This window comes from Phyllobacterium endophyticum, assembly GCF_003010935.1.
GTDB lineage: Bacteria > Pseudomonadota > Alphaproteobacteria > Rhizobiales > Rhizobiaceae > Phyllobacterium > Phyllobacterium endophyticum.
In genome coordinates, this window is record NZ_PGGN01000002.1 from 1 (window position 1) to 56,596 (window position 56,596).

Annotated in this window: 55 protein-coding genes, 1 pseudogene and 1 riboswitch (1 of these 57 cut by a window edge); of the genes and pseudogenes, 36 read left to right on the forward strand and 20 right to left on the reverse strand. The window is 56.2% G+C overall.

Going from position 1 to position 56,596, the window contains the following annotated elements; genetic code table 11:
* Both CU100_RS07880 and CU100_RS07885 read right to left on the reverse strand, forming a co-directional pair.
* A pseudogene (locus CU100_RS07880) lies at positions 1–301 on the reverse strand (proline/glycine betaine ABC transporter permease); the annotation flags it as partial.
* Positions 302–428: 127 nt separating this feature from the next.
* Positions 429–1,430 carry an ABC transporter substrate-binding protein gene (locus CU100_RS07885; RefSeq protein WP_106716067.1) on the reverse strand — a complete coding sequence of 334 codons (1,002 nt, stop codon included), beginning with the start codon at positions 1,428–1,430 and terminating at the stop codon, positions 429–431.
* Positions 1,431–1,958: 528 nt separating this feature from the next.
* Here CU100_RS07885 and CU100_RS26785 point away from each other — a divergent pair.
* Positions 1,959–2,096, forward strand: a complete 138-nt coding sequence (locus tag CU100_RS26785) for a hypothetical protein (RefSeq protein WP_170113773.1) — start codon at positions 1,959–1,961, stop codon at positions 2,094–2,096.
* A gap of 277 nt (positions 2,097–2,373) precedes the next feature.
* Here the strand turns inward: CU100_RS26785 and mmsB are convergent, their stop codons facing one another.
* Both mmsB and CU100_RS07895 read right to left on the reverse strand, forming a co-directional pair.
* Complete coding sequence (gene mmsB / locus CU100_RS07890; RefSeq protein ID WP_106716068.1) at positions 2,374–3,264, reverse strand: 3-hydroxyisobutyrate dehydrogenase; 891 nt, start codon at positions 3,262–3,264, stop codon at positions 2,374–2,376.
* A gap of 27 nt (positions 3,265–3,291) precedes the next feature.
* Positions 3,292–4,458: an isobutyryl-CoA dehydrogenase gene (locus CU100_RS07895; protein ID WP_106716069.1), complete on the reverse strand. Its 1,167-nt coding sequence runs from the start codon at positions 4,456–4,458 to the stop codon at positions 3,292–3,294.
* A gap of 108 nt (positions 4,459–4,566) precedes the next feature.
* On the opposite strand from CU100_RS07895, the gene CU100_RS07900 reads away from it, so the two are divergent.
* From CU100_RS07900 to cobM, 10 genes are all read left to right on the forward strand, one after another.
* Positions 4,567–6,030 (forward strand): cobyric acid synthase, encoded by a 1,464-nt coding sequence (locus tag CU100_RS07900; protein ID WP_106716070.1) that lies wholly within the window; start codon positions 4,567–4,569, stop codon positions 6,028–6,030.
* 55 nt (positions 6,031–6,085) lie between these two features.
* A riboswitch (cobalamin riboswitch) is annotated at positions 6,086–6,321 on the forward strand.
* Positions 6,322–6,370: 49 nt separating this feature from the next.
* The gene (locus tag CU100_RS07905) at positions 6,371–6,550 is read left to right on the forward strand and encodes a CbtB domain-containing protein (protein ID WP_106716071.1); all 180 of its coding nucleotides are present in this window, start codon (positions 6,371–6,373) and stop codon (positions 6,548–6,550) included.
* A 124-nt stretch (positions 6,551–6,674) separates the two neighbouring features.
* Positions 6,675–7,376, forward strand: coding sequence for a CbtA family protein (locus CU100_RS07910; protein WP_106716072.1), 702 nt, complete (start codon positions 6,675–6,677; stop codon positions 7,374–7,376).
* A complete protein-coding gene (cobU, locus tag CU100_RS07915; protein ID WP_106716073.1) occupies positions 7,376–7,900 on the forward strand; it encodes a bifunctional adenosylcobinamide kinase/adenosylcobinamide-phosphate guanylyltransferase in 525 nt (174 codons plus the stop codon). The genes CU100_RS07910 and cobU overlap by 1 nt, the downstream gene beginning before the upstream one ends.
* A 4-nt stretch (positions 7,901–7,904) precedes the next feature.
* Positions 7,905–8,957 carry a cobalamin biosynthesis protein CobW gene (gene cobW, locus CU100_RS07920; protein WP_106716074.1) on the forward strand — a complete coding sequence of 351 codons (1,053 nt, stop codon included), beginning with the start codon at positions 7,905–7,907 and terminating at the stop codon, positions 8,955–8,957.
* Positions 8,958–8,968: 11 nt separating this feature from the next.
* The gene (gene cobN / locus CU100_RS07925) at positions 8,969–12,697 is read left to right on the forward strand and encodes a cobaltochelatase subunit CobN (RefSeq protein WP_106716075.1); all 3,729 of its coding nucleotides are present in this window, start codon (positions 8,969–8,971) and stop codon (positions 12,695–12,697) included.
* A 26-nt stretch (positions 12,698–12,723) separates the two neighbouring features.
* Positions 12,724–13,362: a cob(I)yrinic acid a,c-diamide adenosyltransferase gene (gene cobO, locus CU100_RS07930; RefSeq protein WP_106716076.1), complete on the forward strand. Its 639-nt coding sequence runs from the start codon at positions 12,724–12,726 to the stop codon at positions 13,360–13,362.
* Between the two features lie 91 nt (positions 13,363–13,453).
* The gene (locus CU100_RS07935; RefSeq protein ID WP_106716077.1) at positions 13,454–13,882 is read left to right on the forward strand and encodes a tellurite resistance TerB family protein; all 429 of its coding nucleotides are present in this window, start codon (positions 13,454–13,456) and stop codon (positions 13,880–13,882) included.
* Complete coding sequence (locus CU100_RS07940) at positions 13,882–14,274, forward strand: cobalamin biosynthesis protein (protein ID WP_106716078.1); 393 nt, start codon at positions 13,882–13,884, stop codon at positions 14,272–14,274. Before CU100_RS07935 ends, CU100_RS07940 begins: the two co-directional genes overlap by 1 nt.
* A gap of 3 nt (positions 14,275–14,277) precedes the next feature.
* Complete coding sequence (gene cobM, locus CU100_RS07945; protein ID WP_106716079.1) at positions 14,278–15,039, forward strand: precorrin-4 C(11)-methyltransferase; 762 nt, start codon at positions 14,278–14,280, stop codon at positions 15,037–15,039.
* Here cobM and CU100_RS07950 read toward each other — a convergent pair.
* On the reverse strand, positions 15,031–15,783 hold the full coding sequence (locus CU100_RS07950) for a cobalt-precorrin-6A reductase (protein WP_210280557.1): 753 nt from the start codon (positions 15,781–15,783) through the stop codon (positions 15,031–15,033). The two genes, cobM and CU100_RS07950, sit on opposite strands and share 9 nt — an antisense overlap.
* Positions 15,770–16,885, reverse strand: coding sequence for a cobalt-precorrin-5B (C(1))-methyltransferase (locus CU100_RS07955; RefSeq protein ID WP_106717159.1), 1,116 nt, complete (start codon positions 16,883–16,885; stop codon positions 15,770–15,772). The genes CU100_RS07950 and CU100_RS07955 overlap by 14 nt, the downstream gene beginning before the upstream one ends.
* Positions 16,886–16,992: 107 nt before the next feature.
* On the opposite strand from CU100_RS07955, the gene cobA reads away from it, so the two are divergent.
* From cobA to cbiB, 4 genes are read left to right on the forward strand one after another with little or no spacing between them, the layout of a single operon-like run.
* Complete coding sequence (gene cobA / locus CU100_RS07960) at positions 16,993–17,832, forward strand: uroporphyrinogen-III C-methyltransferase (RefSeq protein ID WP_106716080.1); 840 nt, start codon at positions 16,993–16,995, stop codon at positions 17,830–17,832.
* On the forward strand, positions 17,829–19,127 hold the full coding sequence (locus tag CU100_RS07965; RefSeq protein ID WP_106716081.1) for a cobyrinate a,c-diamide synthase: 1,299 nt from the start codon (positions 17,829–17,831) through the stop codon (positions 19,125–19,127). The genes cobA and CU100_RS07965 overlap by 4 nt, the downstream gene beginning before the upstream one ends.
* On the forward strand, positions 19,127–20,143 hold the full coding sequence (gene cobD / locus CU100_RS07970) for a threonine-phosphate decarboxylase CobD (RefSeq protein WP_106716082.1): 1,017 nt from the start codon (positions 19,127–19,129) through the stop codon (positions 20,141–20,143). The genes CU100_RS07965 and cobD overlap by 1 nt, the downstream gene beginning before the upstream one ends.
* A 29-nt stretch (positions 20,144–20,172) precedes the next feature.
* On the forward strand, positions 20,173–21,153 hold the full coding sequence (gene cbiB / locus CU100_RS07975; RefSeq protein ID WP_106716083.1) for an adenosylcobinamide-phosphate synthase CbiB: 981 nt from the start codon (positions 20,173–20,175) through the stop codon (positions 21,151–21,153).
* A gap of 4 nt (positions 21,154–21,157) precedes the next feature.
* Here the strand turns inward: cbiB and CU100_RS07980 are convergent, their stop codons facing one another.
* Genes CU100_RS07980 through CU100_RS07995 form a run of 4 tightly spaced genes read right to left on the reverse strand, consistent with a single transcriptional unit; the run spans position 21,158 to position 25,745 of the window.
* Positions 21,158–21,997 carry an ABC transporter permease gene (locus CU100_RS07980; RefSeq protein ID WP_106716084.1) on the reverse strand — a complete coding sequence of 280 codons (840 nt, stop codon included), beginning with the start codon at positions 21,995–21,997 and terminating at the stop codon, positions 21,158–21,160.
* Positions 21,994–22,941, reverse strand: coding sequence for an ABC transporter permease (locus CU100_RS07985; protein ID WP_106716085.1), 948 nt, complete (start codon positions 22,939–22,941; stop codon positions 21,994–21,996). The genes CU100_RS07980 and CU100_RS07985 overlap by 4 nt, the downstream gene beginning before the upstream one ends.
* A gap of 31 nt (positions 22,942–22,972) precedes the next feature.
* Complete coding sequence (locus CU100_RS07990; protein ID WP_106716086.1) at positions 22,973–24,448, reverse strand: ABC transporter substrate-binding protein; 1,476 nt, start codon at positions 24,446–24,448, stop codon at positions 22,973–22,975.
* Positions 24,449–24,473: 25 nt separating this feature from the next.
* The gene (locus CU100_RS07995; protein ID WP_106716087.1) at positions 24,474–25,745 is read right to left on the reverse strand and encodes an acetylornithine deacetylase/succinyl-diaminopimelate desuccinylase family protein; all 1,272 of its coding nucleotides are present in this window, start codon (positions 25,743–25,745) and stop codon (positions 24,474–24,476) included.
* Between the two features lie 159 nt (positions 25,746–25,904).
* Here CU100_RS07995 and CU100_RS08000 point away from each other — a divergent pair, with 159 nt between their 5' ends.
* The 3 genes from CU100_RS08000 to CU100_RS08010 are packed head-to-tail and all read left to right on the forward strand — an operon-like array spanning position 25,905 to position 30,433.
* Positions 25,905–28,760 carry a molybdopterin oxidoreductase family protein gene (locus CU100_RS08000; RefSeq protein WP_106716088.1) on the forward strand — a complete coding sequence of 952 codons (2,856 nt, stop codon included), beginning with the start codon at positions 25,905–25,907 and terminating at the stop codon, positions 28,758–28,760.
* Positions 28,757–29,524, forward strand: coding sequence for a 4Fe-4S dicluster domain-containing protein (locus tag CU100_RS08005; RefSeq protein WP_106717160.1), 768 nt, complete (start codon positions 28,757–28,759; stop codon positions 29,522–29,524). The genes CU100_RS08000 and CU100_RS08005 overlap by 4 nt, the downstream gene beginning before the upstream one ends.
* A gap of 3 nt (positions 29,525–29,527) precedes the next feature.
* Positions 29,528–30,433 carry a dimethyl sulfoxide reductase anchor subunit family protein gene (locus tag CU100_RS08010; protein WP_106716089.1) on the forward strand — a complete coding sequence of 302 codons (906 nt, stop codon included), beginning with the start codon at positions 29,528–29,530 and terminating at the stop codon, positions 30,431–30,433.
* Here the strand turns inward: CU100_RS08010 and CU100_RS08015 are convergent.
* The 6 genes from CU100_RS08015 to CU100_RS08040 all read right to left on the reverse strand — a co-directional run bounded on the left by CU100_RS08015 (position 30,430) and on the right by CU100_RS08040 (position 35,915).
* Entirely contained in the window at positions 30,430–31,362 is a 933-nt protein-coding gene (locus tag CU100_RS08015) for a lipid A biosynthesis lauroyl acyltransferase (RefSeq protein ID WP_106716090.1), read from the reverse strand. The genes CU100_RS08010 and CU100_RS08015 overlap by 4 nt on opposite strands.
* A 6-nt stretch (positions 31,363–31,368) precedes the next feature.
* Positions 31,369–32,397, reverse strand: coding sequence for a zinc-binding dehydrogenase (locus CU100_RS08020; RefSeq protein WP_106716091.1), 1,029 nt, complete (start codon positions 32,395–32,397; stop codon positions 31,369–31,371).
* Positions 32,398–32,423: 26 nt separating this feature from the next.
* Positions 32,424–33,701 carry a beta-ketoacyl-ACP synthase gene (locus tag CU100_RS08025; protein ID WP_106716092.1) on the reverse strand — a complete coding sequence of 426 codons (1,278 nt, stop codon included), beginning with the start codon at positions 33,699–33,701 and terminating at the stop codon, positions 32,424–32,426.
* A gap of 11 nt (positions 33,702–33,712) precedes the next feature.
* Complete coding sequence (locus CU100_RS08030; protein ID WP_106716093.1) at positions 33,713–34,897, reverse strand: beta-ketoacyl-ACP synthase; 1,185 nt, start codon at positions 34,895–34,897, stop codon at positions 33,713–33,715.
* A gap of 45 nt (positions 34,898–34,942) precedes the next feature.
* Positions 34,943–35,224 carry an acyl carrier protein gene (locus tag CU100_RS08035; RefSeq protein WP_106716094.1) on the reverse strand — a complete coding sequence of 94 codons (282 nt, stop codon included), beginning with the start codon at positions 35,222–35,224 and terminating at the stop codon, positions 34,943–34,945.
* Positions 35,225–35,330: 106 nt separating this feature from the next.
* Positions 35,331–35,915, reverse strand: coding sequence for a histidine phosphatase family protein (locus CU100_RS08040; protein ID WP_106716095.1), 585 nt, complete (start codon positions 35,913–35,915; stop codon positions 35,331–35,333).
* A gap of 49 nt (positions 35,916–35,964) precedes the next feature.
* Here CU100_RS08040 and CU100_RS08045 point away from each other — a divergent pair, with 49 nt between their 5' ends.
* The 3 genes from CU100_RS08045 (at position 35,965) to CU100_RS08055 (ending at position 39,608) form a co-directional block, all read left to right on the forward strand.
* A complete protein-coding gene (locus CU100_RS08045) occupies positions 35,965–36,972 on the forward strand; it encodes an AEC family transporter (protein WP_245418967.1) in 1,008 nt (335 codons plus the stop codon).
* A gap of 147 nt (positions 36,973–37,119) precedes the next feature.
* The gene (locus CU100_RS08050) at positions 37,120–38,577 is read left to right on the forward strand and encodes an NAD-dependent succinate-semialdehyde dehydrogenase (protein ID WP_106716096.1); all 1,458 of its coding nucleotides are present in this window, start codon (positions 37,120–37,122) and stop codon (positions 38,575–38,577) included.
* Between the two features lie 5 nt (positions 38,578–38,582).
* On the forward strand, positions 38,583–39,608 hold the full coding sequence (locus CU100_RS08055; protein WP_106716097.1) for an aldose epimerase family protein: 1,026 nt from the start codon (positions 38,583–38,585) through the stop codon (positions 39,606–39,608).
* Here the strand turns inward: CU100_RS08055 and CU100_RS08060 are convergent.
* The gene (locus tag CU100_RS08060; RefSeq protein ID WP_106716098.1) at positions 39,605–40,522 is read right to left on the reverse strand and encodes a sugar kinase; all 918 of its coding nucleotides are present in this window, start codon (positions 40,520–40,522) and stop codon (positions 39,605–39,607) included. The genes CU100_RS08055 and CU100_RS08060 overlap by 4 nt on opposite strands.
* A gap of 131 nt (positions 40,523–40,653) precedes the next feature.
* On the opposite strand from CU100_RS08060, the gene CU100_RS08065 reads away from it, so the two are divergent.
* Positions 40,654–41,268, forward strand: coding sequence for a pyridoxamine 5'-phosphate oxidase family protein (locus CU100_RS08065; RefSeq protein WP_106716099.1), 615 nt, complete (start codon positions 40,654–40,656; stop codon positions 41,266–41,268).
* Position 41,269: 1 nt separating this feature from the next.
* Here the strand turns inward: CU100_RS08065 and phnF are convergent, their stop codons facing one another.
* Positions 41,270–42,016 (reverse strand): phosphonate metabolism transcriptional regulator PhnF, encoded by a 747-nt coding sequence (phnF, locus tag CU100_RS08070; protein WP_106716100.1) that lies wholly within the window; start codon positions 42,014–42,016, stop codon positions 41,270–41,272.
* Between the two features lie 90 nt (positions 42,017–42,106).
* Between phnF and phnG the strand changes: the two genes are divergently transcribed.
* The 13 genes from phnG to phnN all read left to right on the forward strand — a co-directional run bounded on the left by phnG (position 42,107) and on the right by phnN (position 53,593).
* Entirely contained in the window at positions 42,107–42,589 is a 483-nt protein-coding gene (phnG, locus tag CU100_RS08075; protein ID WP_106716101.1) for a phosphonate C-P lyase system protein PhnG, read from the forward strand.
* Positions 42,589–43,200, forward strand: a complete 612-nt coding sequence (gene phnH / locus CU100_RS08080; protein ID WP_106716102.1) for a phosphonate C-P lyase system protein PhnH — start codon at positions 42,589–42,591, stop codon at positions 43,198–43,200. The genes phnG and phnH overlap by 1 nt, the downstream gene beginning before the upstream one ends.
* Before the next feature lie 3 nt (positions 43,201–43,203).
* Positions 43,204–44,310, forward strand: a complete 1,107-nt coding sequence (locus tag CU100_RS08085; RefSeq protein ID WP_106716103.1) for a carbon-phosphorus lyase complex subunit PhnI — start codon at positions 43,204–43,206, stop codon at positions 44,308–44,310.
* The gene (locus CU100_RS08090; protein ID WP_106716104.1) at positions 44,307–45,209 is read left to right on the forward strand and encodes an alpha-D-ribose 1-methylphosphonate 5-phosphate C-P-lyase PhnJ; all 903 of its coding nucleotides are present in this window, start codon (positions 44,307–44,309) and stop codon (positions 45,207–45,209) included. Before CU100_RS08085 ends, CU100_RS08090 begins: the two co-directional genes overlap by 4 nt.
* Positions 45,206–45,982 (forward strand): phosphonate C-P lyase system protein PhnK, encoded by a 777-nt coding sequence (phnK, locus tag CU100_RS08095; protein WP_106716105.1) that lies wholly within the window; start codon positions 45,206–45,208, stop codon positions 45,980–45,982. Before CU100_RS08090 ends, phnK begins: the two co-directional genes overlap by 4 nt.
* A gap of 9 nt (positions 45,983–45,991) precedes the next feature.
* Positions 45,992–46,702, forward strand: coding sequence for a phosphonate C-P lyase system protein PhnL (gene phnL / locus CU100_RS08100; RefSeq protein WP_106716106.1), 711 nt, complete (start codon positions 45,992–45,994; stop codon positions 46,700–46,702).
* Positions 46,703–46,804: 102 nt separating this feature from the next.
* Positions 46,805–47,638 (forward strand): phosphonate ABC transporter ATP-binding protein, encoded by an 834-nt coding sequence (gene phnC / locus CU100_RS08105; protein ID WP_106716107.1) that lies wholly within the window; start codon positions 46,805–46,807, stop codon positions 47,636–47,638.
* A 79-nt stretch (positions 47,639–47,717) separates the two neighbouring features.
* Positions 47,718–48,635, forward strand: a complete 918-nt coding sequence (gene phnD / locus CU100_RS08110) for a phosphonate ABC transporter substrate-binding protein (protein WP_106717162.1) — start codon at positions 47,718–47,720, stop codon at positions 48,633–48,635.
* Between the two features lie 51 nt (positions 48,636–48,686).
* The gene (gene phnE, locus CU100_RS08115) at positions 48,687–49,676 is read left to right on the forward strand and encodes a phosphonate ABC transporter, permease protein PhnE (RefSeq protein ID WP_106716108.1); all 990 of its coding nucleotides are present in this window, start codon (positions 48,687–48,689) and stop codon (positions 49,674–49,676) included.
* Positions 49,673–51,004, forward strand: coding sequence for a phosphonate ABC transporter, permease protein PhnE (gene phnE, locus CU100_RS08120; RefSeq protein WP_106716109.1), 1,332 nt, complete (start codon positions 49,673–49,675; stop codon positions 51,002–51,004). The genes phnE (CU100_RS08115) and phnE (CU100_RS08120) overlap by 4 nt, the downstream gene beginning before the upstream one ends.
* 124 nt (positions 51,005–51,128) lie before the next feature.
* Positions 51,129–51,836, forward strand: coding sequence for a DUF1045 domain-containing protein (locus CU100_RS08125; RefSeq protein WP_106716110.1), 708 nt, complete (start codon positions 51,129–51,131; stop codon positions 51,834–51,836).
* Positions 51,837–52,976 (forward strand): alpha-D-ribose 1-methylphosphonate 5-triphosphate diphosphatase, encoded by a 1,140-nt coding sequence (locus CU100_RS08130; protein WP_106716111.1) that lies wholly within the window; start codon positions 51,837–51,839, stop codon positions 52,974–52,976.
* The gene (gene phnN, locus CU100_RS08135; protein ID WP_106716112.1) at positions 52,973–53,593 is read left to right on the forward strand and encodes a phosphonate metabolism protein/1,5-bisphosphokinase (PRPP-forming) PhnN; all 621 of its coding nucleotides are present in this window, start codon (positions 52,973–52,975) and stop codon (positions 53,591–53,593) included. Before CU100_RS08130 ends, phnN begins: the two co-directional genes overlap by 4 nt.
* 57 nt (positions 53,594–53,650) lie before the next feature.
* Here the strand turns inward: phnN and CU100_RS08140 are convergent, their stop codons facing one another.
* Complete coding sequence (locus CU100_RS08140; protein WP_106716113.1) at positions 53,651–54,712, reverse strand: porin; 1,062 nt, start codon at positions 54,710–54,712, stop codon at positions 53,651–53,653.
* Positions 54,713–54,938: 226 nt separating this feature from the next.
* Here CU100_RS08140 and dusA point away from each other — a divergent pair, with 226 nt between their 5' ends.
* Positions 54,939–55,991 (forward strand): tRNA dihydrouridine(20/20a) synthase DusA, encoded by a 1,053-nt coding sequence (gene dusA / locus CU100_RS08145; RefSeq protein ID WP_106716114.1) that lies wholly within the window; start codon positions 54,939–54,941, stop codon positions 55,989–55,991.
* Here dusA and CU100_RS08150 read toward each other — a convergent pair.
* A protein-coding gene (locus CU100_RS08150) for a retropepsin-like aspartic protease family protein (RefSeq protein ID WP_106716115.1) crosses the window boundary here: on the reverse strand, positions 55,988–56,596 show its 3' portion. The gene runs 96 nt beyond the window's last position; the window shows 609 of its 705 coding nt (coding positions 97–705); the start codon falls outside the window, past its right edge — the gene reads right to left on this strand; its stop codon occupies positions 55,988–55,990. The two genes, dusA and CU100_RS08150, sit on opposite strands and share 4 nt — an antisense overlap.

The window sequence follows — 56,596 nt, forward strand, 5'->3', positions numbered from 1 at the left end:
TGGCATCGCTCCACATATCGAAATAACCGATCAGGAGGAGGGTCAGGATAGTCCCGCCCACGATCTTCCAATTGCGACTGGCAATCCATGCAATCCCGCCAATGAGTACGATCATCACTGGCCATGGGGTTGTCGTCATAAAGCGTTCTGCTTGAATGAGGAAATATTGCAGGGGCTGAAAAAACGACTCGATGACATCGCCGTATTGACGGGTGAAAGCCTTGAAACCCTCATCCATCGCCTTTTTCAGGTTGCGCAACGTCTCGTCGTTCATATTTGGAAACGAGTAAAACCATTCCATTTATCGATGCCCCTTCCATGATCATCCAGGCGCGACGCTCTTGAATGACTGAAGCGGTTGAACATGATGGGCGTTCAACCTATCAAAAGTGAGATACGGCGAAGCCGAGCTTCGCCGTATCCGACACTTATTGTACGGCTGCCTTGACTTTTTCTGCGGCTTCCGGAGAAACCCACTTTGTCCAAGCGGCTTCATTGTTCTTGAGGTAATATTTGGCGCCATCTTCGCCCGTCGCCTGATTGTCGACCATCCAGGCGAGCAACTTGTTGAACTCTTCAGTCGAGAGTTGCCGCTTTTTCAGATAGTCGAACGCCGGGCCAGAGGAGTCAGCAAATTTCTTGGTAACAACCGTGTAAATATCGGACTTTGCCCAACCATTTGGCTTAGGATCCGGGCAGTCGGCAACGACGGTGCATCGTTTCCATTCAGCTTCGTCGAACGGTACGCCATTGTCGAGTTTGACCATGGGGTATTTGCCGAGGATCGCAGTCGGTCCCCAATAATAGCCCAGCCATGGTTCCTTGCGCTCGTAAGCCTTGGCGATCGAGCCATCGAGACCGGCTGCCGAACCTGTATCGACAAGAGTAAAGCCGTTTTTGTCGCCGCCATAGGCCTTGTAGAAGTTGGTGGTCGTGATTTGGCACGCCCAGCCAGACGGGCAGTTGTAGACTGCGCCTTTCTTGGGGTCTTCAGGAGCGGGAAACAGTTCCGGATGCTTCATGGCATCTGCTATGGTCTTGATGTCGGGATGCTCATCAGCAAAGTATTTTGGTATCCACCAGCTTTCTGTGCCGCCTTCGGTGATCGCAGGGGCCGCATAGACGAGCTTGCCTTCGTTGACTGCTTTTTCAAGCTGATCGCGTACAGTGTTAAGCCAACCCTCCGGAGCGATGTCCGGCTGCCCTTTTTCGATCATGGATGTAAAGGTCGGAACTGTGTCGCCAGCGACCAGTTCTGCGTCACAGCCATAGCCTTCCGTGAGGATAAGCTTGTCCAAATTCGCCAAAGCCTCGGCCGACGGCCAGTTCATGTTGGCGATTGTAACAGTTCCACAGTCTGCGGCCGAAGCCGATCCGGCATAACCGAAAAGGCCAGCGGCCAATATAGTTGAAGCGAGTAGCTTCTTCATGTTCTTTAACTCCCACTCTTTGACAGTTCACCCAAATACGAATTCTAACTTGGTACTGTCCTACCCAGTCGTTCGCTTATGTGCCATTTGGCATCCTTATCCCGGCAGAATGCAATGCTTTCTTTGAATAAATGCGGTGCATCGCGACAAGGCCTGTCGATATAACGACGCCGGGAGAATGAATGCGGTGCCTCAATCCTTTCCTTGCCCATAAAGCCATCGTAACAAACGAAGAGACAAAAGATCAACGCTTTAGTCCATGAGCAATTCAATTGATAACCGCGGTTTCGCTTCCCTGCGAGACGCTTGCCGCCCAAGGCGATGGGCGTTTCCGTTAGCGTCATAGGGTCAGTTCACGGCAAGCGCCTAAGATATCCAAGGCAGGTAAGCATTTCCAATATGGGTGTTATGCAAAATTGCTGGTGGCAATACCGCAAATGCGACATGCTGTGGCGAATTTTCTTGATCAAACTTTAGGCAAGAAGCGCATTTGGAGGGCAGCAACAGGTTTCTCTTCGAGGTGCAGAAATGCTCTATATTTTCAACCGCAACAATCGCGTTCATATTTCGTGGAATGCCACCGAAAAGCGCAATGCGCCGTCGAACAACGTCAAGAGCGGCATTGCGTCGGCTGTGTCTTTCATATGGACGCGTTCGGCCGGCTGACGTGGCAATCGATTTCGCAACCGCTGCCTTTTCAGGCGGCGGTTTTTCTTTGCGTCAAGAAGTCTGGCGTTGATAAGTACCATGCGGGCCGTCCGGAATTGACAGCGCGTCTTCGCAATTGAATGGGATTAGATTCAGCTCCGGTACGCAGTACCTGATCCGGAGCAGGTGAGCAGTCTGCTCACCCCCTAGAGTTTTATCCGGATATCGTTACTGCGAGGTTAGCAAGAGCTTAAGCAAACGTGAATTGCAGGTCTTTTATGAAGTTGCTCCAGGTTCAGTTTTCGCGCCTCGAATCCCGCAAGAAATTGATGATCCCCGAAAAATCAGTACCTTCGTTGCCAGCGGCACCGAACGCCTCATAGAGGTCTTTGGCGTGGGCGCCGAGCGGGGTCGCTGCACCTACACTTCTTGCAGCTTCCTGCGATAATTCAAGGTCCTTCAACATCAGCGCTGCGGCGAAACCTGGCTTATAGGCATTATTGGCGGGAGAAGCTGCAACCGGGCCAGGTACCGGGCAATATGTTGTCAGGGACCAGCATTGTCCGGACGAGGTCGAGGCTACGTCGAAAAGCGCCTGGTGCGACAGGCCAAGCTTCTCCGCGAGTGTGAAGGCTTCGCTTACGCCGATCATGGAGATGCCGAGAATCATATTATTGCAAATCTTGGCGGCTTGGCCATTGCCGGGCTCACCGCAATGAACGATGCGACCCGCCATGGGATCAAGAATGGGTTCCGCCTTGGTGAATGCCTCCGCGCTACCTCCGACCATGAAGGTGAGTGTTCCTGCCGCCGCCCCGCCAATGCCGCCCGAAACCGGCGCATCGACGGAGAGCAAACCATTCGCCTGAGCGATTTCGTGAGCTTTTCGTGCCGAGGCTACATCGATCGTCGACGAATCGATGAAAAGCGCTCCTTTTCGAGCACTCGCTGCAATCGATTCATAGACCGACAACACGTGCTTTCCGGCAGGCAGCATTGTGATGACAATGCCGGCATCAGCGACCGCCGCTTCTGCACTGTCCTTCACCTCGACGCCGTTGGCTCGAGCAGTTTCAAGATTTTCGGGCAGAAGATCAACGCCGAGCACTTTGTGTCCGGCCCTGACTAGATTGGCTGCCATGGGATTTCCCATATGGCCGAGACCGATAAAGGCGATTGTCGTCATCGCGGCGTTCCTCCTGATAAATTAGTTTCAGTTGCCAATCATATGCCTGGCGATGATGACCCGCATTATTTCGTTCGTACCTTCCAGTATCTGGTGAACGCGCAGGTCTCGCACTATCTTCTCGATGCCATAATCGTGCAGATAGCCATAGCCGCCATGAATCTGCAAAGCGTCGTTGGCGACATCGAAGCCCACGTCGGTTACAAAGCGCTTGGCCATAGCAGACCATTTCGACGCGTCATGAGCCTTGCAATCAAGCTTGGACGCAGCGGAGTAGAGCAGCATGCGTGCGGCGGAAAGTTCGGTCTCCATATCCGCAAGCTTGAACTGCAACGCCTGGAACTGGTTGATTGCCTTGCCGAAGGCACGGCGCTCGGCGGCATAAGCCACGGCCTTGTCGAGCGCCGACTGCGCGCCCCCGAGTGAGCAGGCCGCAATATTAAGTCGGCCGCCGTCGAGACCACCCATGGCGATCCTGAATCCGTCGCCTTCGTCGCCAAGCCTGTTCTCAACCGGAACCCTGCAATTATCGAAGATGACTTGCCTCGTGGACTGGGCGTTCCAGCCCATCTTGAATTCGTTGGCGCCGAACGACAGGCCGGGCGCGTCCTTCGGAATCACAAGCGCGGAAATGCCCTTGGGCCCATCCTCGCCGGTTCTGACCATAGTCACGTAAATATCAGAGTCGCCGGCACCTGAAATGAACTGCTTGGCGCCGTTGAGCACATATTCGTTGCCGTCGCGCACTGCTCGTGTTTTCAGCGCCGCGGCATCGGAGCCCGAATTTGGTTCGGTCAGGCAATAGCTTGCGAGCCATTCCATAGCTGTCAGCCTCGGTACGAAGCGACGGCGCTGCTCCTCATTGCCGAAAAGGTCGATCATCCACGTTCCCATGTTGTGGATCGAGATGAATGCGGAGAATGCGGGACACGCCGCCGAGAGGGCCTCGAAAATCAGGACTGCATCCAGCCTCTTCAGCCCCGAGCCGCCCACGTCTTCGCGCACATAGATGCCGCCCAGACCAAGCGGACCGGTCTCGCGAATTACGTCAGCTGGAAAGAACTTCTCGCGATCCCAGATCAGTGCATTGGGCGCAACCCGATCGGCAGCAAACGCGCTCGCCAACTCCTGGATCGCCAGCTGCTCTTCATTGAGTTCGAACCGGCCCGACGCCGAATCCACGAGCGTGTCCATGCTAACCTCCCGATATTCTTATCACCCGCCACTCTATCTCAAGCACCAGGGTGCGCAACGCCTCCGGTGGGGCTTGGAAGAGAAAGACATATCCGCTAACACCAGCCCATGACGCGCGCAATCATGTTGCAGGGAACAGGCTCAGATGTTGGGAAATCCGTGCTGGTAGCCGGACTTTGCCGCCTGGCACGCAATCGCGGATTGGAAGTACGACCTTTCAAACCACAAAATATGTCCAACAATGCTGCGGTTAGCGACGATGGAGGCGAGATCGGACGTGCCCAGTGGCTACAGGCGCTCGCATGTCGCATTCCGTCGTCCGTGCATATGAACCCGGTACTTTTGAAACCGCAGTCGGAAACCGGCAGTCAGATCATCGTGCAGGGCAAGGTCTGGGGGCAGGCGAGGGGGCGCGACTATCAAAAGCTTAAGGAGCAACTCCTCGATGCTGTGATGGAGTCGTGGGATATCGTATGCAATGGCGCCGATCTGGTCATCGTTGAAGGCGCAGGCTCGCCGGCGGAAATCAACCTGCGTGCGGGTGACATCGCCAATATGGGCTTCGCCAGGAAAGCCGGCGTCCCCGTAGTTCTGGTCGGAGACATAGACCGGGGCGGTGTCATAGCGTCGATTGTTGGCACTCATGCCATTCTGGAGCCGGAGGATCGCGACATGATCATAGGCTTCATCATCAACAAGTTTCGCGGCGATATTTCGCTCTTCGATGATGGCTTGAAATCTATAACCAAGTTCACCGGTTGGCCGTCGTATGGTGTCGTTCCGTGGCTAAAGGATGCTTCCAGATTGCCTGCCGAAGACTCGGTTGCTCTGGAGCGGCTCGTCAAGGGCCAGCGGCGGAGGGCATTGAAAATTGCCGTGCCTATACTGGACCGGATTGCAAACTTTGATGATTTCGACCCGCTGATGGCCGAGCCGCAGGTGGAATTGGTCATGGTGCGCAGTGGCGAGCGTCTGCCCGCCGATGCCGGCCTGGTGATCATTCCGGGCTCGAAGTCGACGATCAGCGATCTTTTGCGCTTCCGCGAAAATGGTTGGGACCGCGACTTGGATATGCACAGGCGGCGGGGCGGTCATATCATCGGAATCTGTGGAGGTTATCAGATGCTGGGGCGCTCGGTGCGCGATCCCGATGGAATTGAAGGGAGCCTGACAGAGATAGACGGCCTAGGCTATCTCGATATCGATACCGTAATGAAACCGGGAAAAACCGTTCGCAATGTCGAGGCACATTCATTGCAATTCGATCTATCCTTGAAGGGATACGAGATACATCTGGGACATACGACGGGACCGGATTGTGAACGCCCCGCCGTGCGTATCAATGGAGTTGACGATGGCGCAATCTCGGCGGACGGCAAGATTTTCGGCACTTATATGCATGGTCTGTTTGGCGACGATGCTTTCCGCGCGGCCTTGCTAAACTCGATGGGCGTCGAAGCCGATGCGCTGGACTATCACGGGGGGGTCGATGCGGCGCTGGATTCGATCGCAGCGCAGCTGGCGGAAGAGCTGAATATTGAAGCGCTGTTGGGGATGGGCGCGCGACGGTGAAGCCGAGACCTGGTCGGCGTCACAGTTTCGTTTGACATTTCCTGACGTCGGATGAATAACGTCAATCATGATTGGTTCCCGATATCGGCCAAAGGCCAAGGGATCAAAAGGGAATGCGACGGCCGTACCCATCAGGGCAGCCTAACCGCAGCCGACCCCGCGACTGTAGAGCGGTGAGGGTCAATGTCTGAGCCGGAGGCGAAAGCTGACGGCAGCCACTGGGGAACCGGGAAGGCGGCATTGATCTTGTGACCCGCGAGCCAGGAGACCTGCCAGTCATAGGGCAATTGTGCCCAAAACCGAAGGGGATTGTCCCTTCTGGCCCTGCACGGAGGTTGTTATGGCTGCTGCACGTACTTCGACTACGATTTCTCTCCCGCTCGCTTCGCGTCTGACGACAGCGGTTTTTTCGCTCATGCTTGGCGCCTTCATCGTTTATGGCGTCGGTCTTTCGCATTCCGAAACGATGCATGACACAGCCCATGACACCCGCCATTCATATGGATTTCCCTGCCATTGAGATTTTTCACTAGCTGAATATACGATTCAGCCAAGCGCTCTTTCGCATAGAAAAATTACAATTGTTTGGTCCGGGACCTGGTTGGGTGCCCGGCGTCTCGTTTTAGGGATCGGGAGTGAGTTCCATGTTGGTTAGGTATCTTTTGGCCACGATCGTGGCTGGATTGTTTGCCGGTATTCTGTTGACCCCGGCCATGTACGTGCGGACCGTACCGCTTATCCTCCACGCGGAAGAATATGAAAATGCAGGAGGACATGAGCACAGCCATGACGCTGCTGCCGCCGCAGTGCCGCATGAGCACGAGGAGGAGGCCAGCCCGGCACTTCCCTTCGGGCGTCTCGGTAATACACTGCTGATCAACCTCGTCGCAGGTGCCGGCTTTGCGCTCATGACAGGCGCTGCTGCTCTTTTCCTTGGCCGTAGGATCACGCTGCAGAACGGCATCTATTGGGGCCTTGCCGGGTTCTTCATTTTCAATCTTGCGCCCGCCTTCAGCCTTGCCCCGGAATTGCCGGCAATGCCTGCGGCCGACTTGGCTGCAAGGCAGGCCTGGTGGTTGGTCACAGTGGTGTTGTCAGCAGGCGGTGTTTATCTCATCGTGCTTCGAAATGAGATATGGGCGAGAATTGCGGGTGTTTTGCTGATCGTTGCGCCGCATGTCTATGGTGCGCCACAAGCGCAGAATTTGAACTCCGCCGTGCCGGCGACGCTGGCTTCCGAATTTGCAGTGTCGACGCTCGCGACCAACCTGTTCTTTTGGATCGTGCTGGGGACGGCGCTGGGCTGGGCCATTCAGCAGTATGCGCAATCGGAGCTTGATGCCTGATGCAACTGGAACGACGCGGCGCAACATTTGTTCTTGGCGGCGCGCGCTCCGGTAAATCCGCCTTTGCCGAGGGTTTGATCGAAGCGTCGGCAATGGATGCGGTCTACCTCGCCACCGGCAGGGCGTGGGACAACGAAATGTCAGCGCGCATTGCCCAGCATAAGGAGCGTCGCGGCGCGAAATGGACAACCATCGAGGAACCGCTCGATCTAGTCGGCGCATTGCAGAAAGAATGCTCTGACACAAAAGCGGTTCTTGTCGATTGCCTGACGCTGTGGCTCACGAACCTGATGATGGCGGAGCGGGATATCGAAACTGAAACAGCGCGGCTTTTGGCTGCGATGATAGAGATGAAGGGCGCCGTGGTGCTGGTCTCAAATGAGGTTGGCCTTGGCATTGTGCCGGAAAACCGCATGGCTCGCGCGTTTCGCGACCACGCGGGCCGGCTTCATCAAGGTGTGGCAGCGGCTGCGGCAACAGTTTATTTCGTGGCAGCAGGGCTGCCGATCAAAATGAAGGGATAACATCATGCAGGGCCAAAAGATTCCGGCTACCGTCATTACCGGCTTTCTCGGTTCGGGCAAGACGACGATGATCCGCAACCTGCTCGAAAACGCGAATGGCAAGCGTATTGCGCTGATCATCAACGAATTTGGCGATCTCGGCGTCGACGGCAATCTGCTTAAGGGCTGCGGCATTGAAGCCTGCCGCGACGAGGATATGATCGAGCTGAACAATGGCTGCATCTGTTGCACTGTGGCCGACGATTTCATCCCAACCATGACCAAGCTTCTGGATCGGCCGGACCGTTTCGATCATATCGTAATTGAAACGTCGGGCCTCGCGTTGCCGCAGCCGCTAGTCGCGGCTTTCAACTGGCCCGAGATCAAGACGCAGGTAACGGTCGATGGAGTGGTTACGGTCATCGATGCGGCGGCTGTTTCAGAAGGGCGTTTTGCCGATGACCATGACAAAGTGGATGCGCAACGCGAGCAGGACGAATCGCTTGATCATGACAGTCCGTTGGAAGAGCTGTTCGAAGACCAGATTCGCGCTGCTGATCTGATTGTGCTGAACAAGACTGACCTGATTAGCGGGAATCAACTCGACAATGTGAAAAGCGACGTCCAAAGCCGGTCATTACGCCCACTCAACATCGTTGCGGCAAGTTACGGCAAGCTCAGCAACGAACTGCTACTCGGGCTCGGCATCGGCACCGAGGAAGACATTGCCAACCGTCAATCGCACCATGAAATGGAACATGCGGCCGGTGAGGAGCACGACCACGACGAGTTCGAGAGCTTTGTCGTGGGACTTGGCCCGGTGGCCGAGCCGAAATCATTCGTTGAAAAGCTCAAAGCAGTGATTGCTGATCACGACGTCCTGCGGCTCAAGGGCTTCGTCGATGTTCCCGGCAAGCCCATGCGTCTTGTGATTCAGGCCGTTGGCTCGCGTATCGAGCATTATTTCGACCGAAGCTGGAACCCCGACGAAGAGCGTCAGACGCGGCTCGTCGTGATTGGTTTGCACGATATCGATGCGGCGGCCATCTCAACCGCAATGAACGCTGCCGCGGCCTGATAGGAAACTGAATGCATCTCCTGCTTGCCCAGAAAGGCACGATCGCTGAGGGCACCGAGGCTATAGACCTCGGCCAGACGCCGGGAGATGTGCTTTTTCTTTCCGCTGCCGATACGGAACTGGCAAGCCTGGCTTCTGCCCGGCGACAGAGCGATGCCCACTCGTTGCGCCTCGCCAATATGATGGCGTTGGCGCATCCCATGTCAGTCGATGCCTATGTCGAGCGTACGGCGCGTCATGCCAAGCTTATTGTGGTGCGGATTATCGGCGGCGAAAGCTACTGGCCTTATGGGCTGGAAGCGCTGCATGCGTGCGCCATCAACCACAAGATACAACTAGCGGTGCTGCCAGGTGACGATAAACCGGACCCGGGGCTGGACCGGTTTTCCACGGTTTCGCGGCAGGATCGGGATGCGCTCTGGCACTATCTGCTTGAGGGCGGGCCGCAAAATGCCTCGCGGTTTCTGGATTATTGCTACGCGCTGATCGACGGCGAGGACAAGCCGCCAGAAGCCGCGCCGCTTTTAAAAGCAGGGTTGTGGTGGCCCGATATTGCAGTGCCTTCGCTTGAGGAGGTGCGGGGATTTTGGAACGAGGGATCGTCAGTTGTTGCGATCTGTTTTTATCGCGCGCTGGTACAAAGCGGCCAGACACAGCCTGTCGAAGCTCTGGTCGATGCGCTGAGAGCCAAGGGCCTCAATCCCTTGCCGGTGTTCGTCTCCAGCTTGAAAGACCCCGTATCAGTGGCAACATTGGAGGACATATTCGGTGATGCCCGGCCTTGTGTCGTCCTCAATGCAACCGGGTTTGCGGTTTCCGCGCCGGGTGCCGCGCGCAAAGCCACCGTGCTTGAGCATGATGGGGCGATCGTGTTGCAGGTAATTTTTTCCGGATCGACCGCCGAGCAGTGGCGCGACTCAGATCAAGGTCTTTCTGCACGCGATCTGGCAATGAATGTGGCACTGCCCGAGGTAGACGGCCGGGTGCTATCGCGGGCCGTTTCGTTCAAATCAGCACGCCGCTACGACGAGGCGGTGGAGGCTAATATCGTCACGCATGAACCCTTGGCCGATCGCGTTGAGTTCGTGGCGGCGCTGGCAGCGAACTGGGCGCGACTTCGTGAAGCAAAGTCGACGGCACGGCGCATCGTTCTCATCATGGCGAATTATCCCAACCGTGATGGCAGGCTGGGTAACGGCGTAGGGCTGGATACACCAGCAGGCACCTGGCAGATACTGAACTCCATGCGTGAAAAGGGCTATCCAGTTGCTGACGTTCCCGCACATGGCGACGCACTGATCAACCATCTGATGGCGGGGCCGACAAACGCTGCGAGCGATGGACGGGAAATACGCGAAACCATTTCCTTGAATCAATACAGGAGCTTCTTCGAGAAACTTCCGCAGATGATTCAAGCGGCGGTCGTATCGCGCTGGGGCGAACCTGACGCGGACCCGTACTTCATGAAGCAGGCTGAGACGTTCGCTTTGCCGCTGGCGCGATTTGGCGGGACGCTGGTCGGCATTCAGCCAGCGCGAGGCTACAACATCGATCCGAAAGAGACATACCATTCACCGGGTCTCGTGCCGTCGCACGGATACCTCGCTTTTTATGCCTATCTCCGTGAAGTCTATGATGCTCATGCCATTGTGCATGTCGGCAAGCACGGTAATCTTGAATGGCTGCCGGGCAAATCGCTGGCGCTTTCGGAAAACTGCTATCCGGAAGCCGTGCTTGGGCCGCTACCGCACATCTATCCGTTCATCGTCAATGATCCGGGCGAAGGCACGCAGGCAAAGCGGCGTTCATCCGCAGTCATTATCGATCACCTGACGCCACCGCTGACTCGCGCCGAGAGCTATGGTCCGCTGAAGGATCTTGAGGCGCTCGTGGATGAATATTATGAGGCGTCAGGTGTCGATCCGCGTCGCCTCGCGCGGTTGAAGATTCAAATCCTCGATCTTGTGAGAGACATCGGGCTCGACAGCGATGCAGGTATTCATGACCATGATGCTGATGACCTCGCCTTGCAAAAGCTCGACGCCTATCTGTGCGATCTTAAAGAAATGCAGATTCGCGACGGCCTGCACATTTTCGGGCGCTCGCCGGAAGGGCGCCTGCTGACCGATCTTGTGGTGGCGCTGGCGCGCGTGCCGCGTGGAGCCGGACATGGGGCCGATCAAAGCCTGCAGCGAGCCATCGCGCTTGACCTGGGGCTCGAGGGGTTCGATCCGCTTGATTGCGAGATGGCGAAACCATGGTTCAGTCCGCGCCCTGATATCCTGCAAGCGATTTCGGATGATCCATGGCGTAGCGCGGGCGATACGGTGGAGCGCGTCGAGCTACTGGCGGCAAAACTTGTTGCCGGGGAGATCGATTGCCCCGAAGGCTGGTTCGCCACGGCCATGGTCCTGGCGGGCATCCGATCTAGTCTGCAGCCCGCCGTTGCCATGTGCGGTGATGCCGAGATGAATGCTTTTCTCACTGCCTTGGATGGTCGTTTCGTTGCGCCGGGTCCTTCGGGTGCGCCGACGCGCGGCAGGCCGGACGTGCTGCCGACCGGGCGCAACTTCTTTTCCGTCGATACGCGCGCTGTTCCGACGCCTGCTGCCTGGGAACTCGGCCAGAAATCCGCCGAGCTTCTGATCCGCCGCTACACGCAGGACCATGGAGAGTGGCCGACGTCATTCGGTCTCACTGCCTGGGGTACGTCCAACATGCGAACGGGCGGCGACGATATTGCACAGGCGCTGGCGCTGATCGGCGTCAAACCAGTGTGGGACATGGCATCACGCCGGGTCACCGGGTACGAAATAATATCAACGGCAATGCTGGGTCGCCCGCGCGTCGACGTAACGTTGCGCATTTCAGGCTTCTTCCGCGATGCGTTTCCGGATCAGATCGCGCTGTTCGATACGGCCGTGCGATCTGTTGGTGAACTCGAAGAGGATGAGCAGGATAACCCTATTGCCGCACGCATGCGCATTGAACAAGCGCGGCTCATTGCGGAAGGCACCGGCGAGAAGCTGGCCAAGCAGAGGGCCGGATTCCGCGTGTTCGGCTCCAAGCCGGGAGCGTATGGTGCCGGATTGCAAGCACTCATGGACGAAAACGACTGGACGAAGCGCGATGATCTCGCTGAAGCGTGGCTTGTATGGGGTGGCTATGCCTATGGCGCGGGAATCGAGGGCAATGCCGAGCGCGGCTTGCTGGAAGAGCGACTTCGCACGGTAAATGCAGTGGTCCAGAACCAAGACAACCGTGAGCACGATCTCTTGGATTCCGACGATTACTATCAATTCGAGGGCGGAATGTCGGCGGCGATTGAAACGCTCTCCGGAACGCGCCCAACAATTTATCACAATGACCATTCGCGTCCGGAAAAGCCAGTCATCCGTACGCTTGAAGAAGAGATCGCTCGCACCGTGCGGGGGCGCGTAACGAATCCGAAATGGATCGCCGGTGTGATGCGTCATGGTTATAAAGGTGCATTCGAAATGGCGGCAACTGTGGACTATCTCTTTGCCTTCGCCGCGACAACGGGTGCAGTCGGCAATCACCATTTCGAAGCTGTCTATCAGGCGTTCCTCCTAGACGAGGACGTGCGTAATTTTTTGGCGGAGAAAAACCCGCACGCGCTGCGTGACATTGCAGGAAAGCTGGAAGAAGCCGTTGCGCGAGATTTCTGGACGCCGCGTTCGAATTCGGCGCGGTATGAACTCAGCAAGCTTGCTGCTTGATTTTATGATTCCGAAGGAGAGGCCAAATGGCTGAAAAGTCACAGAAACTGCAGAATTTGACCGAAGCGGAAATCAATGAGCGGCACGCGGATAAAATGCGCAAGAAGAAGGCGGTGCGCGACAAGATTCTAGCTACCAAGACAGACGAAAAGGGTCTCGTGATCGTTAACACAGGCAAGGGCAAGGGAAAATCCACAGCCGGGTTCGGCGTTGTATTCCGGGCGCTGGGCCATGGTATGAAGATTGGCGTGGTTCAATTCGTCAAGGGATCATGGGATACGGGCGAGCGGTGGGTTCTGGAGAAATTCCCGGAGCAGGTGACCATTTCCGCCATGGGCGAGGGATTCACCTGGGAAACGCAGGACCGTGCCCGCGATATTGCGATGGCGCGCAATGCCTGGGAACAGGCGAAAGCAATGATATTGGATGACGAGACTGAACTCGTTCTATGCGATGAGCTAAACATTGCGCTGCGGTACGATTATCTGCCCGTCGACGAGATCGTCGAAGTCCTGAGGCAGAAGCCGCACATGAAGCATGTTATCATTACCGGGCGCAACGCAAAGGAGGAACTCATCGAGTTTGCCGATCTGGTTACAGAGATGGAGATGATAAAACACCCCTTCCGCTCGGGTATCAAAGCCCAAAGGGGCATCGAATTCTAATTTTACGAATCGACATGCAATCCCGAGCGTTTCGCTCTTGAATTCCATTGTCCGTGCTGCGAACAATCAAAGAGGACAGGCTGGGGGTAATATGAGCGAAAGTATCTTTGACCGAATTAGTGCATATCTCGGAACCAAGAGTGCGGTGCAGAAGGTCGCCGACGATCCGGTCCTGACGGCCGAGCTTCTCCTGTTGCTGCACGTTGCCTTGGCAGACGGCAAGACCGAGAAGAAGGAATATGCGGCGATTATTCGCATTGCCGCGAATGATTTTGGAATTTCACCTGACGAGTTTGCGGAGGTGGCTGACTACCTGAAGGATTTCGGCTACGAGACGACAAGTTCCCAAGCGGCACTTGCCTTTGCAGACGTGGCATTTGACCGGAAAGTTCAATTGTTGCGCCATCTTTTAGCAATCGCCAACGCCGACGACGAACTGGACGCGAAGGAAGCCAACCTGATCCGCAAGACGGCAGATCTCCTCGGTGTGACGCCGGAAGAACTGCATAAACCACACTGATGGCACAGCCGGTTTATGCGTTGGGCCTTGGTTGTGAACGCGGATGCGAACCCTTGGAATTGCTAAAGCTTGCCACGAAAGTTTTGACCGATGCGGGGATTGCTGCAAGCGACCTGACGGGAATTTATTCAATCGACCAGCGGCGGCATGAACCGGCAATGATCGCAGTTTCCGAAAAGCTTGCGTTGCCTTTGGTTTGTTATAGCGCGGCAGTTCTTGAAAAACAGACACCGCGTCTGCTCAATCCTTCGAAGGCGGTCTTTGCGCTAGTCGGATGTCACGGTGTTGCTGAAGCAGCGGCGCTTTCCGCTGCAGGTCCGCGGGGATCTCTGGTGGCCGGAAAAACAAAGTCGGCGCATGCAACGGCAGCGCTGGCAATCACGAAGAGATAAGCAATGAAGGTTCATTTCATCGGAGCTGGCCCGGGAGCCGCCGACCTCATCACAGTTCGCGGATTGAAGCTGATTCAGTCCAGCCCTGTATGCTTGTACGCAGGATCACTGGTCCCCGCGGAGATGGTCGCGGAAGTGCCCGACGGCGCGCGGGTCGTAGATACCTCATCGCTTACACTCGACGAAATCGTTGCAGAGTACGAACGCGCGAAAGCGGAGGGCAAGGATGTGGCCAGGGTGCACTCCGGCGATCCATCAATATATGGTGCGGTAGCAGAACAGATGCGCCGTCTGGACGCTCTTGGCATCGACTACGACGTCACGCCTGGTGTTCCGGCATTCGCTGCCGCCGCTGCGGCCTTGAAGAAGGAACTGACTGTTCCCGAAGTGTGCCAGACTATCATTCTGACGCGCACCTCGATGAAGTCTTCGTCCATGCCGGAGGGCGAGGATCTGGCAACGCTGGGTAAATCGGGAGCGACGTTGGTCATCCACCTTTCGATCCGTAACCTGGCACATATCGAAACAGAACTCGGCCCACTTTACGGGGCCGACTGTCCGGTAATTGTTGCCTATCGGGTGGGCTGGCCAGACGAACAGTTCATCCATGGCACACTCGAAGACATCGCTGGCAAGGTGAAGGATTCAGGTCTGAGCCGGACTGCCATGATCTTTGTTGGACGTGGTTTGTCTGCCGGAGCCTTTCGTGATTCCGCCCTGTACCATAAGGATCACACACATTCACTTCGGTCAAAGTCAAGGTAGACTGATCGCCTCGTCGACAAAAGCCAATACGCTTTCGACATCCGGCAATACATGCGCCTCACGGCGAGCGGGGCGATCAATCATGATGATCGGGACGCCGAGATCACGTGCCGCCTTGATCTTGGTGTAGGATGCAGAGCCACCGGAATTGCGACAGATGATATGAGTAATGCGTTTTCCAGTGAGAAATGCGACTTCATCTTCGGTTTTGCCGGGCCTGGACAGCTCCAGTTCGAAGTCGACAAGGTCTAGTGGCACTTCCGGTGGATCAATCATCCGCACGACGAAATGCACGTCGCCCCGACGCGAGAATGGTGCAATATGCTGGCGTCCAAGTGCAAGCAGCACGCGAGCTCTTGGCGGGATGGCAGACACGGCCTCTTCAAGCGAGGATACGATCGACCATTTGTCGCCAGGTTTAGGATGCCACGCCGGGCGGTCCAGCCGAACGAAGAGAATTCCGGTCGAAGCTGCTGCAAGAATGGCGTTGTCGGAGATCTGCATTGCGAAGGGGTGTGTCGCGTCGATAAGCAACGACACGTCCTGGCTCGCGATGTAGGCGATGAGACCTCTTGCGCCACCAAAGCCGCCGATACGCACTTCACCTTCGAGCTTTGCTGGATTGCGAGTTCGGCCGGCGAGCGACGAGATAACGCGATAGTTTCTGGCAATGAGCTGAGATGCCAGTCTCGAAGCCTCCGCGGTGCCACCGAGAATGAGGATCGGTCGATCAGACACGAGCAAGAATATTGCCCTTGCGATCGGTGACGATCACTTCTACGTCGACCGGTGCCCCTTTGAGTGTCGCCAGCGCCGTTTCACGTGCTTTAGCGGCTATTGGACCGGCAAGGTCAATACCCAGACCTTGAGTCAATTCAAGTACTTCCTGCGCCGTATTGGCATTCAGAATCTGGTTCCTCACGGTGGGAGCAAGCCCCTGTTTCTCCGCTTCGTCTGCAAGGAAAGTCATGCTCACCTGACTGCGTCCGGAGTGAAGATCGAGAGCGCCTTGCGCCAGTTTGGTCAGTTTGGCGAAGCCACCGGCAATCGTCAGGCGATCGATCGGGTGAACCCGCAAATACTTAAGCAGGCCTCCGGCAAAATCCCCCATGTCCAGAAGTGCGATCTCAGGCAATCCGTAGATGCTCTGTGCTGCATCCTCGGAGGTAGAACCCGTGGCAGCCAACACATGCTTGAGGCCAGCAGCGCGCGATACGTCAATGCCGCGATGAATCGAGTGAATCCAGGCAGCGCAGGAAAAGGGATGGACGATGCCAGTGGTGCCGAGGATGGAGATGCCGCCGACTATGCCTAAACGGGGATTCCATGTTCGCTTTGCGATCTCCTCACCGTCGGGAACGGAAATCGTAATGACGAGGTCGGCCGGTAGATCATATTGGGCGCAGATTTCCTCGCAGATTCGGGTCATCATCTCGCGAGGTACGGGATTGATGGCAGCTTGACCGGGAAGAACTGGGAGGCCCGGCAGCGTAACGGTGCCGACGCCTTCGCCTGCAACAAACTGGATGCCGCTTCCCGGCGGCGCAGGGAACACGGTCGAGATTATGGTGGCACCATGTGTAACATCGGGATCATCGCCAGCATCTTTGACAATACCCGCCATGGCGTAGCCGTCGCCGATCGATTCGATTGCGAGCTGAAAGTGCGGAACTTCACCTTTCGGCAGAATGATAGCGACGGGATCGGGGAACTCGCCGGTGATCAACGCCATCAACGCAGCTTTAGTTGCGGCGGTCGCGCACGCGCCCGTCGTCCAGCCGCGGCGCAGCGGTCGCTCGCTTGTCTCTTCAGGCTTCCGCAGTCCGCCATCTGGTTCGTCGTTCATGTGCATCTTATAGACCAGGTTCTGCGGCCGTTGCATGATTTTTCGGACAAGTTCATGTTTGTGGCCCGAAAAATTGTGCTATGCGCAGTATACCGCCGGGGTAGACGATGAGTGCGATGAAGCCGAAGCTGCCAATATTAGAAGCCGGACATGTCTGGCTAGTGGGTGCAGGGCCGGGTGACCCTGGCCTTTTGACTCTCCATGCCGTCAATGCACTCGAACAAGCAGAAGTCATTGTCTACGATGCTCTGGTAAACGAGGATTGTCTGTCGTTTGCCAGTCCGTCAGCTACCTTCGAGTATGCTGGCAAGCGCGGCGGCAAGCCGTCTTCACAACAGCGAGATATTTCACTGAGGCTGGTGGAACTGGCGCGATCCGGCAAGCGTGTACTTCGCCTGAAGGGCGGCGACCCTTTTGTTTTCGGACGAGGTGGTGAGGAAGCACTCACGCTGGTTGAGCACAAGGTGCCATTCCGGATTGTTCCCGGCATTACAGCCGGTATCGGTGGCCTTGCATATGCAGGCATCCCCGTCACTCACCGCGAAACAAACCAAAGTGTGACCTTTCTGACCGGACACGACGCCACGGGTCTAATTCCCGATTCGATGGACTGGAAAAGTATTGCCAAAGGCTCTTCAGTCATCGTCATGTACATGGCGATGAAGCATATTGACATCATTGCTTCGCGTCTGATCGATGCGGGTCGTTCCCGGGACGAACCCGTCGCCTTTGTCTGCAATGCCACGACCGGGAAGCAAAGCGTATTGGAAACCACGCTGGAAAATGCCAAGGCTGACGTGCAGCGGGCCGGCCTTCAACCTCCCGCCATCGTCGTAGTAGGGCAAGTCGTTCGCCTGCGTGCCGCTCTCGACTGGCTGGGTGCGGTTGAGGGACGTGTACTCACGCGAGATCCTCTTGGAACCCGCCATGAAAAGGATGCGGGATGAAAGGCTTGATTATCGCCGCTCCGTCTTCGGGGAGTGGCAAGACGACGGTGACGTTGGGGCTTTTACGTGCGCTGCGAAATATCGGCGTAGAGATTGCGCCGGCAAAGGCAGGACCCGATTACATCGACCCCGCCTATCACGCTGTGGCGAGTGGCGCTCCTTGCGTCAATCTTGATCCTTGGGCCATGCGGCCTGATTTGATCAGTGCTTTGGCCGCGCGCCATGTCGAGGGCGACAAGATGTTGGTTGTTGAAGGTATGATGGGCCTTTTCGATGGTGCCAGCGATGGGCGAGGATCCGCCGCCGATCTCGCGGCACATCTGTCATTACCAGTTTTACTGGTAGTCGATTGCGCTCGCCAGTCGCATTCGATCGCCGCTCTCGTCAGTGGTTTTCGGGATTTTCGCCGTGATGTGATGATCGCTGGTCTCATATTGAACAGGGTTGGCAGTCCGAAACACGAGGCCATGTTGCGGTCGGCCTTGGAGACTGTGGGAATCCCGGTTATCGGCTGCTTGTATCGCGACGAAAAACTTCAGTTGCCGGAACGTCATCTTGGACTGGTTCAGGCCGGCGAGCATATCGACCTGGAATCTTTCATCAACCAAGCAGGCCGGATCGTTGAGGAAAGGATCAATCTTGAGCGCATACGGCAGATGGCAGATGGCTATGGTACGGCGGCGTCGATGGCCAATGTGTCCCGCATTCCGCCGCTTGGGCAAAGGATCGCCGTTGCCCGCGATAACGCTTTTGCATTTTCCTATTGGCATCTTCTCGATGGCTGGCGGCGACGGGGCGCAGAAATAACATACTTCTCTCCGCTCGCGGATGAAGCTCCGTCCGGGCACAGCGATGCGATATACCTGCCAGGCGGCTATCCCGAACTTTACGCTGCACGTCTTTCAAGTTCAGGTAAATTCGCAGCCGGCATGAAGTCGGCGGCCGCCAATAATGTTCAAATTTACGGGGAATGCGGCGGCTATATGGTGCTTGGCGAGAGTATCGAAGATGCCTCGGGTATGGTGCATCCGATGCTTGGACTACTGCCTGTTGAAACCAGCTTCGCCAAGAGGAAGATGCATCTCGGCTATCGTCGTCTCGAGCCGCTCGCTGCCGCTCCTTTTCCGTCGGAGCTGACCGGTCATGAATTTCACTATGCAAGCATCGTTCGTGAGGGCGCCTGCGCGCGCCTCTTTCGTGTTCGCGACGCGCTGGGGGAAGACCTGGGTGAAGCCGGTCTCCGGGTTGGATCAGTTAGCGGTTCATATATGCACATAGTTGATCTGGCAGGATGATGCGTATCGAGCACGGTGGCGCGCTCGATCGCGCTATTGAACGTTTTGGCGGAACACCGGGTGACTGGATCGACCTTTCAACGGGTATCAATCCGGAGACCTTTCCTCTGCCGCCATTCAAAGAAGAGACATGGAACCGATTGCCGGACGAGAAACTATTGAGGTCAGCGATCGACGGCGCCCGAGAATACTATGGGGCCGGGCATCTGGCGGGTATCGTCCCGGCACCGGGTACCCAGTCTCTCATCCAGCTGCTCCCTCATATTCTAGGGGCCAAAGGCGAAGTCGCGATTCTCGGTCCAACCTATCAGGAACACGGTGCATCATTCCTTGATGCTGGCTGGCGACTTTCAAACTGTACGAACATAGATGAGGTTGCGCCATCCGCGAAGGTTGTCATCATCGTCAATCCAAATAACCCCGACGGCAGGATTATTCCGAAGGAACCGTTGCTGGACCTCGCCAGAAGGATGGCGGGCAGGAGCGGCGTTCTTATCGTCGACGAAGCCTTCGCAGATGCGCATCCCGAAGTGAGCATCGCCACCCACTCAGGTATGAGCGGTTTGATCGTTCTCAGATCCTTCGGCAAATTCTTTGGACTCGGAGGACTCCGCCTGGGCTTTGCATTGACAACGGGCGAGATTGCACAAGTACTCAGCCGCCGACTTGGTCCATGGGCAGTTTCAGGCCCCGCACTAGCGATCGCCGCGCATGCGTTTTCCGCTAAAGACGATCTTGCAAATTTTTCAGAGCGTCTGGAAGCCCGGCGCAAATTGCTAAAGCTTGTGCTTGCCCAATCCGGCCTCGTAGAAGTTGGCGGGACAGCGCTGTTTTCGTTGGTGGAGTTTGCTCGGGCAGAGCAACTGCAGCAGGCGCTTTGCACACAACATGTATTGACGAGAAAATTCGAATACGCGCCACAATGGTTGCGTTTTGGTCTGCCAGTGGATGAGATCGCAGCTCAACGGTTGCAGAAGCGCCTCGTTCGAGCTTTGGGTGTAGTAGGCGGCTGCTGATATTCTGATTCAACAGGGTCAAATTGTCCATGGAAACCAACCTTTTGATTCTATTCCTTGCACTGCTCGCCGATCGCTTCTTCGGCGACCCGGATGGCCTGTGGCAGAAGGTTCCTCACCCCGTGTTCTTATTCGGCAAAGCAATCGACTTCGCCGACCAGCAATTCAACAATGCGGGCAAGCCAGACGATGAGAGGCGCCGCGATGGTTTTCTCGCAATGCTGGGTTTGCTGGTGCTCGCGGGGGCGATCGGCCTGCTCGTGCATTTGGCGCTGGGAACAATCCAGCCATTTGGCGGACTGATAGAGGCGCTCATCGTTGCAGTATTCTTGGCACAGAAGAGCCTCGGCGATCACGTCGGGCGTGTTGCCATGGCATTGCGCGATGAGGGTATCGTTGGTGCTCGCCGCGCAGTTTCCATGATTGTAGGGCGCGACCCGGAAGTGCTCGATCATGCCGGCGTAAGCCGTGCTGCCATTGAAAGCCTCGCGGAAAACACCTCCGATGGCATCATAGCGCCGGCATTCTGGTACGTACTTCTGGGCCTTCCCGGTCTTCTTGCCTACAAGATGCTGAACACGGCCGATTCAATGATCGGCCATATGAATGATCGGCATCGCGATTTCGGCCGGTTCGCAGCCAAGCTCGACGACGTTGCCAACTGGATTCCGGCGAGATTGACGGGCCTTCTGATTTCGGCCGCCGCCTGGATCGTCCACGGCCATGACGCGGCTCGGAGATCATTCAATGTAATGATGCGGGATGCGCGATTACATCGCTCGCCCAATGCTGGTTGGCCTGAGGCCGCAATGGCGGGTGCTTTAGAAGTAGCGCTCGCAGGGCCGCGCATCTATGGAGGTGTCGTTGCCAATGAACCATTGCTCAACGGGGCAGGGCGCCGCGACGCGGGAGCCGAAAACATTGAAGAAGCGCTGGATATTTTCAACGTGACGACCGGAATCTTCACCGCTACGATCTTTGTGCTCTTTCTTATCGGGCTGCTTTTCTAGTTCTTCATTCGAACTTCGGGTCAAGAACGTCACGCAATCCATCGCCGAGCAAATTAAGTCCGAGGACAGTTATGACGATGGCAAGACCGGGGAAGAGTGCCATATGTGGCGCTATGCTGATCATTGTCTGGGCTTCGAAAAGCATGCGCCCCCAACTTGGCATTGGCGGCTGAGAACCAAGCCCGACATAGGACAGACCCGCCTCGGCAAGGATACCGAGAGAAAACTGAATAGTTCCTTGCACGATGAGGAGGGGCGCCACGTTGGGCAGGATGTGATCAAGTGTGATACGCGCAGTGCTCTTGCCGACAGCACTTGCTGCAATGACGAACTCCCGAGGCCAAAGCGATAAAGCCGCGGCGCGGGCGACGCGGGCAAAAACCGGAATGTTGAAGATCCCGATGGCAACGATGGCGTTAATGGTGCCAGGGCCGAAGACTGCTGTAATCATGACCGCCGACAGCAGCGCCGGAAAAGCAAAGACCAAATCGTTGAAACGCACCAGTACCTCGTCAACGAAGCTGCCACTTGCAGCGCCCCACAGCCCAAGCGGAACGCCGATACCAGCGCCGATCGCAACCGAGATAAAAGCCACAGCGATCGAATTGCGGCTTCCGATCATGATCATGGAAAGTATATCACGACCGAAATGATCCGTGCCCAGCCAGTGCGTAGCCGAGGGAGGCTTTAACTTGCCCGCGATATCGAACGCCCCGACCGGATAGGGTGTCCAGACGAATGAGACCAACGCCGCCAGTGCGATAGCGCCAGTGATAATCAGACCAATAAAGAAAGATCTGTTTGAGAGTGCTTTTCCGACGCTTGTCTGCCACGCAATGTTCATTGTTGGCTCCTCAAACGAGGATCGACTATCGCATAGGATAGATCGACCAGCAGATTGACGATGATCACAGTTGCGACGAGCAGCATCACGACGCCCTCGACCACGATCAGGTCGCGCTGCGTGATGGCCTGAAACACCAAGCGTCCCAGACCGGGCAGGTAGAAGACATTCTCGATGATGATAGTACCGGCTAGCAGGAAGGCAAATTGCAGGCCTAGGATTGTCAATACTGGAATGAGTGCATTGCGAAGGGCATGCCGATACAAGATCTGGCGTTTGCTGAGGCCTTTGGCTCGAGCCGTGCGGATATAGTCCTCGCCAAGTACGTCCAGCAAGGCGGAGCGAGTGATGCGGGCCAATATTGCTGCCTGGGGCAGGGCGAGTGCGATCGATGGAAGTATCAGTGACTTCAATCCCGCACCGAGGCCGGCATTCCAGCCAGGGAACCCACCGGCCGGCAGGAGTCGCAATGTTACCGCGAACACATACACCAATAGCAACGCAAACCAGAAGCTTGGTATGGCAACACCAATCTGCGCGATACCCATTGTTGCCGTATCGGAGAGCTTGCCACGGTTAGACGCGGTAAACATACCAACGGGAATGGCGATCAAAGTGGACATTGCCAAGGAGGCAAGGGCGAGCGGCAATGAAACTGCGACGCGCTCCGTGATAAGGTCAAAGACCGGAACCGAGTATGTATAGGACCTGCCGAGATCTCCGCCAAGAAGGCCCCCGAGCCAGCTGAGGTAACGCAATAGCAATGGTTGATTTAGTCCCATCTGCTCTTGCAGGGCACGGACGGCGTCATCGGTGGCATTCATCCCCAACATGAGCCGCGCAGGATCGCCCGGCACAACTTCAAGCACCGCGAATACAATGATAGACGCAGCGAGTAGCGTGAGGATGCCGATCATCGTTCGCTTTGCAAAATAGCTTAGCATTGGGTCAGAACACCAGCCCGCATCAGTTGGTTCATTTCACAGCGGTCAGATCATTGGCCTGGATCGGGCCGTTTTCCCAAAGCCCTTCAACCTTCGCGTCCCAGATGCCGGTCTTCGGGAGTTGGAACAGAAAAGCTGCAGGTACGTCATTCGCCAATACCTTCTGTGCCTGCTTGTAGAGTTCGGTGCGCTTCGATCCATCCGAGACGGCGTCTATTTGTTTGACGAGTTCCTTGAACGCGAGATTGTCATAGTTGAAGTAGTAGTCATCATCGCGGGCAAAGATATTCAGATCGTTAGGCTCGGTATGCGAAACGATCGTCAGGTCATAGTCCCTGTTCTTGAAAACCTGATCCAGCCACTGGGCCCATTCAACGGGTATGATCTCTGCCTCAATGCCGATTTCGCGCAGCTCGGCAGCGATAATCTCACCGCCGCGCCGGGCATAGGTAGGCGGCGGAAGCTTCAATGTTGTCTTGAACCCATCTGCATGACCTGCCTCGGCAAGCAGCTTCTTGGCAAGCTGCGGATCATAGTTGGTTTCGGACGTCAGATCGACATAGGATGGATGATGTGGCGGAAAAAATGAGCCGATCGGTGTTCCGAGACCGAACATGGCGCCATCGATCAACGTTTTGCGGTCAATGGCATGGGCAATAGCTTGTCGCACCTTCAGGTTGTCAAAGGGCGGCTTCTTGTTGTTCATGCCGAGAACGGTCTCACCTTCGGTTGTCCCTATGACAACCTTGAAACGCGGGTCAGCCTGAAACTGGGGAATGGTCTCGTAGCTGGGGAAGACCGGAAAAGCCTGCACATCGCCTGCCAGAAGTGCCGCCGTTGCAGCCGCCGGATCAGGGATGACGCGGAACGTGGCTTTGTCGAGCAACGCCGGTGTGCCCCAGTATACAGGATTTTTTGCAATTACGATTTGTGAACCCTTGGCCCACGAATCGAACCTGAACGGGCCCGTACCTATAGGCGTTTGCTTGTTGAGCTCTGCGCTTTCCGGAGCCACAATCACGGCATCGCCCCACCCCATATTATAAAGAAAATCGCCGCTCGGCTGTTTCAGGCTCACTTTGACCGTCAGCGGATCAACGATCTCGACTTTATCGATAGCCGCGAACAGTCCCTTTTGCGCGTTGGTGGACTTGCCATCGCGCGCGCGATCAAGCGAAAACTTGACGTCATCAGCGCCAAACGATGTGCCGTCATGGAATTTCACGTCTCGGTGCAGTTTGAATGTGTAGACCTTTCCGTCGTCCGATTTCGTCCAGCTTTCTGCAAGCGCCGGGAGCACGTCGCCTTTGGGGCCGATACGCGTCAACCCCTCGAAGATGTTGGCGTAGACGATCTCGTCAATCGCGGCCGCCGCGCCTGCCGTCGGATCGAGATGCGGCGGCTCAAGTACGATGCCAAGTACCAGGGCGGTCTTCGCTGCCAGTGAAACGGTAGACGAAAGCCACGCGATTGCGGCACTTGCAAGGGCCAACTTCCAAAACTTCATGCAACAACTCCCCAAAACTTTGCGTTCAGATCGATCCCAGAAGTAGCACTTTAAGCCCGAGCGCCATGACGTTGGCAGACTCGATCATATCCTCGATCCCGACATATTCATCGGGCCGATGCGCAAGGTCGAGTATGCCCGGGCCATAGGCGATGCAGTCATGCAAAAGTCCGATTCTCGCGATGTGTTTCTGATCGTAGGTTCCGGGTGAAATCACGTATTCCGGTTCTTTGCCAAACACGGAGCGGATACCCTCTGCAACGGCAGTGACCACCGGCGCATGGCGCTCCGTCATCAGCGGCTGCACTTCCATAATGTCGCGAATGTTGTAGTGGAACTTCGGCCTTTCCCAGCGCAGTCTGTCGAGAATCGAAATGACTTCGCGCTTCACCTCCGCGATGTCTTCTTCAAGCAGAAATCGGCGATCTATGGTCAAGCGGCAGCTATCGGACACATTGGGCGAGGGAAGCTCGGAATAATCATCAGTCTGGCCGCCATGGATGGAATTGATATTCATCGTCGAACGGCGGGCGCCTTCAGGCACCACGGGCATGCTCGTCACCTTCCGGTCAAGCGCCGGATAAAGTTCCTCTTCAAAAGCATCGAGGACGGCACCCATATGCCGGATGGCGCAATCACCCAAAAACGGCATCGATCCGTGAGCGATCTCACCCTTCGTCTCGATCTCTGCCCACCAGACACCACGGTGACCCAGGCAGATGCGGTCCTTGTTGAGTGGTTCGGGGATGATAACGTGGTCGACACGCGGCTTCGAGAAGAAGCCCTTGCTAGCAAGATAGGCAACACCTCCAAAACCGCCGGACTCCTCATCCACAGTGCCTGAAATTTCAATTGCGCCAGGAAAGTCGGGGTAGACCTCGATGAATGCCTCGGCCGCAATCATCGAGGCCGCAAGCCCACCCTTCATATCGCATGCGCCACGTCCGTAAATCTTGCCATCCCTGACAATCCCTTCGAACGGATCGACGGTCCAGCCGTCGCCGGTGTCTACAACGTCGATATGGGAATTGAAATGGACCGTCTTCCCGTGAGTACGGCCATCGAACCGGGCCACGACATTGGTGCGCGGATATCGATCGGTGTCGCCTGGTGTGCCCTCACCGCGAATCAATTGTGTCTCGAAACCGACCGACTGCAGCCGTTTAGCAAGGTATTCGGCACAAGGTGCATAGGCCTCGCCAGGCGGATTTATCGTTGGAAATCGAATCAGTTCTTGCGTCAACGTGACCAGATCGTCATGGCGTTTAGCAATGGCGCGGGAGAGCTTGTCATCCATTCGCCCATCAAATCAGCGGATATCCCGACTTGGCAAGAGGCAAGTTTTTGCGAACCTGAATGGCGATTTTCTGCGAGATGTCGTTTGTGTGTTTGGTAGTTTGGAATTGATCTTATAAAACATATTCATAGTGCATGCGATCAGCGGGGCCCGTCCAGAATGAATTCAGAACCTAACCTTGCCCTGTCGGAGCCGGTTGGTGATGAGATTCGGAAGACCACCTGCTACATGTGTGCCTGCCGTTGCGGGATCGACGTGCATTTGAAAGACGGTAAAATCCGCTATATCGAAGGCAATCGCGACCACCCTATCAACAAGGGCGTGTTGTGCGCCAAGGGGTCGGCCGGGATCATGCAGCACTATTCTCCGGCACGCCTTCGCGCGCCATTGCTGCGTGTGGGCCCGCGCGGCTCGGGTGAATTCAAGGAAATCAGTTGGGACGAGGCGCTGTCGCTTGCGGTTAACTGGTTGCAGCCTTTGCGCGAAGCCGCCCCGCACAAGCTTGCATTCTTCACTGGCCGCGATCAGAGCCAGGCATTGACGAGTTTCTGGGCGCAGAACTTTGGCTCACCAAATTATGCCGCGCATGGCGGTTTCTGCTCGGTCAACATGGCTGCCGCTGGTATCTACACGATCGGCGGTGCATTTTGGGAATTCGGTGCGCCAGATTGGGACAAGACCAAGTTGTTCGTTCTGTTCGGCGTGGCGGAGGATCATGATTCCAACCCGATAAAGATTGGCATATCCAAGCTGAAAAAGCGCGGTGCCCGGTTCGTTTCGGTCAATCCGGTTCGCACCGGCTATTCCGCGATCGCAGATAACTGGATCGGCATCAGGCCTGGCACCGACGGCTTGTTGATCCTTGCGGTCATTCACGAGCTCTTCCGCACCGGTAAGATAGATCTCGATTATCTCCAGCGCTACACGAACGCACCTTGGCTAGTAATAGAGGACGAAGGCAAGGACGATCACGGACTGTTCCTGCGTGACGATCTTGGCAAGGCATTGGTGCGCGACCGCACTTCCGGTGCGCTGGTACGTTTTGACGAACCAGGGCATGCCGCTGATCTAAATGCGGACTTCACAACGCCTGATGGCCGGAAAGTACGCAGTGTGTTGCGCTTGATGGCCGAAAAGTATCTCGATCCAAGATATGGCCCCGACGCAGTTGCCGCGGAAACCGGGATCGCCGCGACCACAATTCGTGGCTTGGCTTCGGAAATCGCTCGCGTTGCATTTGACGAAGAAATTGTAGTCCGGCAGCCGTGGACCGACATGAAGGGCGAACAGCACGAGGTGATGATAGGGCGCCCAGTGAGCTTCCACGCCATGCGTGGCATCTCCGCTCACTCGAATGGTTTCCAGTCGGCGCGCGCCTTGCACGTGCTGCAAACGATCATCGGCTCCATCGACTGCCCGGGCGGTTACCGTTACAAGCCTCCATATCCGAAGCCTGTAACGGCTCACCCAAGGCCGCACGGCAAGGCGGAACACGTGACGCCCGGCAAACCGCTCGCAGGGCCGCATCTTGGATATCCACTAGGACCCGAAGACCTGCTGGTCGATACCGAAGGCAAGCCTCAGCGGATCGACAAGGCGTTTTCCTGGGAGGCGCCGCTATCTGCCCATGGCATGATGCACATGGTTATCGCCAATGCGTGCGCCGGCGACCCCTATCCAGTGGACGTGCTGTTCCTCTACATGGCAAATATGGCCTGGAACTCGTCGATGAACACACGCGGCACGATCAGGATGCTCGAGGAGCGCGACGAGGCAACCGGCGAGTACAAAATCCCAAAGATTATCTACTCGGATGCGTATTCATCGGAAATGGTAGCTTACGCGGATCTCGTGCTGCCGGATACGACATATCTGGAGCGCCATGATTGTATCTCGTTGCTGGACCGGCCAATCTCCGAACCTGGCGCTGCGTGCGATGCCATCCGGTGGCCGGTGCTGGAGCCGGACCGCGACGTGCGGGGTTTCCAGTCCGTGCTGATCGACCTCGGAGTTCGCCTGGGGCTGCCAGGTTTCGTCGATGATGATGGTAACGCGCTGTACAAGGACTATGCCGACTACATCGTCAAACATCAGCGCAAGCCGGGTATTGGCCCGCTAGCCGGGTGGCGAGGTGCGAATGCCGAGGATGAGGGCAGGGGAACACCCAATGAGAACCAACTGAAAACGTACATCGACAATGGCGCATTCTGGATGAAGCACATCCCCGATGAAGCCCTGTATTTCAAGCATCACAACGCGGCCTATCAGCAGTTCGCGATCGACATGGGTTTCTTCGACGCGCCTCAACCGGTCACCATCCAGCTCTATGTCGAGACGCTGCAAAAGTTCCGCTTGTCGGCGCTCGGTGTTCGGCAGCCGGTGGCGCCCCAACAATACAGGAAGCGGCTGCTCGACTGTTTCGACCCATTGCCGGACTGGTATCGCCCTTTAGAGGAACAAGGCGTGGATAATTCGAAGTTTCCTTATCACGCCATCACCCAGCGGCCGATGGCAATGTACCATTCCTGGGGTTCTCAAAACGCTTGGCTGCGGCAAATCCATACCAAGAACCCGCTCTATGTCCCCGGCAAGATTTGTGATGAACTTGGGTTGATAGATGGCGACTGGGCCTGGGTGATTTCACATCATGGCCGCGTCAAATGCGAAATCGCGCGGACCGATGCTGTAAATGGCAAAACCATGTGGACATGGAACGCCATTGGCAAACGCAAAGGTGCATGGGCGCTTGATCCGACGGCGCCCGAATCAACCAAAGGTTTCCTGCTGAACCATCTCATCCACGAACTTCTGCCACCCAGAGCCGACGGGATGCGCTGGTCGAATTCCGACCCGATCACCGGACAGGCAGCCTGGTATGATTTGCGGGTGCGTATTGAAAAGGCAGAGGCGGGGGCCGGGATCAGCGAGCCGGAATTTGGTACGATCAAGCAACCCGCCAGCCAGTCGCAGCCGGTCGACGAATTGCGCTACGGGCAGGAATGGGCGCCAAAATGACCAGTCTGCCGCACAACCGTACGACAAAAAGGCTTGGACTCGTGATCGACCTCGACATATGCGTCGGTTGCCATGCCTGCGTCATCAGCTGCAAGGAGTGGAACACAGGCGGTTATGGCAATGCGCTGTCGGACCAGCATCCTTACGGCGAACAGGTTTCAGGCACCTTCCTCAATCGCATTCATACGTATGAAGTGGTTCCAGAAGGCGGTCTCGTCATTGGCGAAGCCGGCGAGGCACGCATAGTGCATTTCCCCAAATCGTGTCTGCATTGTGAGGATGCTCCCTGCGTCACCGTTTGCCCGACCGGTGCTTCTTACAAAAGGGCCGATGATGGTATTGTGCTGGTCGATGAGGACAAGTGTATCGGTTGCGGCCTTTGCGCCTGGGCTTGCTCCTATGGAGCTCGCGAGATGGATTTAGCAGCAGGCGTGATGAAGAAGTGCACCCTTTGCGTCGACCGCATCTACAACGAGACGCTGAAACAGGAGGATCGCGTGCCTTCCTGCGTCAGAACCTGCCCGGTCAACGCACGGCACTATGGTGACCTGGGCGATCCGATGTCAGACGTGTCAATCATGGTCGCAGAGCGCGGCGGTTTCGACCTCATGCCGGAGCAGGGAACGCTCCCCACGAACAAATATCTGCCACCGCGCCCGCGCACATCCTTGAGCGACAACGCGCCAATCGTTCCGTTGGCCGAAAACACCGAAGGCGCGCGGGGGTTCTTCGCCTGGCTAGACAAGACGCTGGACCGGATTTAGTTCATGCATCCAGCCACTTCGATGATTGTCTTCACAACTTTGTCAGGCATGGGATTTGGACTGGCGGTTGTTCTCGGCATTGGCTTCCTCGACCCGTCGCTGGATGCGACCACATTTGCCTATGGTACATCTCTTTTGCTGATTAGCGTGGGACTACTGGCGTCGCTGTTTCATCTGGGCAACCCAAGGCGCGCATGGCGAGCACTCAGTCAGTGGCGTTCCAGTTGGCTGTCCCGAGAAGGTGTGATGGCCATCGCCACCTTCGTGCCGCTGACGCTGAGTGCCGTACTCGCCATCTGCATGAACAGCCATGATTGGATAGTAGGATCGATAAGCATTCTTGGCGCACTTTTGACAGTCTATTGCACGTCAATGATCTACGCATCACTGAAGGCCGTTGTCTCGTGGCACACGAAGTTGACGCCTTTATGTTTCCTATTATTTTCGCTATCAGGCGGATTTTTACTGGCAAGTGCTTTCGTCAGTGAGAACGGTCTGGCTGTAAGATTATTGGCGCTTTTGTTCCTGCTGTTGGCCTTGACTGCCAAGATGGCGTGGCGCAAACGCGCTATGACAGTCAAACCAATCTCGACGCCAGAAAGTGCCACCGGCCTTGGCTTCATCGGCAGGGTACGCCTGTTTGAGCGGCCGCATAGTCTCGACAATTACCTGACCCGAGAAATGGGCTTTCGCGTTGCCCGCAAACACGCCGCGAAACTCTGGATGGTTGCACTCATCTTCGGCGCAATCCTGCCGGTGTTCGCCCTTTTGTTGGCGCTTGCGATTGGCGATGGGCTCGTCGCGCACATCGTACTTGTTACAGGTGTCATCGCGCACACAATGGGGATTTTTGTCGAGCGCTGGCTGTTTTTCGCTGAAGCCAAACATGCGGTCATGAACTACTATTAGGAGTTCCAGCGCTTGTGAAACCACATCCACTGGCCGGGATATTCGCGTACCCAGCTTTCGACCTTGTCGTTCAGCGCTTGGGCGGTGGCCGCGAGGTCGATGGCACCCTTCTCATCGCGCGGCAATTCCATTTTCTCTTCAAGCTCCAGCCGAAACCGACCGCCTGGAAGTCGTACACAGCGCGCAGGGTAAACATCGCAATCATACTGACGCGCGAGCTTTGCAAGTAGCGGGTTCGTTTTGCACGGACGATTGAAGAAGGTCGAAGGGATGCCGCGTTTGAATTTTTGATCGACCAGCATGCCGACATTGCCGTTGGTGTTGAGTACACTGGCGAGCGACCAGGCAGCGCCGGCCTTTGATGGAACCAAGTGTCCCATGTTGGTGCGGCGAGCGCCAAGGATTTTTTTTGCGACGTAGGGATTGTTCGGCGGTCGAAACAGCGCCGTGACATTCAGATCGAAGGTTGCGGCGCATATGGGCAGCAATTCGAAATTGCCGGTGTGACCCGTGAAAAATATATGTGGACGATCCTTCTCGTCGCGTATGCGTTCGAATATCTCGCGACCCTGAACCTCGATCAGGCCGGTAGTGCTGCTATGCGGGTCATAGTCGAAAATTGCATCCAGAAACACGTATTCGGCTGTGAGCCGCGCCATGTTGCCCCACATGTCTCGCGCAATGACTTGCAGTTCGGCCTCTGGTTTTTCCGGGTAGGCCTTGCGAAGATTATTCATCGCGACGCGATGGCGTCCCATCAGCGGGCCGATCTTTCGTGCGGCGGCATCGGTAAAGTCCATCGCCGCCTGCGCAGGCAGCATCCGGAGCAACCTGAGGATGCCGAAGATGACAAACGCCGATAGCCAATAGTTGAATTTCTTCAACTTCTGGCTCCAGCGGAACAGAGCTAGTTTTGTATCAAGCTTCATCCGGGATCAGCTGACGCGCAGGATGATCTTGCCGAAGACGTCCCGGCCTTCCATTCGCTTCAACGCTGTGTCGATGTCGTCGAAGCTGACTTCCGTATCGATCACCGGCTGGACAAGACCACGTGCCATCTTTTGCATCGCGTCGGCCATGTTTTCCATGCGGCAGCCAAACGAGCCGAGCAACTTCAATTGCTGCTGAAACAGCATCATGAGGTTCATGCTTGTCGAGACACCCGATGTCGAACCGCACGTAACCAACCGGCCCCCACGCCGCAACGACAACATCGAGCCAGCCCAAGTATCAGCGCCGACATGTTCAAAAACGACATCCACGCCCTTCTTCCTGGTCAGTTTCCGCACGACGCCTTCAAACCGATCTTCCCTGTAATTGATGACGTGGTCGGCGCCCAATGCCTTGGCTTTATCGATTTTGGCGTCAGAGCCGACGGTGGTGATGACTGTGCAGCCGATCTTCTTGGCAAGCTGGATTGCGGCGGAGCCGATCCCGGAACCACCTGCGTGAACCAGTATCGTTTCGCCCGGTTCCAGCTTGGCATTGTCAAAAAGCATGTGCTCGACTGTTCCGAATGTGACGGGCGCGACGGCGGCACCGATTTCATCCACGCCCGGGGGCGCAGGGACGAGCAGGCGGGCTTTAAGGTTGACTTTTTCCTGGGCGAAGCCATCCAGATGGAAACCGTGCACACCGGAAACATGTTCGCAGAGGTTGTCACGGCCTTCGCGGCAGGGCCGGCAAAGGCCACAGGTTTGGGCACCGTAGATCGAAACCAGTTGGCCAGGCAGGAGATTGCTGACGCCCGCTCCGACCGCATCGACAATGCCGGAAGCTTCCGCGCCGATCGTCAGCGGCATTTTACGCTTGGCAAAGGCCATGCCCCGCCAGCCCCATACGTCAATGTGATTGAGTGCAACAGCCCTGATATTGACGGTTACCTCGCCCGGTGGGGGTGGGGGCGGCGGCGCAATGTCGACGATCTCCAGCTTGCGGTCTTCAATCAGTTGTAGTGCACGCATATCCGTTTCCTTATTCAGGCCACGGATTAGTTCGGTTCTGCCGTCATGACAAGACACGTATTTTGTCCGCCAAAGCCAAATGAGCTTGAAAGCACCGATGAGACTCTTGCTTCGCGCTTCTCGTTCGGCACGACGTCCATGACTATTGCCGGGTCCGGGTTGTCATAGTTGATCGTCGGCGGGATTGTCCCGGTCTGGATGGTCAGTACGGAAAACACGGCTTCTATCGCACCGGCGGCAGTCAGCGTATGGCCGATCATCGACTTGTTTGATGACACTGGAAGCGATGAAATGCGGTCGCCAAACACAGTCGAGAGCGCCAGATATTCCATTTTGTCGTTTTCAGGAGTGGAGGTGCCGTGGGCGTTGACGTAGTCGATCGCGTCTTCCTTGATCCCTGCATCTTCTAGCGAGGCGCGGACCGCGCCGATCGCAGGCGAACCGTCAGGCTTGGAGCGGGTACGGTGAAAGTCGTCGGCTTTTTCACCACAACCGCGCATGATGCCGAGCACATTCGCACCACGCGAAATGGCCGATTCGAGCGATTCCATCACTAGCGCGCCCGAACCTTCGGCCATGACGAAACCATCGCGATCCTTCGAAAAGGGCTTGGCGGCTTTATGGGCCGGATCATTGTGGGTGGAAAGCGCTGATAGTAGCGAGAACCGGATCAGCGCCTCAGCCGAAACGGAACCATCGGTGCCGATGGACAAAACGCGATCGCTCTCCCCGCGCCGGATTGCTTCCACGCCCAGCTGAATCGCTGTTGCGCCAGACGCGCAAGCTGTGGACAGGGTGATTGGCAGGCCCCGCGTGCCAAATGTCTCGGCTAGCACTTCGGCGATATACCCGAATTCCGCTGTGTTGAACATCTCGGGTTGAGGCCCGCGGCGGCATGCTGCGAGCAGCAGATCATATCCCGGTTCGCCTTCAGACCTGACCAAGGCGTCGAGGGCAAAACGATTGCGCCATTCGAGCTCGACCGGTGGTGCGGCAAGGAAAAGCGGTCCGCCAAAATCGTGAATGGGAAATCCGGCTTGGGCTATCGCTTCCTCGGCCGCAAGCAAGGCAAGCTCTTGAGATAGAGCCGAGGCGCCCTCGGTGCTTTCCTCAAGGAAGTCGACCGTCCCGGCAATTTGCGTGCGCAGATTATCCAGCGCAAAACGAGTAATCGTGTGGATGCCTGACGTACCGGAAGTGAGTGCCTCCCAATTATCTTGCTTGCCTTGTCCAAGCGATGAGACAACGCCAAGTCCCGTGATGGCAACAAGTGGTCGGCCAAGATGATCAGTATATTTGGACATGAAACTATCCCTTAGACTTTGACCAGGCGGGCAACGCCTTCGCCGCGGGTCGCGCCAATCGACGTTGCAAGCGCGGTGTCGATGCTGGGTGGTCCGGACTTCTCATTTTCACTATCGACCGGTGGAAAGGCTGTGCCCTTGAAGACGCTCAAGGCAGCCAAGGCAACAACAATAGGAAACTGTGCTTCGCGCAGATGGCCAAGTTTTCCCGCCACCCCGCGCACGACCGGACTCGAGAATGTGTCGAGCGCTGCCTTTTCAGCTGCGGTTACGATCTTCGCGCCCGTTGCGCCTGAAATAATCAGATCGGCAGCTTTATCTGCACTGGCTGCACCGACCAGCTTGGCTACAGTTTGGGTGAGATCGATGCGACCACGACGCGTTTGTGCGCTGTAGATTCCATCGATGGCAGCATAAACGCGTGCACCGCGTTTGTGTGCGTGTTCTGCGCTTTCCAGCACCAGGAATGCACCGCCAGAGCCGGTCACGATACCACCGCCGGTCGCACGCTCCCGCTGCCAGAGCGGTGACCATCCGTCGATCTTGAGCATCCCATTCAGTTCATAGCCGAGAAGCATGTCGGGGTGCTGGGAATTATACGCACCACCCACGAGGGCGTGCGTGCTTTGACCGGATCGAATGCGCGCTACCGCGGTGTCGATTGCTGAAATGCCCGAACCCTCTTCCCCCATGAAGGTGCGCGAAGAGCCCGTGACCTTGTGAACGATGGAGATATTGCCAGCCAGCAGATTGGATAGCTGTGCCAGAAACAGCGTTGGCCGCAACTCAGTCGTGAGTTTCTCGTTCAGCATCGTTCCGAGGTCGTTGCGTACACGCGCTTCGGCCAGGATTTGCGTATCGACCGATACGTCTCGTTCGCCGCCGCCGGCTGCAACCACCATATCCATCGTGGAGCAAAGCGATTCATCGTCCTTTATACCAGCATCCTGTAGTGCAAGGCCTGCGGTATAGGTGCCGATGCGCTGCCAGGTTTCCATCTGCCGCTGGTCGCCGCGTTTGGGGATCTGGTTATTCCAGTCTACCTCACTCAAGGGGTGGACTGTGTACGGCTTGAATGTGTCGCTATCCACGCGGGGAGCGTGACCTTCGTTGAAGGCGTTCCAATGGGCGTCGATACCTTCGCCAAGTGATGAAATCAGACCGATACCAGTTATGACGACGGTGTTGTTTTGCATTGTCTCGCAACACCGTTCATACGGTGTACCCGGTTAGGGAGGATATCAGGCGTTCTTGGCTGCGACGAGTTCGTCGATCTTGGTGCACAGGTTTTTCAAGACAAAGTATTCCTCTGTTGGAACCTTGCCGTCATTGACTTCCTGCGTCCACTGTTCGAGTGGGATCTTGATACCGAATGCCTTGTCAATCGCGAACACTATATCGAGAAAATCAAGGCTATCGATCCCGAGATCGTCAATTGTATGACTCTCCGGCGTAATGGAGTCGCGGTCGATCTCGCTGGTTTCGGCAATGATATCGGCGACCTTGTCGAATGTATCGGACAATTGGATTTCCTTTGCTTATCGTGCCGCAGACGCAGGCACTGCTGTCTCATGAAGCCGGTATCTAGCGTTTTTCACAGCTTAGGGAAAGTCTAAAGCTGCGCTGTGATTAGTCGAATATGATTCTTCCGGCGATATGGATGGTTTCACCTTCTTCAGCTTTGGAAACCACGACCGCCTCCGTGGGGCGCGGAGTCACGCCTGTCAAAGCCATTATATTGGCGCGGTCAGTCATCATTACCAGATTTCCAAGTCCCTTGAACCCTGCGATCGCCGCGCGAATCTGCTCGGTTTGGAGCTGTTTGCCAACGTCGTCCGCAGGCAACGGGTCGAGCGGCTTGTAGATTTCGGCAGGAACTGAACTGAACGAGAGGCGCGCGGTCTCCCGAGCATTGCAGGTCGAACTCGTTAACACCTTCTCGATTCGCACGCCGCGAGCAGCAAAGCGGGCGCCTAACTTTTGCGCCAATTGGCGACCGCGATCGGAGAGTGTCTGCGTAGCCGAGCAATCGATCGAATGATCGATGCTGGGGCTCAAAGCGCCAGACGTGTCAGCACCCTGGATGAGAATAGTATAGCCGCCTCGCTGGACTCTCGCCCAAGCGGCATCTGTCGCATAGGTATGCTGCACGGCAAAGGTGCTCTGCAACAGCGCAAGTGCACAAATCAGCCAAGGTCGGAATTGCTTCAACATCAATCTCCTTGGCAATCGAGATGGTGATTTGTCCAGGAAAAATAAAGTGATGCTGTCATCACCCTTGCACCGCCTGATTTGGCGGCCTATTGCGGAGACAATGGGTCTCGTTGAAACAATCATCGTCGTATTCGGTGTCATTGCCATTGCTTATGCAGCAGCGTACTTCAAATTGCTGGATGAGCGGGTGGGTGATGGTCTTTCTGATTTTGTTTTCGTGATTGCCGCACCCTTACTCCTGTTCAGGACCATGGTGACCGCAGACTTTCATGGCGCGGCACCCTGGTCATTGTGGATCGCCTATTTTACGGGCGTGATCATCGCCTGGGCTGCCTCGGATATTACAATCAAAACGGTGTTTGGTCGCGACAATCGTGCCGGAGTTGTGGCCGGTGTTTCCGGGGCCTTCTCGAATCTCGTTTTTCTTGGCATGCCGCTCATGCTCGGAGTTTTCGGACAGGATGGTTTTTCCATCCTGTCACTCATCGTCGCTGTCCATATGCCGATCATGATGGCTGCTTCTATCACACTGCACGAATTCGCGATGCGCCGGGATGGGGTGTTCAAAGGCGAGACTCATTGGGCTCTAGTCATCCGCTCATTTGTCTCGAGCTTGCTCCGCAACCCGTTTGTACTTGGCATACTCGCCGGTTGGATATGGCGCCTGACCGGCTTGCGAATGCCCGAACTGGCCGATTCGTTGATCCAGTTGCTGGGAAGCGTCGCAGGACCTGTCGCGCTGTTCGCCATGGGCATGGGTTTGAGGAAATTCGGAATAAGCGGAAATATCGCCGCAGCCCTTGTGACGTCTGCGATAAAGCTCTTCGTCATGCCTGCCGTCGTATTGGGTGTTGCGTGGTTGATTGAACTGCCCCCTTTTACGGCGAAGATCGCCGTGGTTGCCGCTGCGCTCCCCGCAGGTGTAAATTCCTACCTGATAGCCACACGCTTCGGTACGGGTCAGGCACTCGCCTCCAATTCGATGGTCATGGCGACCGCGCTTTCCGCGTTGACACTGGCATTCTGGATCGCAGTTGCCACACATGTATTTGGATGACCGAAACCCCGTTGCAGCATTCGGTAAAAAGGAGCAGGGTAGACCCATCGGCCCGGCCAGGGGCGCACATTGCCAAGAGCAGTGCAGAGTTTATCCTTCACGGAACTCACGAAGAACAATAACCCTTCGAACACAGGGAGACACATGATGTTGCAGAAATCCAGCCAGTTCATGAAGCAGGCAAACCTTATCAACGGTGAGTGGGTGGCGGCAGATTCGGGCAAAACGATCGACGTCATCAACCCTGCTACCGGCCTCAAGATCGGTACCGTGCCAAACTCAGGCAAGGCCGAAACACAACGCGCCATCGAGGCCGCCGCCGAGGCCTTCAAGTCGTGGCGCAAGACATCTGTGCTCGATCGCTCGAAATTGATGCGCAAATTGCACGACGCCATTCTGGACAATCAGGATGCGTTGGCGGAATTGCTGACTTTGGAACAAGGAAAATCACTTGCCGAGTCCAGGGGCGAGATCGGCATGTCCGCAGCCTATATCCTCTGGTATGCAGAGGAAGCTCGCCGCACCTATGGCGATGTTGTACCTTCGCCCTGGGCCGACCGGCGAATTCTGGTCACGAAGGAGCCCGTTGGCGTAATTGCCGCTATCACACCCTGGAACTTTCCTTCTTCCATGCTCGCCCGCAAGATTGGCCCGGCACTAGCGTCCGGTTGCACGGCGGTGGTCAAGCCGGCGACGCAAACTCCCTATTCAGGCCTGGTCTGGGGCTTGCTTTGTGAAGAGGTCGGCATTCCGAGGGGTGTCGTCAACATTCTGACCGGGTCCGCCACTGAAATCGGTGGTGAGATCACGAGCAATCCTCTCATACGGAAGATCACTTTCACCGGCTCGACAGAGATAGGCAAGGTACTGATCAAACAGGCTGCTGACACAGTCAAGAAAGTTTCCATGGAGCTCGGCGGCAATGCACCGTTCATCGTTTTCGATGACGCCGATGTCGATCGTGCCGTTGAGGGCGCTATCATCGCAAAATTTCGCAACTCCGGTCAAACCTGCGTATGCACGAACCGTTTTCTCGTGCAGGCGGGTATCTATGACGCATTCGTCGAAAAATTTGCTGACGCAACCAGGAAGCTCAAGATCGGCAACGGTCTTGAGGATGGAACACAGCAGGGACCATTGATCGACGTGAAGGCTGTTGAAAAAGTGGAGGAGTTCATTTCGGACGCCAAACAGAAAGGTGGCAAGATCGTCACTGGTGGCAATCGTCATGCGCTCGGCGGAAGTTTTTTCGAGCCGACTGTAATTGCGGACGCCACGCCGGAGATGCTCTTTACCAAAGAGGAAATTTTCGGACCTGTAGCGCCGGTTTATAAATTCGAGACCGAGCAGGAAGCCATCGACCTTGCCAACGACACACAGTTCGGGCTGGCCAGCTATTTCTACACCCAGAATCTCGGCAGGGTATTCCGCGTGTCGGAGGGACTGAAATACGGGTTGATTGGCGTTAACGAGGGCATGATCACCACAGTGGAAGCACCTTTCGGCGGCCTGAAGGAATCTGGGCTGGGCAAGGAAGGCGGACACCAGGGTATCGAAGATTATCTTGACACGAAATATGTCTGCGTTGGCGGCTTGGGGCTATAAAATAGATGAATACCGAAGTTTTTGGCCACACGCCCGAGGGCGAGGCAGTGCACCGTATTACCATCTCTGGCGGCGGCCTGACGGCCAACGTTCTGACATGGGGCGCGGTCATTCAGGACCTGCGCCTCAAGGGACACGAACACCCGCTTGTGTTGGGCTACCGTGACTTTGCAGACTATCCTGCATACTCGCCCTACCTCGGTGCAACAATCGGACGTTCCATCAATCGCATTCGCGACGGTGACCTCACAATCGATGGGAAAACCTTCGAACTCGAGAAAAACTTCCACGGTCGGCACAATATTCATGGCGGCAGCCATGGAGCGGGCAAGCGCATATGGAACGTGGTCGCGATCGGTCCCGACTACGCGACACTGACAGTGCAGCTCGGCGATGGCGAAATGGGTTTCCCGGGTAATTTGACGATTACCTGTACCTACATGCTGGAAACGAAGGGAACACTGGTGGTCCGCCTCGATGCCGTCACAGACAAGCCGACGATTTGCAACCTTGCTCATCACAGCTACTTCAATCTTGATGATGGCGGCGCAACGGAGGCGCTCGATCATCACGTGAGGATAGACGCGCAAGCCTATTTGCCGACCGATGATGATCTCTTGCCCGATGGCCGCGTCATGCCGGTCGCTGGTACGACACACGACTTTCGTGAATATCGGCCCGTGCGGCACGAAGCCGGGGGCAAGCAGGTTGTCTACGATAACAATTTCTGTCTTGCCAGCCAGAGACGTCCCTTGTGCCATGCGGCTTCGGTCAGGGGCGCGCATTCCGGTATTGAAATGAATGTTTCGACAACCGAGCCTGGAGTTCAATTCTACGCGGCGAACACGCTCGGCGGAAAACCGCCGATCGGCCTGACGGGCAAGACCTATGACAATTACGCTGGCCTATGCTTTGAAGCACAGATCTGGCCCGACTCAACGCATTTTCCGTATTTTCCGCAAGCGATTTTGCGTCCTGACGAAGTCTACAGCCAGATGACAAAATACAGCTTCAAGAAAACAAAGCTCTAGGCTTTGAATGCCTTCTGCGCTTCTTCCATGGGAGCCAGGGCGCCATGGAATTCCACTACGCGGGCAGCTACCTTGTGTGCGTTTGCCGCCGCGACAAGGGGATCGAGACCGGCAAGGCGCGATGCGATATAAGCTCCGTTGAAGCTGTCGCCGGCACCTGTCGTGTCAACTGCGTGGGCCTGAGAGGCAGGAACCTCGGTGCTGGCTCCCCCGGCAACGACCAGTGCCGGCTCTGTACCGTCCTTGACGACGATTTCTCGCACCCCGTACCCTGCGATGCGTGCGGCGGTATCTGTAGGTGTTGCGTCGCCGAAGAGAGTGTTCTCATCTGGAAAGGTCGGTAGCGCGATGTCGGTAACGTGAAATGCATTGCTCAACACCTGCCGCGCCGTATCGGCGTTTTCCCACAGCCGCGCCCGGTAATTGGCGTCAAAAACTATAAGGGACCCTTGGCGGCGCGCACTGCTAACTGCATTCAGCACATTCTGGCGATTTCTAGGGCTAAGAATACCCATCGTGATGCCGGAAAAATAAATTACCTGTCGACTATCGAGGCTCCTGGCGAGGACGTCCGGATCATCGGCCAGGTGGCGCGCTGCAGCATCATTGCGCCAATACGTGAAAGAGCGCTCCGTTCCGGTCAACGTGATTGCATAAATGCCGGGGCGCGAACCGACGATGGTTGGACTGCGAGCCGTGCTGATTCCATTGTCGCGCAGGAAGTTGCGCTGCTTGACTGAAAAGGGGTCATCGCCAAAGGCTGTGACATAGTCGACAGCAAAGTCCGGGTTTGTAAGTGCGCGCACATACCACGTAGTGTTAAGTGTATCCCCGGCAAAACCCATGCGCCATTGATCACCATTGGCACCGGACAATTCGATCATACACTCGCCAATAGCCGCAAATCCACTCATGAACATCTCCGCTGCATCAATCGCTGCGACTGATATACGAGTGTATTGCCGCTGTCATTTGATAAAAGGCGACTGTCATAATCGCTTCGTCATGTCATGTTAGTCGGCGAATACGTCTGAGGAGAGGTATTATGTCGCGGATCACGACAATTGAACAGTTGGAAGCAATCTATGGCAGCGGCGTAACGGAAGCCTCCACAGCCAAGGTGGCGGCTCGAATTACACCTGAGTACCGGCAGCTGATCGAAGGTTCACCCTTTGTGGCGCTCGCTACAAGCGGTCCTGAAGGTCTCGATTGTTCGCCACGTGGTGATCTTGCGGGTTTCGTTCGAATTCACGATGACCAAACCTTGATGCTGCCGGATCGCCGCGGCAACAACCGCGTTGATTCGTTGCGCAACATAGTTCATGACCCACGAGTGGCACTTCTATTTCTTATACCGGGGCTGACAACGACGTTCCGCGTCAATGGACGTGCCTTCGTCGAAACCGATCAGAGCCTCCTGGAGAGTTTCACGGTCGAAGGGAGGGCACCGCGATCCGTTACTGTCGTCGAGGTGGAGGAAGCCTATTTTCAATGTGCTCGCGCGCTGATCCGGTCAGAATTATGGAACCCGGCAAGACACCGCTCGCCAAAGGAGTTTCCAACTCCCGGCCAAATATTGGCGGCTCTCAGTGACGAACAGGTTGGTGGAGAATCCTACGACCGCGAATGGCCGGAGCGTGCCGCAAAAACCATGTGGTAGGTTACCCGGCGCTCTCATTGTCAATGGCAATTTCCATGCGGTCGGCGGCGAAGCGGGTTTTTGAATATTGTATTGGGTGGCCCATGGTGTCGACGTTGATTGCCGTTGCGACCAGAACGATTGCTCCGGGAGAAAGTCTTAGATGTCGCAACTCCTCCGCTTCCGCGTGGCGCGCGGCAATGATTGTTGACTTTCGTAGATAGTCGTCAATGCCCGCAGCTTTGAGGGCAAACGTTATCGAGCCGGATGAACTGTAGTCCTCCGCGACATTTGGCACGCGCGCAGCGTCAAACCATGCAGTAGCGCAGGAAACCGGACTGCCGTCGGCAGTGTGCAGCGTGTCGATCCTGACCACTTGTCCGGACTGCATCGCCAGCGCCTCGGCAACGCCAGACGGTGCTTCTTCAAGGCGGTGGGCAAGCAGTATGCCCCTGGTCTCGCGCACCTGTGTCGAAAGTGTCTGCGAAAACCGGGTTCGCTCTCCAAGTCGGTACGTAAGCTTCTTGCTGTTGGCGATAAAAGTGCCGCGACCTTGCTCCGCCCGTAGAACACCTTCCTTTGTCAGAGCCGCTATTGCGCTACGAATCGTGTGGCGGTTGACGGCGAAACGTGTTGCCAATTCGATCTCGGGAGGGATGCGCGCGCCAGTCGCCAATTTTCCGGACGAAATATCGCTCCTGATCTGGTCCGCAATCTGACGCCATATCGCCACGCCGCTGTTGCGTGTGATTGTTCGTGCCGATGTCACGCTCTGTCATGCTCCTGTCATTGACCTGTTTTAGAAACAGGATTAATGTCTAATTGTATAGATAACTAGACAAATTCGAGCGAGGTGTCAATGCGCAACGAAAATCAGGGTAACATCCCAACCTCTGGCGGATATGAATTCAGACGCAAGGCCGCCATGGCTTTGCTGGCGCAGGCGACTGCCGAGGAAATGGAGAACTTCTGGATGCAATGGGCGGACAAGCCTCAGGTTGAGACATTGCGTGGCCCGGAGGCCGGCCTGGTGATGGTGCGGGGGCGCATCGGCGGCGGCGGTGCTCCCTTCAATCTTGGCGAAGCGACAGTCACGCGCGCAACGGTGCGGCTTGGAAATGGCGCGGTCGGTCACGCTTACGCGCTGGGACGCTCGAGCAGCAAAGTACGCCTTGCGGCGATCTTCGACGCACTCTGGCAGGAACCGGCCCATCGTCAGGTAGTCGAGGACACAATTCTTGCTCCCATTGCCCAACGCGTCAACGCCGAACTCGAAGACAGGCGAGCCGAAACCGCTGCGACGAAAGTCGATTTCTTTACCATGGTGCGGGGTGATGACTGATGCGCGCAACGACGCAGATCTATGAGGGCGGCTTCAGCGATACAGTTTTCAACTCGCAAGAGGTCTTTCGGGCTCTGATGGATGCCATGGCAAGTCCAGGCCGAATAATCGATATCGGTAGTCTAACAACCGCCCCGACGCCCATCTCCGCCACTGCAGGGGCGGTGGCCGCGACGCTTTTCGATCATGATGCGACTGTCTGGTGCGACAAACCGATCACCGGTTCAGTGCCCGCAATGGGCTGGCTGAAGTTTCACACGGGACTTGAAGTAAATTTGAACCCATCAGACGCCCAATTCGCTTTGATCAGCGACCTTGAAGCGATGCCATCCTTGGAATCCTTCGGAAAGGGAACATCGGAATATCCGGACCGGTCCACAACGATCATTGTACAGATCGAAAATTTCGATGGTCCGCAAGAACTTACGCTGAGCGGTCCGGGGATTGAGGTTACCCGGACATTTGCGCCGAGCCGGCTGCCTCGAATGTTTGTGGAACAATGGACGGCCAATCGCGGGATATTTCCGCGCGGTGTCGACCTGATATTTGCCGGCAAGAGCGCCCTCGCTGCCATGCCGCGTACGACGCGCATTTCGAAAAGGGAGGCGTGAGCCATGTACGTTGCTGTCAAGGGCGGTGAGACCGCCATTCGCAATGCCCACAAATTGCTTGCCGATAGGCGCCGCGGCAATCGTTCAGTGCCGGCGATCGGCCTTGAACAAATCGTCGAACAACTTGCATTGGCGGTCGATCGTGTCATGGCCGAGGGTTCCTTATACGATACGGAACTCGCCGCGCTGGCGGTGAAGCAGGCACGTGGCGACATGATTGAAGCGATCTTTCTCGTTCGTGCCTACCGAACCACATTGCCGCGATTTGGCTACACGAAACCGGTCGAAACCTCGCAGATGGCGATAGAACGGCGCATATCGGCGACCTTCAAGGATTTGCCAGGCGGGCAGTTGCTCGGACCAACCTTCGACTACACCCATCGTCTGCTCGATCCTGAGCTTGCCGAAGATGGTGTAATGGAGAGTCCCGATCGCCGTGTCGAAGCGCATGAGCATACGCCGCGCGTCACCGACATCCTGGGCAAGGACGGCATGATTGAACCGGATGGCGAAATGCCCGAAGGGGTTGAAACAGGCGATCTGACACGCGAGCCGTTGCCGTTTCCCTTGGAGCGTGATCTGCGGCTGCAAGCGCTGGCGCGGGGGGATGAGGGATTTCTCCTTGGGCTTGCCTATTCGACCCAGCGCGGCTTCGGCCGCAGCCATCCTTTTGCTGGTGAGATTCGTATTGGCGAGGTCGAAGTCGAACTGGAGGTAGCCGAACTTGATTTTCCGCCGACGCTAGGCCGCATCCGCGTCACCGAGTGCCAGATGATCAATCAGTTCAAGGGCTCCTCCAAACAGCCTCCACAATTTACCCGCGGCTATGGTCTGGTTTTCGGCCAGAGCGAGCGCAAGTCCATGTCCATGGCGTTGTGTGACCGGGCGCTGCGGGCGAGGGAGCTCGGCGAAGACATCACCGCAGCAGCACAGGACGAGGAATTCGTTATTTCCCACAGCGATAACGTGCAGTCTACGGGTTTCGTCGAGCATTTGAAACTGCCGCACTACGTCGATTTTCAGGCTGAGCTTGACCTCGTGCGACGCATGCGCAGCGAACACGAACGCGTGGCAAGCAACAGTAGCGAGACCAAAGAGGCAGCAGAATGACTGAGCTTGCGACTTACAATTTCGCCTATCTCGATGAACAGACAAAAAGGATGATCCGCCGTGCCATTCTGAAAGCTATCGCGATCCCTGGCTATCAGGTGCCGTTTGCTTCCCGGGAAATGCCGATGCCCTATGGTTGGGGCACAGGCGGCGTTCAGGTGACAGCGGCGATAATCGGCCCGAACGACACGTTGAAGGTCATTGATCAGGGCGCTGACGACACAACCAATGCCGTGTCGATCCGCGCCTTTTTTCAGAAGGTGTCCAGCGTGAGGGTAACGACCAAGACCACAGAGGCGACGATCATCCAGACACGGCACCGCATTCCGGAAACAGCGCTGCAAACTGGGCAGACGCTCGTTTATCAGGTGCCCATTCCGGAACCGTTGCGTTTTCTTGAGCCGCGCGAAACCGAAACTCGAAAGATGCACGCACTTGAGGAATACGGACTGATGCACGTGAAGCTTTACGAGGACATCGCCCGCCATGGTCACATTGCCACGACTTATGCCTACCCGGTGAAGGTTGAAGGCCGGTATGTCATGGATCCTTCGCCCACGCCTAAGTTTGACAATCCCAAAATGCATCGCTCGCCTGCATTGCAACTGTTCGGAGCAGGGCGGGAAAAGCGCATCTATGCCATCCCGCCATATACGGAAGTGGTCAGTCTCGACTTCGAGGATCATCCATTCGAGATCCAGACGTTCTCGGAGCCCTGTGCGTTGTGCGGAGCAAGAGGCAGTTACCTCGACGAGGTCATCCTCGATGACAAGGGCGGCAGCATGTTCGTGTGCTCCGATACGGATTTTTGTGAAGACCGGCAGTCAGAAGGTCATCAGGGCCATCTCTCGGCCAATCCTGCGCAGGCAGATACCCATGCTGCGGGGGTAGAGAAATGAGCGATATGCCACTTCTGAGAGTCAATGCCGTCTCGAAGTTCTATGGAAGCCGGATCGGCTGCCAGAACGTATCGTTCGAGCTGTGGCCGGGCGAAGTCCTTGCCGTTGTCGGCGAATCGGGCTCGGGAAAAACCACGCTCCTGGATTGTCTGGCGACGCGCCTTGCGCCTTCGACCGGCTCTGTCGAGTACCGTATGCGCGATGGGCAGTTCCGCGATCTCTACCGCATGAGCGAAGCAGAACGACGTTTTCTCATGAGGACGGATTGGGGCTTCGTCCACCAGAACCCCGCCGACGGATTGCGCATGACAGTCTCCGCGGGAGCCAATGTCGGCGAGCGACTGATGGCTGTGGGAGACAGGCACTACGGCAACATTCGCGCGGCGGCCGCCGATTGGCTCGGCCGTGTCGAAATCGCCGCCGACCGCATCGATGATCAGCCTCGTGCTTTTTCGGGCGGAATGCGCCAGAGATTGCAGATTGCACGCAATCTCGTCACCAATCCTCGCCTTGTCTTCATGGATGAGCCGACAGGCGGTCTTGATGTGTCGGTGCAAGCAAGGCTTCTCGATTTGCTGCGCGGTCTCGTGAGCGATCTTGGGCTGGCAGCCATTGTTGTCACGCATGATCTCGCGGTGGCGCGCCTGCTTTCGCACCGGATGATGGTGATGAAGGATGGTCGCATCGTCGAAACCGGTCTGACTGATCGTGTTCTTGATGATCCTCAGGCGCCTTATACGCAGCTTCTTGTTTCCTCTATCCTGCAAGTCTAGGAGAGAATAATGCCGACACCTCTCGTCGTTTCCGATGTGGCCAAGAGCTTCACGATGCACCTGCGCGACGGCGTACGTCTGCCTGTGGTGGCAAATGTCTCGTTCTCGATCAAATCGGGTGAGTGTGCTGTTCTGGGCGGCCCGTCGGGGGCAGGAAAGAGCTCGATCCTGAAGATGGTTTACGGCAATTATGCCGTGGATAACGGTCAAATCATCGTGCCATACCGCGATAAGCTCATTGACGTTGCCGGTGCCGACCCGCGCACGATGATCGGCATCCGGCGCGACATGATAGGCTATGTGAGCCAATTTCTGCGTACGGTACCGCGCGTTTCGGCGCTGGACGTCGTGGCGGAGCCCTTGGTTGCGCGCGGTGTGGATCGTACGGACGCCCGCCACAAGGCTGCGGCACTCCTTACCGAGCTCAATCTGCCGGAGCGCCTGTGGTCGTTGCCGCCCGCGACGTTCTCGGGCGGCGAACAGCAGCGTGTGAACATCGCGCGAGGTTTCATCACTGATCATCCGATCCTCCTTCTCGATGAACCTACCGCCTCCCTCGATCTTCAGAATCGCGACGTAGTCGTCTCGATGATCCAACGGAAGAAGGACGAGGGCATCGCTATGCTTGGCATATTCCACGATCAGGATGTGCGTGAAGCAGTCGCCGACAGGATCATAGATGTTACCGCGTTCGCTGTTCCGAATGGTGCTGCGGCGTAAGAAGCCAAGCGTCGTACACTTGTCATTTAACTGAAACGAAACCGCCATCTCAGCTTCACACAACACCTCTACGACAGGTTAACGCCAACAGAGGTTGACTGGATGCTGAAAATCGAAAACGTGACGCGGCGGTTTGGCAACACTATCGCCATCGACAACGTCAACCTCGAGATTCCCCAAGGCCAAATGGTTGGTATCATCGGCCGCTCCGGTGCAGGAAAGTCGACCTTGCTGCGCATGATCAATCGGCTGATCGATCCCTCGGAAGGCTCCATTTTGTTCGAGGGAACGGACGTGGCGAAATTGCGCGGCTCGCATTTGCGTAACTGGCAGCGAGACTGCGCCATGATCTTCCAGCAGTTCAATCTTGTGCCGCGACTTGATGTTCTCACGAATGTCCTGCTTGGACGTCTCAATCACAGGTCGACCATCAAAAGCTTTCTTGGTATTTTTTCGCGGGAAGAGCGGGCCATGGCGATTGCCGCGCTCGAGCGCCTGGATATCGCCAAAACTGCCTTGCAGCGTGCCGGCACGCTCTCAGGCGGTCAGCAGCAGCGAGTAGCCATTGCGCGGGCCTTGATGCAGAACCCCAAAGTAATCCTTGCGGACGAGCCAATCGCATCGCTCGATCCGCGCAACGCGCAGGTCGTGATGGAATCGCTGCGCGACATCAATGAGAGGGAGGGCCTGACTGTCGTCACCAATCTTCATACTCTCGATACGGCCCGGCACTTCTGCGAGCGCATCATCGGCATGCAGTGCGGCAAGATCGTTTTCGACGGCGGTCCAGATGATCTAACTGAACTTGCCGCGCGCCGGATTTATGGTGCTGACGGCATGAAGGATGCATTTTCAGAAGCCATTACATCCACAAGCATTTCGCGTGGCACACCAAAGCCCATTCCCGAACTTGAGGCCATTCTCGCCGCGCGCTGAAAGAATCGTCCTGCCCACGTCACGGGCAACCATGAACAGATCACAAACTCAAACGGAAGTTTGACAGGAGAGAATGATGTTGCTCAAAAAAGCTCTACTTGGTGCCATCGCGATTGGCGCAATGCTTGCCGGTTCGATGGCGCGTGCGGAAAATCTCGAGACTTTTCGTATCGGACTGATCGGTGGCGAAAACGAAGCCGATCGCCTGCGCAATTACCAGTGCATTGTCGACCAGTTGCCGAAGGTTCTTGGCGTGAAGGAAGTCAAACTATTCCCGGCTACCGACTACGATGGCGTCATCCAGGGTCTTCTCGGCGGTACACTTGATGCGGCAGAACTTGGGGCGTCGGGATATGCCAAAATCTATCTCACCAACCCGAAAGCAGTCGAGCCCATTTTGACCGATATCCAGACCGATGGTTCGACCGGTTATTATTCGATCATGGTCGCCCGCAAGGATAGCGGTATCAAGACACTTGCAGATATGAAGGGCAAAAAGCTTGGATTCGCCGATCCGGATTCGACGTCCGGCTATCTTGTTCCGGTGACCTCTTTACCAAAAGATATCGGGACGTCAGTGAAGGAATATTTCTCTGAGACCGGCTTCGGCGGCGGTCATGAAAACCTCGTTCTAGCCGTCAAGGATGGCAAGTTCGATGCCGGTACCACCTTTGGCTCGGGAGTCGGCAAATTCGACGAAGGTTATTCTGCCGGCAATCTGCGCAAGATGGTCGATAAGGGAGTGATCGACATGAAGGACTTTGTCGAACTCTGGAAGTCTCCTCTCATTCCGAATGGCCCGATTGTTGTCCGTTCGTCGATGAACGCCGATACCATTGCCAAGTATAAAGAGTACCTGATGAATCTGCCGAAAACAGACCATGCTTGCTTCTTGGCAGCCTCCTCGAATGGCGGCGACCGCAAAGGCTTCACGGAAGTCAACGCCCAGTTCTATCAGCCGATCATCGATGCGCGTAAGGCTCAGATTGGCGGTTGATCAATACCATTTCCATCACGGCCAGATCGATTGATCTGGCCGTGATTTTTTATGCTCTGGAAGGACAAGCCCTTGAGCCGCGTCAATTCAACTTTACTATCGCCTGACGGTATTTTGATCGAGCGCCACTGGCAGGAGCTCGCCGGTCGGCGCCGCGCATATTCCTGGCTGATCGGGATCGGCCTGCTCATTGCTGTTTCAGGTTCGCTGTGGTTCGCCAACGATTCGAACGCTGGCAAGTTCTTCGACCGGATTCCGCATTTCTTTGATTTCGCCGGTGATCTTGTTCCGCGCGATGGCTGGGAAGTCTGGCGAGCATTGTTCGATCTGCCGTCCCCATATTTCGACGGAAGCCTGAAGTTTGATTATCCCGAAGGCCGCGTCTATCTCTTCGGTCCCCTATATATGCCCGAATATTTCTACAAGATGCTCCAGACGCTGAATATTGCAATCATCGCTACTTTGACTGGTGCTTTTTTCGGGTTTCTGCTTTGCTTTCTCGCGGCCAGAAATCTGGTCAAAAGCAAAATGATCCGGTTCGTCGCACGCCGGTACATGGAAATTCTTCGCGCGTTTCCAGAGATCGTCATCGCCGGATTTTTTGCAGCGATCCTGTCGTTGGGGCCGATCCCGGCCATGTTTGCTGTCGGTATTCACACGATCGGCGCGTTAGGGAAGCTGTTCTTCGAGGTTGTTGAAAATGCCGACATGAAGGCGGATGAGGGGTTGCGCGCCGTTGGTGCTAACTGGTTCGAGCGCGTTGGTTTTGGGATAGTGCCGCAGGTGATGCCGAATTTCATGTCCTATGCATTGCTGCGCCTCGAAATCAATGTACGCGCTTCCACTATAATTGGTGCTGTCGGTGGCGGTGGCATCGGCGAGGAGCTCCGACTGTCGATCGGACGCGGCCATCAGGCAAAGACGCTGGCGATTATCGTGTTGCTGCTGGCGACAATCATCGCCGTCGATCAGTTTTCTGCCTGGCTACGCCGCCGCCTTGTCGGCAACCAGGCCTTTGCTTTCGGAGGGAAACAGTCATGAATGGTGTTTCCTCTTTGAATATCGCCGAGTTCGAGGCCCGATACCCCGATGTTTTCAACCCACCCGCGTTGAAGCGCTTCCTGCCGCTGCTCATCGGTGCAGCGACTATCCTTTACCTCGTCTATTGCTGGTGGTTCTTTTCCATTGGCACGGTACTCGCCACGGGCCAATGGCAACGTGCCGAGATTTATGCACGCGACTGGGTGTCCTATGCAATCCGCAGCACTGTCCGCATGAGCCCAGAGGGCACTACCATCAGCTATCCACGTTTTTCGGAACTCGGCGACAATCCGAAGCCGGATTGGGTGGTGCAGAACGGGCGCGATGTCACAATCACCTTTGGTACAGGCAAAAGCCTTCGGATAAACGGGCAACGCGTGATTGCCATGCGCGGGGGTGAGGAACTCACCGTGCTGATTGAACCGGATGGTGCCAAGCCTCAAGGAAGATTGCCCACATGGGCGACGCTCAAAGAGGATCAGGTCACGGTCAATTTCGGCTTCGCCGGGACCGCTGACATTATCCCCGAACGGGTCGTTATAAGCCGCAGATTTCTTGGGTGGGCGAATTTCGTCTTCGATACCGCGTCGCCGTTCTGGAATAGGTCGGCGGGCGAAGTCGCTTCAATGATCTTCAGCGGCGAGCGGATAAGGCCTGAAATCTCCAATGCTGCGCTGGCGTTCGACAATATCTGGTACAATTCTTCGTGGCAGCATGGGGATGTCTGGACCAAACTCCTGCAGACCATCGTCATGGCCTTTGTGGGAACGCTCCTCGCCACGTTAATCTCTCTTCCGTTGGCTTTTATCGCGGCCCGCAACATCACGCCTAACTTCTTTGCCAACCAGATGACCAAGCGCTTTTTCGATTTTCTTCGTTCTGTGGACATGCTCATCTGGGCGCTGTTTTTCACCCGTGCGTTCGGACCTGGACCTTTGGCAGGTATTTCCGCGATTTTCTTCACCGATACAGGCACCTTGGGCAAGGTCTATTCCGAGACCCTTGAGAACATCGATGACAAGCAGCGCGAAGGTGTAAAGTCGGTCGGTGCATCACCCATGAACGTTCAGCGATACGGGGTCATTCCACAGGTGCTGCCGGTCTTCGCGAGCCAGGCACTATACTTCTGGGAGTCGAACACGCGCTCGGCGACCATAATTGGCGCGGTTGGAGCGGGTGGCATCGGCCTGAAACTTTGGGAAGCGATGCGGACAAATACGAATTGGCACAATGTCGCCTATATGGTCTTGCTTATACTGGCGGTGGTCTTCATCTTTGACAGCATTTCCAACGCCTTGCGGTCCCGGCTCATGGGAAAGCAGCAATGATCGAATCCCCAAAAAAGTGGGAACAGGTTCCCGTAGGAGCTTGTAGCCATAGCATCGAAAATGCAGGTCTTCAAAGGCTTGTCATAATTGGCGCCTAACGCGAAAGTGTTCCGGAGGAATCATTATGCGCTACGCGATCTATTTTACGCCGCCTTCCAGTGATCCGCTTCTCAAAGTCGCGGCAAACTGGCTTGGCCGCAATGCATTCACAGGCCAGCCCGTGAGGCCGCCGCAGATCCGCGACCTTGCGCATGAGGATTTCACAAAACTTACCGAATCTGCTCGCCGATACGGCTTCCACGCTACATTGAAGGCTCCGTTCCGCCTCAATGACAATGTTCAGGAACACGACCTTCTGTCAGCGCTCATGCACTTCGCCTCGTCGATTGATCCGGTAGAAATCCCGAAACTGCGGATCGCCAATCTCGAGGGATTTTTCGCCCTTGTTCCGGAAGAACCGGTGGCGCGCGTCAATCAGCTGGCAAACGATGTTGTGGTCGCGTTCGATCGTTTCCGTGCTCCTTCAACAGCGAACGAAATCAGCCGGCGAAACCCCGAAAGATTGACAGCGTCACAGCGACGGAATCTCGAACAGTGGGGCTATCCGTACGTCTTTGACGATTTTCGTTTCCACATGACGCTTACCGATATAGTGCCGGAACGTGACCGGCCGCGGATCGAACGAATGCTGATTGAATTCCTGGAACCCGTTCTCGAGGAACCAGTAGAAATCAATAATCTCGCTCTGTTCACTGAGGCGGAGCCGGGTTTACCCTTTGAAATACACTCGCTGCATCCGCTTGCAGGCACCAACAGAAGAAAGACTGGCTAAATGTCCGCCGAACTGATCTTGAACAATGCCAAAATCGTCCTTGAGGACGATGTCATCACCGGGTCGATCCTGGTTCGGGATGGCAAGATTGCCGATATCTCGGAAAGGTCCGTCTCCAGTGGTGAAGATTTCGAAGGCGATTATCTGATCCCGGGCCTTATCGAATTGCACACGGACCACCTCGAGGGCCATTATATGCCACGCCCGCGGGTTCGATGGAACCCGATTGCGGCCGTACTTGCCCATGATGCGCAAATCGCAGCGTCCGGTATCACGACTGTTTTCGACGCCTTGCGCGTTGGGCTTGATGAAGATGCGGATATGTCTGCCGACGAAAGCCGCAAGCTTGCAGACGCGATCGAAGATAGTGTCGAGCAAGGGCGCCTGCGCGCCGATCACTATATTCACTTGCGCTGTGAAGTCTCGGCGTCCGATTGCCTCGAAGGGTTTGCACATTTCGAGTCTGACGGCCGTGTGCGCCTTGCGTCGCTAATGGATCATGCGCCAGGTCAACGTCAATTCGTCAATCTTGAAACGTATGCCTACTATTACCAGCGCAAGTTGAAGCTGTCCGATAGGGAGTTCAACGCATTCTGCGAAAAACGGATGGCAGAGTCCGCGAAGAATTCCGCGCCCCATCGCAAAGCCATTTCGGACCTTTGTCGTGCGCGCGGTATAGTTTTGGCCAGCCACGACGATGCGACACGTGCCCATGTGGACGAAGCAGTCGAGCAAGGCATTCACGTGGCGGAATTTCCAACGACGCTTGAGGCCGCGGCCGCTTCCAAACAGGCCGGGCTTTCCGTTCTGATGGGTGCCCCGAATGTCGTGCGTGGGGGGTCGCATTCCGGCAACGTGTCCGCGCGCGAACTCGCTGAACACGGTTATCTCGACATTCTGTCATCCGATTACATCCCATTTAGTCTTATTCAATCGACCTTCTTCCTTGGCGAGACGGCCGAGGGAATCAAACTGCCGGATGCCGTGCGTCTGGTGACGAAGAACCCTGCCGATGCGATCGGCTTCAATGACCGCGGCGTGATTGAGATCGGCAAACGTGCCGATCTCGTTCGTGTTCGTGTCGACGAACATATTCCGGTGGTCAGGACTGTCTGGCGCGAAGGCCGCCGCGTCGTATGATGGCTAGCACAACCGAGGCGCCCGATCGTGCGCCTGCACCGCTGCCAAACGGAACTTTCGTTGCCGTTGTCGGCCCCAGCGGGGCGGGTAAAGACACAATCATCGAGTTCGCTCGCGCCGCTCTTGGCGATCAACCTGGGTATCACTTCGTTCGGCGCGTGGTGACGCGGCCATCTTCGGTGGATACGGAAGATCACGATACGCTAAGCCAGCAACAGTTCCTCACCGCCAAGCGGGCAGGGGAGTTCTCGCATTCCTGGGAAGCCCATGGACTTTGCTATGGCTTGCCAATGTCTGTTGATGAGGCGATTGAGCGGGGTAGTGTAGCAATTGCCAATGTGTCGCGAGGCGTTTTGCCTGCGCTTCGACAAGCCTATGCAAATTTCATCGTGGTGCAGATAACCGCCTCGCATGAAGTCCTGGCGAGGCGGCTGGCAGCGCGAGGACGAGAAGACGCTGCCGAGATTGAGCGCCGTTTGATGCGAGCCGCGCCTAATCCGTGCGATCCGGCGGATGCGATTCTCATCGACAACTCGGGGGAGGTGACCGACGCGGGCAATCGATTTCTGGCGGTCCTGAAATCTGCTGTGCCTGTTCCCCTATCAGAACAATCCTAGCGCTGTGGTGCAGATATCCGGAGGCAATCACCTCCGGATATTGCTAAACATACTTTATCAGAAGTTGCGCTGGAAACGGATGATGCCCCCAAACGCATCGTCGTTGACAAGGGTTCCGTCGCTGCGACGGAAGTCCTCAAACTTGGTGTAGTTGATCTCAGGCGTAATCATAAAGCCCGGTACAAGTTCATACGCGACGTTCAGCGCCAAAGCGTAGGTGCCTTCGGATTCGTAGGCAGCTTGGCCGTTGATCGTCGCCTTGTCCGTTACTTTCGCGGCGATGCCACCCCACGCTGCCCAATCACCCTGCCAAGGCGTCAAGAAGTTGCGTTCGACACGGGTGTCGTCATATCCGGACTGGTAGGCACCCATGGCCCAGAGCATGACCTTATCGGTAACGTTGACGTCCAGACGAGCCTTCGCGGCAAATTCCTCGACGTTTGAATCGTATCCCACAATGCCAGAAATCTTGCCCCAACCCTGCTCAAGTTTCAGGCCGGCCATGACGTGAGGCATGTAATTGTCGATGACATAGTCGTCATAACCGTCATGGACAGATCCTTGTTCCGCGGCAATGATCGCAGAAAAGCCGTTACCGCCTTGGAACGTGTAGCTGATCTGGTTACTTTCCCAACTGTTGTAGTTGATCACGTCGTCCTGGATGATATCGCCAGCATAACCGTCCCATGCGCCGAAGATTTCATCGGCAACGCCAACTCTAAATCCGCCAAGTTCGATAAACGCCTGCGGAATTGACGCACCTTCATCCAAACCATCCTCGTAGTCGAAACGGCTTTGAATATAGGAACGCAACGTCCCAAGCTCCGTCTCGGAGCGAGCGTCGAATCGCACCTCGGCCCGAGTGTGCTTCACCCAAGTGTCCAGTTCGCCGCCATTATAGACATCGTCACCGCCTTGGGCATCGTAGCGAACATAGCCGCTGATCTTGAGGCAAGTCTCGGTTCCAGGCAGATAGAAGAAGCCAGCGCCATAAGCATCGCACACTCTTACATATTCAACAGGCTCTGGTTCGGCAATCACCACTGCATCTGCGGCGCGTGCGCCCGTCACTGCCACGAGGGCAGCGGCTGATCCGAGGAAGAAGCTCTTGATGTTCATTTCTGATCTCCGATTGAAGAATTGTCACAAGCTCATGTCCCCGAGCGATGCTTATTCCTGTTCGCTGGCCAGCGCAAAACTGAACTGCGATCGAACTTCGGGTTCGGAAATCGCTGTTGCGATTCTACAACGTAGTCAAAGGGACCGCACTGATTCAGTGTGGTGGTGTCATGGACAATTGGCGCTTCGCGTTCTATGAAAACGCCCAGACATCAGCAGCCTGGCGATGTCCAAGCCACGAGAAAACTGGAACGTTCCGCAAGTGACCGAGAAGACTGTCACCAGCAAGAATTACAAGCGCAACCTCTTTGCTGTTGCGCCCATGATCGATTGGACGGACAGGCATTGCCGTTTCTTTCATCGACAATTCACGCGGCAAGCGTTGCTTTACACGGAGATGATCGTCGCCGATGCCGCCATTCATGGTGATCGCGACCGCATCCTCGGGTTTGCTGAAGCAGAACATCCCGTTGCTCTTCAACTGGGTGGCTCGGATCCCGTCAAACTGGCAGAAGCTGCGCGTATCGGAGAGGCGACGGGATATCAGGAGATCAACCTGAACGTGGGCTGCCCATCGGATCGCGTGCAGTCGGGAACATTTGGCGCCTGTCTGATGAAAACGCCAGCAGTGGTGGCGGCAAGTGTCCAAGCGATGAAGCAGGCGGTTGCGGTCCCAGTTACCGTGAAATGCCGCATTGGCGTTGATGAGCAGGATACGCAAGTAGCGCTCGATGATCTCGCGGACGACGTGTTCAAGGCTGGTGCCGATGCACTGTGGGTACATGCCCGGAAGGCTTGGCTCAAAGGGCTTTCACCCAAGGAAAATCGCGAAATTCCTCCTCTGGACTATGATCGCGTCTATCGTCTGAAGCAGAAACATCCGAATCAATTCATCGGGATGAACGGCGGCATTCAGACACTGGATGAGGCGCGTGAGCACCTCAGTCACGTCGACGGTGTCATGCTTGGCCGAGCCGCCTATCATAATCCAATGTTGCTGCTTGACGTCGACAGGATCATCCATGGCGGCAAGGATGCTCCGCGTTCGATCGACTCCATCATCGAGCGGATGTGCGCCTATACGGACGCTCACATTGAGCGCGGCGGTCGGCTATCGCATGTCGCGCGGCATATGGTCGGCCTTTTTCACGGCGCTCCAGGAGCACGGCGCTGGCGGCAAATTCTTTCGACGGAGGCCAATCAGGCAGGCGCGAGCAGCGCCGTTATCCGCCGGGCCTATGAAGCCATACAATCTGTATCAGCGGACGAAGCGGCCTAGTCGGATAGAACGAGCCTGTCGCCTCGTACTGAAAATCCGCTCAGGGTATTCAGAAAATTCATTCCTAGCAGGCTCCCAGACATGCGACCATCTTCCGTAACCATAGCGCGGATATTGTGCCGTTCGATGGCACCGATCCTGATCGTGTCCAACGTGATGCTAGCCGCCGTCGCCATGCCATTTGCTGTCAGGATGGGTGTTCTGTAGGATAGTTTGTCCGGATTGAGCCCGGCCCGCCTGGCATCTCCAGCCGAGAGTACGATCGACGATGCCCCCGTATCTACAATGAAGGGCACGGTAGCACCGTTGACTTCGCCTCGGACTTCAAAATGACCGCTATTGGCTTTGGCCAAGGTCACGGTTGTGGTTCCATTGCTGTCGCGATTGGAGATGGGGCTTCCGGGTATCAACCCGGCAGTTATACGGTGTCCGACGTCCTGCAACTCATAACGATATTGGTAACCGGCCACAATGGCCAGAAAGATGACAGCCCAGACAGCCATGCTGCGCAAGAAATCGCCGAGGGGAATGCCTGATCCCAGTAGAGCCGAACCGAGGACGACACCCCATATACCCATGTAAGCGAAGCGGGCAAAATCATCATT

Excerpts from the sequence above, each read along its gene's own strand:
- CU100_RS07885 (WP_106716067.1), bottom strand. The coding sequence starts at position 1,430 with ATGAAGAAGCTACTCGCTTCAACTATATTGGCCGCTGGCCTTTTCGGT.
- CU100_RS26785 (WP_170113773.1), top strand. The coding sequence starts at position 1,959 with ATGCTCTATATTTTCAACCGCAACAATCGCGTTCATATTTCGTGGAAT.
- mmsB (WP_106716068.1), bottom strand. The coding sequence starts at position 3,264 with ATGACGACAATCGCCTTTATCGGTCTCGGCCATATGGGAAATCCCATG.
- CU100_RS07895 (WP_106716069.1), bottom strand. The coding sequence starts at position 4,458 with ATGGACACGCTCGTGGATTCGGCGTCGGGCCGGTTCGAACTCAATGAA.
- CU100_RS07900 (WP_106716070.1), top strand. The coding sequence starts at position 4,567 with ATGACGCGCGCAATCATGTTGCAGGGAACAGGCTCAGATGTTGGGAAA.
- CU100_RS07905 (WP_106716071.1), top strand. The coding sequence starts at position 6,371 with ATGGCTGCTGCACGTACTTCGACTACGATTTCTCTCCCGCTCGCTTCG.
- CU100_RS07910 (WP_106716072.1), top strand. The coding sequence starts at position 6,675 with ATGTTGGTTAGGTATCTTTTGGCCACGATCGTGGCTGGATTGTTTGCC.
- cobU (WP_106716073.1), top strand. The coding sequence starts at position 7,376 with ATGCAACTGGAACGACGCGGCGCAACATTTGTTCTTGGCGGCGCGCGC.
- cobW (WP_106716074.1), top strand. The coding sequence starts at position 7,905 with ATGCAGGGCCAAAAGATTCCGGCTACCGTCATTACCGGCTTTCTCGGT.
- cobN (WP_106716075.1), top strand. The coding sequence starts at position 8,969 with ATGCATCTCCTGCTTGCCCAGAAAGGCACGATCGCTGAGGGCACCGAG.
- cobO (WP_106716076.1), top strand. The coding sequence starts at position 12,724 with ATGGCTGAAAAGTCACAGAAACTGCAGAATTTGACCGAAGCGGAAATC.
- CU100_RS07935 (WP_106716077.1), top strand. The coding sequence starts at position 13,454 with ATGAGCGAAAGTATCTTTGACCGAATTAGTGCATATCTCGGAACCAAG.
- CU100_RS07940 (WP_106716078.1), top strand. The coding sequence starts at position 13,882 with ATGGCACAGCCGGTTTATGCGTTGGGCCTTGGTTGTGAACGCGGATGC.
- cobM (WP_106716079.1), top strand. The coding sequence starts at position 14,278 with ATGAAGGTTCATTTCATCGGAGCTGGCCCGGGAGCCGCCGACCTCATC.
- CU100_RS07955 (WP_106717159.1), bottom strand. The coding sequence starts at position 16,885 with ATGAACGACGAACCAGATGGCGGACTGCGGAAGCCTGAAGAGACAAGC.
- cobA (WP_106716080.1), top strand. The coding sequence starts at position 16,993 with ATGAGTGCGATGAAGCCGAAGCTGCCAATATTAGAAGCCGGACATGTC.
- CU100_RS07965 (WP_106716081.1), top strand. The coding sequence starts at position 17,829 with ATGAAAGGCTTGATTATCGCCGCTCCGTCTTCGGGGAGTGGCAAGACG.
- cobD (WP_106716082.1), top strand. The coding sequence starts at position 19,127 with ATGCGTATCGAGCACGGTGGCGCGCTCGATCGCGCTATTGAACGTTTT.
- cbiB (WP_106716083.1), top strand. The coding sequence starts at position 20,173 with ATGGAAACCAACCTTTTGATTCTATTCCTTGCACTGCTCGCCGATCGC.
- CU100_RS07980 (WP_106716084.1), bottom strand. The coding sequence starts at position 21,997 with ATGAACATTGCGTGGCAGACAAGCGTCGGAAAAGCACTCTCAAACAGA.
- CU100_RS07985 (WP_106716085.1), bottom strand. The coding sequence starts at position 22,941 with ATGCTAAGCTATTTTGCAAAGCGAACGATGATCGGCATCCTCACGCTA.
- CU100_RS07990 (WP_106716086.1), bottom strand. The coding sequence starts at position 24,448 with ATGAAGTTTTGGAAGTTGGCCCTTGCAAGTGCCGCAATCGCGTGGCTT.
- CU100_RS07995 (WP_106716087.1), bottom strand. The coding sequence starts at position 25,745 with ATGGATGACAAGCTCTCCCGCGCCATTGCTAAACGCCATGACGATCTG.
- CU100_RS08000 (WP_106716088.1), top strand. The coding sequence starts at position 25,905 with ATGAATTCAGAACCTAACCTTGCCCTGTCGGAGCCGGTTGGTGATGAG.
- CU100_RS08005 (WP_106717160.1), top strand. The coding sequence starts at position 28,757 with ATGACCAGTCTGCCGCACAACCGTACGACAAAAAGGCTTGGACTCGTG.
- CU100_RS08010 (WP_106716089.1), top strand. The coding sequence starts at position 29,528 with ATGCATCCAGCCACTTCGATGATTGTCTTCACAACTTTGTCAGGCATG.
- CU100_RS08015 (WP_106716090.1), bottom strand. The coding sequence starts at position 31,362 with ATGAAGCTTGATACAAAACTAGCTCTGTTCCGCTGGAGCCAGAAGTTG.
- CU100_RS08020 (WP_106716091.1), bottom strand. The coding sequence starts at position 32,397 with ATGCGTGCACTACAACTGATTGAAGACCGCAAGCTGGAGATCGTCGAC.
- CU100_RS08025 (WP_106716092.1), bottom strand. The coding sequence starts at position 33,701 with ATGTCCAAATATACTGATCATCTTGGCCGACCACTTGTTGCCATCACG.
- CU100_RS08030 (WP_106716093.1), bottom strand. The coding sequence starts at position 34,897 with ATGCAAAACAACACCGTCGTCATAACTGGTATCGGTCTGATTTCATCA.
- CU100_RS08040 (WP_106716095.1), bottom strand. The coding sequence starts at position 35,915 with ATGTTGAAGCAATTCCGACCTTGGCTGATTTGTGCACTTGCGCTGTTG.
- CU100_RS08045 (WP_245418967.1), top strand. The coding sequence starts at position 35,965 with ATGCTGTCATCACCCTTGCACCGCCTGATTTGGCGGCCTATTGCGGAG.
- CU100_RS08050 (WP_106716096.1), top strand. The coding sequence starts at position 37,120 with ATGTTGCAGAAATCCAGCCAGTTCATGAAGCAGGCAAACCTTATCAAC.
- CU100_RS08055 (WP_106716097.1), top strand. The coding sequence starts at position 38,583 with ATGAATACCGAAGTTTTTGGCCACACGCCCGAGGGCGAGGCAGTGCAC.
- CU100_RS08060 (WP_106716098.1), bottom strand. The coding sequence starts at position 40,522 with ATGAGTGGATTTGCGGCTATTGGCGAGTGTATGATCGAATTGTCCGGT.
- CU100_RS08065 (WP_106716099.1), top strand. The coding sequence starts at position 40,654 with ATGTCGCGGATCACGACAATTGAACAGTTGGAAGCAATCTATGGCAGC.
- phnG (WP_106716101.1), top strand. The coding sequence starts at position 42,107 with ATGCGCAACGAAAATCAGGGTAACATCCCAACCTCTGGCGGATATGAA.
- phnH (WP_106716102.1), top strand. The coding sequence starts at position 42,589 with ATGCGCGCAACGACGCAGATCTATGAGGGCGGCTTCAGCGATACAGTT.
- CU100_RS08085 (WP_106716103.1), top strand. The coding sequence starts at position 43,204 with ATGTACGTTGCTGTCAAGGGCGGTGAGACCGCCATTCGCAATGCCCAC.
- CU100_RS08090 (WP_106716104.1), top strand. The coding sequence starts at position 44,307 with ATGACTGAGCTTGCGACTTACAATTTCGCCTATCTCGATGAACAGACA.
- phnK (WP_106716105.1), top strand. The coding sequence starts at position 45,206 with ATGAGCGATATGCCACTTCTGAGAGTCAATGCCGTCTCGAAGTTCTAT.
- phnL (WP_106716106.1), top strand. The coding sequence starts at position 45,992 with ATGCCGACACCTCTCGTCGTTTCCGATGTGGCCAAGAGCTTCACGATG.
- phnC (WP_106716107.1), top strand. The coding sequence starts at position 46,805 with ATGCTGAAAATCGAAAACGTGACGCGGCGGTTTGGCAACACTATCGCC.
- phnE (WP_106716108.1), top strand. The coding sequence starts at position 48,687 with ATGCTCTGGAAGGACAAGCCCTTGAGCCGCGTCAATTCAACTTTACTA.
- phnE (WP_106716109.1), top strand. The coding sequence starts at position 49,673 with ATGAATGGTGTTTCCTCTTTGAATATCGCCGAGTTCGAGGCCCGATAC.
- CU100_RS08125 (WP_106716110.1), top strand. The coding sequence starts at position 51,129 with ATGCGCTACGCGATCTATTTTACGCCGCCTTCCAGTGATCCGCTTCTC.
- CU100_RS08130 (WP_106716111.1), top strand. The coding sequence starts at position 51,837 with ATGTCCGCCGAACTGATCTTGAACAATGCCAAAATCGTCCTTGAGGAC.
- phnN (WP_106716112.1), top strand. The coding sequence starts at position 52,973 with ATGATGGCTAGCACAACCGAGGCGCCCGATCGTGCGCCTGCACCGCTG.
- CU100_RS08140 (WP_106716113.1), bottom strand. The coding sequence starts at position 54,712 with ATGAACATCAAGAGCTTCTTCCTCGGATCAGCCGCTGCCCTCGTGGCA.
- dusA (WP_106716114.1), top strand. The coding sequence starts at position 54,939 with ATGTCCAAGCCACGAGAAAACTGGAACGTTCCGCAAGTGACCGAGAAG.